The sequence below is a fragment of the Streptococcus sp. 3109 genome, assembly GCF_013276905.1.
GTDB lineage: Bacteria > Bacillota > Bacilli > Lactobacillales > Streptococcaceae > Streptococcus.
In genome coordinates this window covers 6300-61633 of record NZ_VMLY01000015.1, presented here as the reverse complement: position 1 = coordinate 61633, position 55334 = coordinate 6300, and the positions used below count along the sequence as shown (strand labels likewise).

The window sequence follows — 55334 nt, the reverse complement described above, 5'->3', positions numbered from 1 at the left end:
AATGGTACATGGTACTATCTTGAAGCATCAGGGGCTATGAAAGTAAGTCAATGGTTTAAAGTTTCAGACAAATGGTACTATGTTGACGGTTCAGGTGCCCTTGCAGTAAATACTACTGTAAATGGTTACACTGTAAACGGAAACGGTGAATGGGTTTAATTTTAGATAGTTGAATCATGACAGGAGAGAAATCTCCTGTTTTTTTGTGGTATATAATCGCGTGAGGGCTTTGTTGGACAGTAGAAAATAAAAAGTGAACAAGACAATATTTCATTCTTGTTCGCTTTTATGTTATTAGTGATTGTATAATCTTATAACAGTGCCTCAAACTCAGCGACGGTCATGCCCAATTGCTGGCTGGCAACCTCGGAAGTCAGGAGACCTTGGCGGACTAGATTTACTAAACCTACTTTTAATCCCTGTTCAAGCCCCTCCGCACGACCACGTTCAAGACCTCGCTCTAGGCCTTGTTCAATTCCTTCTGCTCGTCCTCGTTCAAGGCCACGCTCTAAACCTTGTTCAATACCTTCCGCCCTAGCTGTTTCCAAGGCATAGTCCTGCGCTAACAATGCCTGTTCTTCACGCATACGTAGTTGACTAAACATCTTCCTGTCCTCCTCAGACCAGCTCTTGTAGTCCAGCAGTTGGTCTGCTTGGCTGATAGCTCGCTCAGGTTCTTGGGTAAAGGGTTTATTCCCGAAAAACTCCAACCACGGCTTGCGAACCTCGTCTTTGCTGGTTTCTCTATATTTTTTTAATTCCAAGAATGCCATCTTGACTAGATGGTTTTCTTGTCCATTGTTTGTAATTGTTAAAGCCTCACCTGTCGTGTCCTCGCGCATACTAAAGCTATGGAAAGCCAAGTCATCTTGGAAGTAATTACTATCTACGATAGCAATAGCATATACTGGTGCGATGTGTTTATAGCTCTGGTGAGTATTGCCTTCTTGTTGGCGAATTTTTTCGAGATTTTGATTGACCTGACTACACAGGTAAGTCCACAGGCGATTGATGAAAAAATTCTGATGATGAACTTGAATTTCAATGATTACTTGGGTTCCATTATCTAGTTCAGCTAAAACATCTATACTAGTGTAAAAATCCTGGGCCGAGTACGGCATGGAAGGCAAGACGTGAATATTGCTTCCCTCCAAAATGGTTACATTTTTGGCTGGCAGATCCAGCATATCGCGAATAAATTGACAAGTGATTTCTGGATTGCTAAAGATTTTCTTAGCTACCAAGTCATTGGTTGGACTGATGCCCGGATGACGTACAGTCATATTTCTTCTCCTTTCATTATAGCACATTTTTAAATCTAGGTTTACTAGATTCTCTGGCTCTATCTATTTATTCGGAAAAGTGTGAAAAATACTTGTTCTAGCTCTTCCCAATGGTATTTTTTGGTGCTTTCCTTTATAATGGGTGTATGGATAAGAAAAAATTATTATTGATTGATGGGTCTTCTGTTGCTTTTCGGGCGTTTTTTGCGCTCTATCAGCAGTTGGACCGTTTTAAGAATGCGGCTGGTTTGCATACCAATGCCATTTATGGCTTTCAGTTGATGTTGAGTCATTTGTTGGAGCGAGTTGAACCTAGTCATATTTTAGTAGCCTTTGATGCGGGAAAGACGACCTTCCGGACAGAGATGTATGCGGACTATAAGGGTGGTCGGGCTAAGACTCCTGATGAGTTTCGTGAGCAATTTCCTTTTATTCGTGAGTTGCTGGATCATATGGGGATTCGTCACTATGAGTTGGCTCAGTATGAGGCGGATGACATCATTGGGACGCTGGATAAACTAGCTGAGCAGGATGGTTTTGATATTACCATTGTCAGTGGGGACAAGGACTTGATTCAGCTGACGGATGAGCATACGGTGGTTGAGATTTCCAAGAAAGGTGTGGCTGAGTTTGAGGCCTTTACGCCAGAATATCTTATGGAAAAGATGGGCATTACACCGACTCAGTTTATCGATCTCAAGGCGCTCATGGGAGATAAGTCGGATAATATCCCTGGGGTGACCAAAATCGGTGAAAAGACGGGTATCAAGCTCTTGCTGGAGCATGGTTCGCTTGAAGGTATTTATGAAAATATCGATGGGATGAAGGCTTCTAAGATGAAGGAAAATCTCATCAATGATAAGGAACAGGCCTTTTTGTCGAAAACACTAGCGACCATTGATACCAAGGCACCGATTGAGATTGGTTTGGAGGATTTGGTCTATAGTGGTCCAGATGTGGAAAATCTTGGGAAATTCTACGATGAAATGGGTTTCAAACAGCTCAAGCAGGCTTTAAATGTGTCGTCAGCTAATGTGGCTGAGAGTTTGGACTTTACTATCGGTGACCAAGTCAGTCAAGATATGCTGACTGAAGAGTCTATCTTCCATTTTGAGCTTTTTGGTGAGAATTACCATACGGATGATTTGGTTGGTTTTGCTTGGTCTTGTGGAGATAAGCTCTATGCCACAGACAAGCTTGAGCTTTTGCAAGAGCCTATTTTTAAGGATTTTCTAGAAAAAACACCTCTGAGAGTTTATGACTTTAAGAAGGCTAAAGTTCTCTTGAATCGTTTGGGTATTGATTTGCAGGCGCCTGCTTTTGACAGCCGTTTGGCTAAATATCTCCTTTCGACTGTGGAGGACAATGAAATTGCGACCATCGCTAGTCTTTATGGTCAGACTTATTTGGTTGATGATGAGACTTTCTATGGTAAGGGAGTCAAGAAGGCCATTCCTGGACGCGAGAAATTCTTGGAACATTTGGCTCGTAAGCTTGCTGTGTTGGTCGAAACAGAGCCTGTTTTGCTTGAAAAACTTAGCGAAAATGGGCAGTTAGAGCTTCTTTATGATATAGAGCAACCTCTGGCCTTTGTCCTTGCCAAGATGGAAATCGCTGGGATTAAGGTTAAAAAAGAAACCTTGCTTGAGATGCAGGCTGAAAATGAGCTTGTCATTGAAAAACTAACTCAGGAGATTTACGAACTGGCTGGTGAGGAGTTTAATATCAACTCGCCTAAGCAGTTGGGCGTACTTCTCTTTGAAAAATTGGGACTTCCTCTAGAATACACTAAGAAAACCAAAACAGGTTATTCGACTGCGGTGGATGTCTTAGAGCGCCTGGCTCCTATTGCTCCGATTGTTAAGAAAATCCTAGACTACCGTCAGATTGCCAAGATTCAGTCTACTTATGTAATTGGCTTGCAGGACTGGATTTTGGCTGATGGCAAGATTCATACTCGTTATGTGCAGGATTTGACCCAGACTGGGCGTCTGTCTAGTGTGGATCCAAACTTGCAAAATATCCCTGTGCGTTTGGAGCAGGGCCGTCTCATTCGCAAGGCTTTTGTGCCAGAGTGGGATGATAGTGTTCTTCTGAGTTCTGATTATTCACAGATTGAATTGCGTGTTTTGGCGCATATTTCTAAGGATGAGCACTTGATTAAGGCCTTCCAAGAAGGAGCGGACATCCATACTTCGACAGCCATGAGGGTCTTTGGCATTGAACGTCCTGAGGATGTGACTGCAAACGATCGTCGCAATGCCAAGGCTGTCAACTTTGGAGTGGTTTATGGAATTTCAGACTTTGGTTTGTCTAATAATCTGGGCATCAGCCGTAAGGAAGCCAAAGCCTACATTGATACCTACTTTGAACGCTTCCCAGGCATCAAAAACTACATGGATGAAGTGGTGCGTGAGGCGCGTGATAAGGGCTATGTGGAGACCCTCTTCAAGCGTCGTCGTGAGTTGCCAGATATCAATTCGCGTAACTTTAACATTCGTGGTTTCGCAGAGAGGACGGCTATCAACTCACCTATCCAGGGTTCGGCAGCAGATATTCTCAAGATTGCTATGATTCAGCTGGATAAAGCCTTGGTTGCCGGTGCTTATCAGACTAAGATGCTGTTACAAGTGCACGATGAAATCGTCCTTGAAGTTCCTAAATCTGAATTGGCAGAGATGAAAAGATTGGTCAAACAAACCATGGAAGAAGCCATTCAACTCAGTGTTCCCCTCATCGCAGATGAGAATGAAGGGGCAACCTGGTACGAGGCTAAATAAAAAGGGGGCTAGTCCTCCTTTTTTGTAGTAGAATTATGCAAGCCTTTTCAAAATGTGCTATACTGATGAAAAAGGAGGATTTCTATGAGTCAAGAATTTATCAATCCAAGTGATGGCGTGATTCGTCAGTATCTAACAATGAGTAAAACCCTTGCTGTAGTGGGTTTATCAGACCGCGAGGAAACAACTAGCAACCGAGTGACCAAGGAAATGCAGGCTCGGGGTTATAAAATTATTCCAGTCAATCCCAAGGCGGCAGGTGGCGAAATATTGGGTGAAAAGGCTTATGCTAGTCTAGCAGAGATTCCTTTTCCTGTAGATATTGTCAATGTTTACCGTCGCAGTGAGTTTTTGCCAGATATGGCGCGTGATTTTCTCAAAGCTGATGCCAAGATTTTTTGGGCACAGCTAGGACTTGAAAATCTAGAAGCGGAAGAGATCTTGCGTGCTGGTGGATGCGATGACATCGTGATGAATCGCTGCATCAAAAGAGAACATACTCGCTTGATTAAGGAAGCATAAGAAAAAGGTAGCTGATGGGCTACCTTTTGTGTTATACTCAATGAAAATCAAAGAGCAAACTAGCCGCAGGCTGCTCAAAACACAGTTTTGGGGTTGTGGATAGAACTGACGAAGTCAGTAACCATACCTACAGCAAGGCGACGTTGACGTGGTTTGAAGAGATTTTCGAAGAGTGTTAGAAAATGCCGATAAGGGTCTGCACACCAAGACTAGTGAGGATGATGGCAATCCAGCAGATGGCTCCGAGAACAATGGATTTTCCGCTGGATTTGACCATAGCTACCAGATTGGTTTTGAGCCCGATAGCACTCATGGCCATGACAATAAGGAATTTAGAGAGTTCTTTGAGAGGGGTAAAGAAACTACTAGACACACCTAGAGAGGTGAGTAGTGTAGTGAGGAGAGAGGCAAGGATAAAGTAAAGGATAAAAAGTGGGAAGACTTTTTTCAGTTGTAGGCTTTGCTTGTTTTCTTGTTGGCGACTTTGCCAGTAGGATAGAAAGAGCGTGATAGGGATAATGGCCAAAGTACGTGTGAGTTTAACAATGGTTGCAGACTCGAGGGTATTGCTTTGGTAAAGGCTGTCCCAAGCGCTGGCGGCAGCCGTTACAGAGGAAGTGTCGTTGACCGCAGTCCCTGCAAAGAGGGCGAAGCCTTCATTGGATAGATGAAGCCAGGTGCCGAGGGTTGGAAAGATGAGCGCAGCCAAGACATTGAAGAAAAAGATAACGGAAATGGATTGGGCTACTTCCTTTTCCTTAGCATCAATAACGGGCGCTGTCGCTGCAATGGCAGAGCCACCACAGATTGAAGAACCTACTCCAACCAAGGTAGCCAGTTTTGTATCCAGTGCAAAGAAGCGCTGGAAGAAGTAGGCAATAATCAGAGCTATTGAGATAGTGGACAGGATGACAGGGAGTGAAGATTGGCCAACTGCGAAGACCTGCGAGATATTGAGACCAAAACCAAGCAAGACAACGGCATACTGGAGCAATTTCTTGGAACTAAAGGTCAATCCCGCATCCAGTTGTGTATAAGACGAGAGAAAGGGATGTAGGAGCATTCCCATGAAAATGGCAAAAACGGGCGCGCCAATGACAGGGAAGAATCCTCCTAAGTACCAAGATACGATAGAAATGAGAAGGCAGGCCAAGATACCTGCTCCATTTTTTGATAGAAATGACATAAAAACCTCCAAATAAAATCTTTTACCATTGTAGACATAAAAACAGGAAAAGTCAAATAGAAAGTGGAGCTAACAATTATTTGACAAGTAGTGCTAATTATGTAATAATAATCCTACAAGAACTGTAACGAAGTCTTGGCAAAAACAAAAATACCAGAGCTCCACCTCTGGTATTTCTTTTTGTCCAGTTACATTAAAACTAAACTCAGGTTATATTTTTTTGTCGCGCTTATCTAACCACTTTCTGACTATCCACTCAGAAATGACATTACCGGTAATAGTAATCAGTAATGGTGCTAGAATAACTGTAACGAAGATTAGCAAAAACTCACCTCCAAACTAAGTTCGTTAGTGGAGTTGCGACAAATCCATTTTAACATACTTCAATTTGTCATGCTAGCGTTATTCTCTAATGTATTTTTGCGGTCGGGGGGCTTTTGTAGTATAATAGAGATACGTTTTGAGAGTAGGAGGTATCTATGGACTTAACTAAGCGCTTTAATAAACAATTAGATAAGATTCAAGTTTCGTTGATTCGCCAGTTTGACCAGGCTATTTCGGAGATTCCTGGGGTCCTGCGTTTGACCTTGGGGGAACCTGATTTTACAACGCCAGATCATGTTAAGGAAGCGGCTAAGCGGGCCATCGACCAGAACCAATCCTACTATACAGGGATGAGTGGTCTGTTAACATTACGTCAGGCAGCCAGTGATTTTGTAAAAGAAAAATACCAGCTAGATTATAATCCTGAAAATGAGATCTTGGTTACAATTGGGGCGACAGAGGCTTTATCGGCTACTTTGACAGCTATTTTGGAAGAGGGAGATAAGGTGCTCTTGCCAGCTCCTGCCTATCCAGGTTATGAGCCGATTGTCAATCTAGTTGGGGCAGAGGTTGTCGAGATTGATACGACTGAAAATGGTTTTGTCTTGACTCCTGAGATGTTGGAAAAGGCCATTTTGGAGCAAGGCGACAAGCTCAAGGCGGTCATTCTCAACTATCCAGCCAATCCGACAGGAATTACCTATAGTCGGGAGCAGTTGGAAGCCTTGGCGGACGTTTTACGCAAGTATGAGATTTTCGTTGTCTGTGATGAGGTTTACTCAGAATTAACCTATACAGGCGAAGCCCATGTATCTTTGGGAACTATGCTGAGAGATCAGGCTATTATTATCAATGGTTTATCTAAGTCTCATGCTATGACAGGTTGGCGTTTAGGCTTTATCTTTGCTCCTGTGGCCTTTACAGCTCAGTTAATCAAGAGTCACCAGTACTTGGTAACTGCCGCAAACACTATGGCTCAACATGCTGCGGTGGAGGCTTTGACGGCGGGTAAAAACGACGCGGAGCCTATGAAGAAGGAGTACATCCAGCGTCGTGATTATATTATCGAGAAAATGACTGCTCTTGGTTTTGAGATTATTAAACCAGACGGTGCCTTCTATATCTTTGCTAAGATTCCTGCTGGCTACAATCAAGATTCCTTTGCTTTTCTGAAGGATTTTGCTCAGAAGAAGGCAGTTGCCTTTATCCCTGGTGCCGCCTTTGGACGCTACGGAGAAGGCTATGTTCGCCTATCTTATGCAGCTAGCATGGAGACTATCAAAGAAGCCATGAAACGACTTGAGGAGTACATGAGAGAAGCATGATTCAGTCTATCACGAGTCAAGGCTTGGTGCTCTACAATCGTAATTTTCGTGAGGATGACAAGTTAGTCAAGATTTTTACCGAGCAGGCTGGCAAGCGCATGTTTTTCGTCAAACACGCTGGTCAGTCCAAACTAGCTCCGGTTATTCAACCCTTGGTGTTGGCGCGATTTCTCTTACGAATCAATGATGATGGGCTCAGCTATATCGAGGACTACCATGAGGTGATGACCTTTCCCAAGATTAATAGTGATCTCTTTGTCATGGCCTATGCGACCTATGTGGCTGCTCTTGCAGATGCTAGTTTGCAGGATAACCAGCAGGATGCTCCCTTGTTTACTTTTTTGCAAAAGACTTTGGAGTTGATGGAAGAGGGTTTGGATTATCAGGTTTTGACCAATATTTTTGAAATTCAAATCTTGACCCGATTTGGGATTAGCATTAATTTTAATGAGTGTGTCTTTTGCCATCGGATCGGTCAGGCTTTTGACTTTTCTTTCAAATATGGAGCCTGCCTCTGCCCAGAGCATTATCATGAAGATGAGAGACGTTGCCATCTCAATCCCAATATCCCTTATCTACTCAATCAATTTCAAGCCATTGATTTTGAGACCTTGGAGACCATTTCGCTCAAGCCCGAAATCAAGCAAGACTTGCGCAAGTTTATAGACCAAATCTACGAAGAGTATGTTGGAATTCACCTAAAATCAAAGAAATTTATTGATTCCCTAGCAGACTGGGGACAATTACTAAAAGAGGAAGACAAATGAAAAAAATCGCAGTAGATGCTATGGGGGGCGATTATGCACCTCAAGCTATCGTTGAGGGTGTCAATCAAGCCCTGGCTAACTTTTCAGATATTGAGGTTCAACTCTATGGAGACGAAAGCAAAATCAAGCAATATCTAACAGCGACAGAACGTGTCAGCATTATCCATACGGATGAGAAGATTGATTTTGATGATGAACCTACAAAAGCTATTCGTAAGAAGAAAAATGCCAGTATGGTATTAGCGGCTAAGGCAGTCAAAGAAGGAGAGGCAGACGCTGTCCTCTCGGCTGGGAATACAGGTGCCTTGTTGGCTGCAGGATTCTTCATTGTAGGTCGTATCAAGAATATCGACCGTCCTGGACTCATGTCGACCTTACCGACCATTGATGGCAAAGGCTTTGACATGCTAGACCTTGGAGCCAATGCGGAAAATACAGCCCATCATCTGCACCAATACGCTGTTTTGGGTTCCTTTTATGCGAAAAATGTTCGTGGGATTTCGAAACCACGTGTTGGTTTGCTCAACAATGGAACAGAAAGCAGCAAGGGTGATCCCCTTCGTAAGGAAACCTACGCCTTGCTAGCAGCTGATGAAAGCTTGAATTTTGTCGGAAACGTGGAAGCGCGTGATTTGATGAATGGCGTTGCGGATGTTGTTGTGGCAGATGGTTTCACGGGAAACGCTGTGCTCAAATCTATTGAAGGGACAGCCATGGGTATCATGGGCTTGCTTAAGACAGCTATCACAGGTGGTGGTCTTCGAGCGAAACTAGGTGCTCTTCTTCTCAAGGATAGCCTTAGAGGTTTGAAAAAGCAACTCAACTATTCAGATGTTGGTGGAGCAGTCTTGTTTGGTGTTAAGGCACCGGTTGTCAAGACTCATGGCTCAAGTGATGCCAAGGCTGTGTATAGTACGATTCGCCAGATTCGTACTATGCTAGAAACAGACGTAGTTGCCCAGACTGCGCGTGAATTTTCAGGAGAATAAAAGAGATGACAGAAAAAGAAATTTTTGACCGTATTGTGACCATTATCCAAGAGCGACAGGGAGAGGGCTTTGTCGTGACAGAATCCTTGAGTCTGAAAGACGACTTGGATGCTGACTCAGTTGACTTGATGGAGTTTATCTTGACGCTGGAAGATGAATTTAATATCGAAATCAGCGATGAGGAAATTGACCAACTCCAAAGTGTAGGAGATGTGGTTAAAATCATTCAAGGAAAATAGCAATCGGAGTTCCAAGGCATTTGCTTTGGAATTTTTTATTTGGCTTAATACTATTCGAAAATCTCTTCAAACCACGTCAGCTCTATCTGCCACCTCAAAACAGTGTTTTGAGCAACCTGCGGCTAGCTTCCTAGTTTGCTCTTTGATTTTCATTGAGTATAAGTGACCGTTTAGGAACAGATTTAGTCTTTCTAGGGACAGTAGAAATCTGAGGAGAAATAAGGGATATAATAAAGTCAGAAAAAATCAATCTCCAAAAAGGAGAAAAAGAAAGGATTTTTATGATGAAAAAATATCTTTATTCTAGTTTGTTAGTTCTTGCAGGAGGCGTTCTCCTAGCAAATACTACGGTAGCCTATGCTGATTCCCCATCAGCAAGTGAGAAAGAAGCGATTGCTCAATTAGTTAATCAAGGCAAGATAAAAGCTGAAGAAGCTGATCAAGTAAAATTGATTGGTTTTGAAGATAAAGAAACCCAAGCAGAGGGAAATCAAGAGAAGAAAGCTTTCAATCAATATCGTGATCCGAAAGGAACATGGATGCAAACCAATGGTAAATGGTGGTTTAAATACGGTTCAGGTGGGTATGCTAAAAATTGGGAACAATTAGATGGCAAGTGGTACTATTTTGATGACCAAGGATGGATGAAAGAAAATACTTGGATTCAACCTGATGGTAATTATTACTACTTATCTGCTAGTGGTGCTATGGTAACTGGTTATCAACGTGTGAATGGTACACCATACTTCTTTAGAGACAGTGGTGTATGGGTAGAAAATCGTGGGCAAGCTCTTGGTGAATACGCAGAGACATTTGTAGGAAGAATTCCATATGTTTGGGGTGGGGCAGATTTGAATAGTGGCGTAGATTGTTCAGGATTTACGATGGCTATTCATGCTAAGTTTGATATTAGTATTCCTAGAGTAACCTATGGTCAAGCAACAGGAGGAAGTTATGTAAGTAATGGTTCTCAACAAGCTGGAGATTTGATTTTGTATAATAGTGAAGAGACAAATGACCACGTAGGTATTTATGTTGGTGGTGGAAAGGTAGTTCATGCTCCATATCCAGGTCAATATGTTTCTTATATGAATCAATACGGTATTACTCAAAATACAATTCGTAGATATTGGTAATATTGTCTAATTTTTCACAATATTATTGACTTTGACAATGAAAAGTATTAGAATATAGCTAAATAAAGAGGGGAAGCCCTCTTATAGCTATTCAATAAAGGAGGAAATGGCTATGAAAAAATCTAAACTACTTACACTTGGTTTGCTTGTAGGTGCTGGTTTGCTTTTATCTATCAACCAAGCACAGGCTGCAGATACTTGGGTTAAAAATGGTGCTGACTGGAATCTTTCTCAAGATGGCAGTCTAGCTAAGGATAAATGGGTACAAAATGCTGGCTCATGGTATCACTTCGACAGCACTGGTAAAATGCAGACAGGATGGCTCAAAGACGGTGATACATGGTATTCACTAGCAGATAGTGGAGCTATGCGTACTGGCTGGTACAAGGAAGGTAACACATGGTATTCGCTCGCAAGTAGTGGCGCCATGCGTACAGGTTGGTACAAAGAAGGGTCTACATGGTACTATCTTCATTTTAGTGGTTCTATGATGACAGGTTGGGAGTTCATAGATGGTAAATGGTCTTACTTTGAAAAATCAGGTGCTATGGTCGCAGATAGAGCTGTTCCAGCCAGTGATGGGGAAAGTTATGTCATTGGTAAGGATGGCTATCTAGCAAATAGAAAAGATGCTGGATACAATATTCATGATATTGTCAAACTTGGAGATGGGCAAGAATATTTGCTAAATGCTAAAGGTGACGATGTTATTATTGAAAAAAATGCTTGGTATATCAGACCAGAGTTCAAGAAGTTTTCTAATAAATATGGAGATGAGGTTGCAAATACTACCTTAGCTTTAGTGGATAATAAAGAAGAAGGACAAGAAATTGATCCTAAGGCAGTTGTACAGAACTTCCAAAACTTACCAAATCGCTACTACTTTGATGAAAATGGACATCGTGTGGTTAATATCCCAGCAATGACAACCTATTCAGAGATTAAAAAAGTTGGCAATGATGTCTATTTAGAAAATCCAGGTGCACGACTTCGTCTTGGAGCTACCCACTTTACAATCAATAACAATAAACTATACTATTTAGAAAATGAGCAAGGTAAGCTCAAAACAGGTTACTTTGTATTGATTGATGATGGTATGGCTACAACCCACTATCACATCCTAGCCTATGCGGATCAATCTGGTGAAATTCTTAAGATGAAACGCTTGCCATCAGGAGTTTCAGATTATCTGGATAAAGAAATCGATGGTTTATATGGTGAAAAAATTAAGATTGAATCTCCACACTCAAACGAATATTATAAAGTGGTTGTGGTTAAATAAAAATAACATCTTCACAACTAATCGTTAACGCTCTAACCAATATACCATTTTCAGGAGGCTTTAGATTTCTTGTATTTTAAAAGGAAACTAAAGCCTTTTGTAGATGGAGCAGGGGATAGAGTTATCTATAAAATAATGAAAAGGAGTCTGTCATGGAAATGAAAAACACATTTGTAGAATTGGAACAATTTGAAGAGTTAACCCCAGAGGTTTTGGAGGAAGTGAATGGTGGAGGGATTTTTGAAGATACTGTAAAATGGTGCAATAAATTATTTGGTACGGGTAGACACGTTGCTTAAATTCACAGTATTAGTTAGAGATTAGATTTATTTATGCTTATTTTAGAATTCTTATTTTCTGTGATATATCTACTGTTGGTAGTCGTTTCAACCATAGTTCCTACTATTTATTTGGGCGCTCAAATTTCCCCAGAATTTTATAAAAAACGTTATTGGATACTTATATTTTTAATTAGTTTATCTGCTCGTCAAACATTTGGAGAATTATTTCATATAGGAGTTCTTATCTACTTTTACTGTATTTTTTTATTAGTATTGCACAAGGGAAAAGGGGAATCTCTTTTTCTTTCTCTGTATCTTTTTCTCTTCTTTCAAAGTATTCGTTATTTATTTTTGACAATTTGGATTCGTGTATTATCTGGTGAGCATTGTTGTTTCGTAGATTCGTTTTCTACTTTATATATATCTATATTTGATTTATTATCAATCTTTCTATGTTGTAAAATTATGAAGCGTTGGTCTTTGGATTTGGATTTATTCTTTTCAGATACTTTTAAAACCCACTATCGTAAGAGCTTTTTCATTATCCTACCTCTGACTGGATTTAGGATATTCTCTTCGTTCATGACCAATAGAAATAGTTCTTTTTACGTTCGCTTTGACACGACCATTTCTCTCCTGATTTTCATTCTCTTTTTCTCCTGGCTCTTTTATATCAGACACTTAGAGCAGGTTTATCGTGATGAGCAGACCATTCAGAGACAGGAAGAAGAAAATCGTTCCTTGCAAGGGATGGTGGATAAGTTGGGTCATCTCTATGATGAGGTTCGAGGTTTCCGTCATGATTTTGCAGGGATTGTCGCTAGCATGGAGCCTGCCATAGCGAATCAAGATATGGCTGAGGTGTCTACCATTTATCAAGATGTCTTTTTAAAGACAAATGAAAAGCTGAGGAAGGCAGATTACACGGCCTTTAATCTTCATAATATCCATGATATAGCCATTCGCAATACCTTGGCAAAAGCTATGATTGTGGCAGATAATCAGGGAATTCATTTTAGTTTGGAGACGGTGGGGGTTGTCGAAGAGCTGGATTTGCCGATGTTGGAGGCTATCCGTATCCTCTCTATCCTCACGACAAATGCCTTAGAGGCAGCCAGTGAGGCGGAAAATCCGCAGATTCGGGTTGCTTTATTGGCAGGTGATAGGAGTGTCCGTTTTATCATTGAAAACACTCGTAAGAAAGAAGAACTGAATCCCATCATTCTCAGTCAAAAGGGTTACTCTACCAAGGGAAACCACAGTGGACTGGGTTTAGCGACCTTGGAGGATATGGTTTTTCATTATGATTTAAACTTAGATACCCAGCTAGGAGAGACGACTTTTAGACAAGATTTAGAATTACCATTTAAGGATGAGAAACGAGGGGGAGAGGAATGAGAATTTTAGTTTTGGAAGACGATAGAGTTCAGCAGGGACGGATAGAGCAGACTTTGCTAGATATCGGTCGCTCTCGCAATTTGAGATTGGAAATTGATATTGCCAAAAACTATGGGGAAGTTGAAAAGTATTCTCAGTATTTTGACCATTACCAGCTCTATTTATTAGATTTAGAGATTGATGGAGAGCGTGAACGGGGCTTTCAGGTTGCTCAACAGGTTCGGGAGCGAGATCCCTTTACAAGCATTGTCTTTGTGTCCACGCACTCGGAGGCCTTGCCTCTAGCTTTTCGCTATCACTTGTCTGCCTTGGATTTTATTTCCAAGGATCAGCCTGAGGAGGATTACCGTCATCAGCTGGAGCGCTGTCTGGACTATGTACTGGCAGTAGATAAGAGGGAAAATATGCGTCTCTTCACCTATAGTTTTGAGGGAAGACGGGGCTTTACTCTGCCCTACCATGAGATTTTAGCCTTTGAAACCTCAGTGGAATCTCATCGTATCAAGGTCTATTATGCCAATCATTCTATCAAGACCATTTATGGCAGTCTCAAGGATATTGCTGCCAAGGCTGAAAAAGATTACTTTGTCTATGCCAATCGCAATACGTTAGTCAGTTTACAGGCCATTGAAGAGATGACTGCCACAGAAGTGACCTTGTTAGAAGGCTTGCACTTCCCCGTATCGCGAACAGCCAGAAGAACACTTAAAAAACATCTTAATGTCTAGTATCTGTTAGATTTGAATGAGTTTATCAATAAGAATATCGGAAAATTTTCTGATATTCTTATTTTTTGACTTCTTTTTCGAATAGATAAGTAAGAGGAAAAGGAAGGAGTTTGCTTTATGTATCTACCAATCTTGTATCCGTGGTTCATTAAATTATTTTTTAAATAAAATTTAATTTAGTTGTACATTTTCGACTTCTTTTTCGAATAGATAAGTAAGAGGAAAAAGAAAGGAGTTTGCTTCATGTATCTACCAATTTTCTATTCATGGTTTACTAAATTATTTTTCAAATAAAATTTGATTTAGTTGTACATTTTCGAAATTTTTTTTCGAATAGATAAGTAAGAGGAAAAAGAAAGGAGTTTGCTTCATGTATCTACCAATTTTCTATTCATGGTACATTAAATTATTTTTCAAATAAATTTAATTTAGTTGTACATTTTCGAAATTTTTTTCGAATAGATAAGTGAGAGGGAAAAGAAAGGAGCCTGGTTTATGTTTATATCAATGTTCTACCCATGGTTCACTGAGCTATTTTTTAAATAAAATTTAATTTAGTTGTACATTTTTGAAATTTTTTTCGAATAGATAAGTGAGAAGAAAAAGAAAGGAATAAAATAATGAAAGAACATTATTACGGATTTGTTGAGCTAACTTCGGAAGAATTGACCGATATTCAAGGTGGAGAAAATTGGGTGAAGACCCTTGCAGATTGGTACATTGGATTTCGTAGAGGTTTTGGTTTTTAGGAGGATAAGAGATGAATGAAATGAATGATAAGTATACTATTGAAGTATTAAAGGAAAGCGACTTAGCCTTGCTGGTGGGTGGTAGTGAGGCAAGTTACCAACATGGTTTAATGGTGGGGTTCATTTTACGTCGTGCATTATTTGGATTCTAAGATAATATTTAGAGAGTGAAGCTTACCTACAACAATGAACAGAATATATGAAAAAGGAAATACAAATAACTACCTTTTTCAATTGTTAAGAATCAAAAAAGGAGAATAAGATGGAACAAATTAAAAATATGGAAAATAATTTTCATGTAATGAGTCATGAGGAATTGGCCGATGTAGAAGGAGGCTTGCTATTTGGTCTGGTAGTAGTTGGAGGAGTCGCAATTGCAGGAACATTTTTATTGGGTGCGGTAGATGGTGCTTCAGGAGCACATGCTAAGCGTCGTGGACGTTAACAGGGAAGGATGAGCGCTAATGGAACGCATAATAGAAAGTTGGATTACTAGGGTAGAGAATTTTTACAGTTTGCAGTCAATTCCTGTAAAAGTATTCATTTTCATAGTTGGAGTAGTTGGGATTTATGCTTTAGGGACATTACTTTTAGGACCGGTTTATTGGGCGGGGCAGAAGTTTGGCGAAACAATTTACAATTATTTGTTTTAATAAAAAATTATAGATAAAGAGGAACAGACATAATGAATATGATAAAAATTGAAGAAAAATTTACAAGTCTTACAGAAAAAGATTTGGCAACAGTAGAGGGTGGTCGAGTGTCATGGAGAGGTAATATTAACATCGATGTCCACAAAGTGATTGATAGTACGGGAAGATTTTTCGGTGGTATCTATAATGCTGGTAGATCATTTGGGCGAAATGTTTACAATGCATTTTATTAATATAGTTTATTAAAATGAATATCATATATTATATTTTTGAATTCGTTTTCGAATAGATAAATAAGAGGAATACAGGGAATGATTATTTCAGTAATTCAAGATTTGGATGAAACAATTTAATAAACACTGCTATACCAAACTTATCAAGTTTGTAACAAGACAAATATTAAAAATAAAAAAGAGGTATTCGTTATAAATACAAAAACGATGTCACAATTTGAACTTATGGATACTGAGATGCTTGCTTGCCTTGAAGGTGGCGGATGCAATTGGGGAGATTTTGCCAAAGCAGGTGTTGGAGGAGGAGCAGCACGAGGTCTTCAGCTAGGAATTAAAACAGGAACATGGCAAGGTGCAGCAACTGGTGCTGCGGGAGGAGCTATACTTGGAGGTGTGGCATATGCAGCGACATGTTGGTGGTAATTATGGATTTTAAAAGTTTTATTATTGGTTTAGTAGTTGGTATATTTGGTCCTTATATGGATGATTTAATTAGAAAAAAATTTTTAAAGTCTTCGGAGAAGAAAACAGAAAAATTTGTCAAAAAATAATCAGAACGATAAATGATGAATCTGATTCAAAATTATCTTGCACATGTAAAGAGGACCATCTCTCCTCTTATCAGGTAAATAGGAGTCTTGTAGTAACGAATCAAAAAAAGGAGTAACTATGAATCGTAATTTAGAACGGTGTTATCTATTCTGACTATGAATAGATCATACCAGAGGTGGCTTAGAAATAGCAGGGACATTGGAAATTGTAGTAATAAATAGGATGTCACAAATGTTACTATCAATGATTTATTTGTTCCAAGCTTGCCTAGGGTGTCAGTAAAAAATCATTTTCCTTTCAATAGCATATTTTTAGTAGGTAGGACGCTTGTTCTGCCTATTTTTTTGCTGAAAAGTACAGTTGAAGTGTCTATTTGCATCATTTGGAGTTTTACATGTATTTTTGATAAAAAATAGGCATAGAAATTAGGAAAGTTGAAGAAAAGGAATGAAGAAGGTCTTAGTTTGTGATTTTTTACATACTTTTAAGGCTTGATGAACCAGTTTGAACTAATATATAATTGCTAGAAGTTGAATACACTACTCCTTGAGGGCATTTTGCCCTTTTTTATATTTTACAATAAGTGTAAAAAGGAGAGTTTTTATGCGTTACGGTTATGTTCGAGTATCTACAAAAGAACAAAATATTGATAGGCAATTTTCAGCCTTAGTAGAAAACAAATTATCAAAAGAAAATATTTTTATTGATTACGTTTCAGGAAAAGATTTTGACAGAATGGAATATCAAAAATTATTAGCTACCTTGAAAGAGAATGATGAATTGGTTATTAAATCAATTGATAGGTTGGGAAGAAACTATGATGAAATTTTAGAACAATGGCAAGCAATTACTAAGAAAAAGAAAGTAAATATAACTGTTTTAGATTTCCCCTTATTAAATACAAAGAATAGCAATGATAATATCACAGGAAAACTAATCTCCGATATCGTTTTACAAGTCCTATCTTATGTGGCACAGTTTGAAAGAGAACAAATCAAACAAAGACAAATGGAAGGAATACGGGAAGCACAGAAAAAAGGGAAGAAATTCGGTAGACCAAAATTGGTTGTCCCGAATAATTTCCCTGATGTGATAGCTCAATATAAGAAAAAAGAAATAACCTTACGAGAAGGTGCAGACATCTTAGGAGTATCAAAAAGCACCTTTCATAATTGGATAAAAAATTCATAGTTCTTGTCAAAAAACCTAGGATTTTTTGGACAGAAAATACAGTCTATTTTAGAAGCGTTTTCGTTAGAAAAAAGGTTCTAAAATCCAGCATTTTGACCAATTATTATTACACTTTCATTTTATCAAGTTTGTCCAAAAAAGTCTAGATTTTAGGACAAACTGATTATTTTACAATAAATAAAAATAGGGGGACACGAAATGGACACCAAAGCTAAAAAGTTCACACTTGCAACGATTTCAGCTCTATCACTTCTTGGGGTAGGAATTGTTACATCACAATCAGTAGCTGCTAATGATAGGCTGGTTTCCACTCAAGCAATCAATGGTCAATCCTACAATATCTTAAACTCTGAGGTCACTAGTACTTCTTCTGGTACTACTCTAGTTGGGATTGAAGGGACTTTCTTAACGCCAGATAAACAGGCTATCTTAGATCGTATCAATGCTATTCGAAAAGAGGCAGCAGATGAAGGTCTAGTTACTAGCTATGTTCCGATCAAATGGTCAACTGAACTAGAAAAAACAGCCTTCGTTCGGGCAGCAGAAGCTTCTGTAACCAGGCATCATAAACGTTTATCTAATAAAGATATTTGGAGTGCCTGGTCTTCAGGAAATTTCTCCCTAGCAGAAAACTTGGCTTGGAACTATGACGGATTTATGACAGCTATTAATCAATGGTATGAGGAAAAAGCCGATTATGTTAAATCTCGTAGTGGGGCAAGTGTCTCTGGTCAAACTGGACACTACGAATCCTTAATCAATCCAGAATTAACTTATATGGGACTTGCAGCCTTTGAGAATCCTAAAAATAGTTGGATTACCATTGCACAAAGTTTCGGAACAGCATCTGGTGGCTCTGAAGAATTAGCTGGCGGTTATGGAAAAGCCATTCAATACACAGAAGTCGATTCTTCTCAAATTCAAACATTTGCGACCAAGGCGAATCTTTTTGACAAAGATTTGAAGGCTATCGGAACTCATACCAGTAAGAAAACAAAACAAGGTAAGTCTAACGGGACTAATAAACCAGGTTTCTTTTTTCAAATGCAAGATATTGGTAGGGGTATGGGTTTTTGGCGACAATCGGGCTCTCGTTGGTGGTTTATGCAACTTGATGGGTCTTACCCTTACAATCAGTGGGCAAAATTAGATAATATCTGGTATCACTTCGATAGTTCAGGTTGGATGCAAACTGGCTGGATAAAAGACAACGGCACGTGGTACTATCTCGACGGTTCAGGTGCTATGAAGACTGGTTGGTTCAAAGATAATGGTAGCTGGTATTATCTTGATAGCTCAGGGGCTATGAAAACAGGCTGGATGAAGGTATCTGGTAAATGGTACTATGCCTATAGCTCTGGTGCACTCGCAATCAATACAACTACACCTGACGGTTATCGTGTCAATTACAACGGTGAGTGGGTATAAAAACAATTTCAAATTGTAAGATTAAACATATGAAAAAATTATTTCTATTCAGTATCAGTATTTTAGCTATCTCCATTTTAACAGCTTGCCAACCTCAGAGTAAAAACACTTCCTCAGAAAGTTCTGAAACAACTACTTCTAGTAGCAGTTCGCCTACTTCCACATCAGAAGAGAAGAAAAATGATTACACCCTATATAATCCTGTCCTTAAAGAATATGCCAAAGTATTAGATGATTCATCAGCTTCACCTAAAGAGCTCAATTCAAAAGCAAACTTAAAAAATACTTATCCTAAAGAATACTCTGGACTACAATACAGCTTGTATGATTTAGACCAAAATGGTACGGACGAACTTTTGGTTGCCCTTAAAACGGATTCTAACTATTACGATTTATTAGATATTCGAACTCTTAAAAATGACGAAGTTATTCGACTGACCAATGCAGAAAACAATCTGGACTTTATTGGAGAGCGAGTACATTTTAATCCTTTAGAAAATGGCTATTTCCAATTATCTACCCGAGTATCTATTAATCAAATCCAACTTAAACTATACAAGTTCAATCAGGATGGAACACGATTAGACTTAGTTATCGAATCAGATACAGAAGAGGGACTGGGCACAAAACCACCTTCCCTTGACATAAGATCTTTCTCTTGGAAATCTGTCACAAGTCTCATAAGTGAAGAATCTTCCTTTCCGTCAGAAAGTAAAGGGATGGATATTTCTGCAATTCAAAATGGAGATTTTTCTAGTGTCTCAGGAACTTGGAGGAATCGTTCAGGTATTGAATTTACTTTCGACAAAAATGGTTTAGTAAGTGATAAGTCCAAAATTTCAATTGAACATGCTAAAGAAATTGACCACTATCTTAAGGCAAATTCTGTTTCTAAAGATGGAGGTGCTGGTGCAGCTATTGCCTTTTTACCAGCAGGAATCCCTATAACCATGTCTGTCACCTCTTCTTCAGATAATGGCTATACTGACTCGTCTGATATTACACAAGACCGCTTATGGTTTGGACACCAACTTATCAATGGTAGTACCGAGGGATTTTTTTACAAGGTAGAATAGTTTTAATAGACTTACAAATTTATCAATAAGAATGTCGGAAAATTTTCTGATATTCTTATTTTTTTGACTTCCTTTTCGAATAGATAAGTAAGAGGAAAAGGAAAGGAGCCTAGTTCATGTTTATATCAATGTTCTACCCATGGTTGACTGAGTTATTTTTTAAATAAATTTAATTTAGTTGTACATTTTCGAAAATTTTTTCGAATAGATAAGTAAGAGGAAAAAGAAAGGAGTCTGGTTTATGTATCTACCAATTTTCTATTCATGGTACATTAAATTATTTTTCAAATAAATTTTGATTTAGTTGTTTATTTTCGAATTCTTTTTCGAATAAATAAGTGAGAGGAAAAGGAAAGGAGTTTGCTTCATGTATCTACCAATTTTCTATCCATGGTTTACTAAATTATTTTTCAAATAAATTTAATTAGTTGTACATTTTCGAATTGTTTTTCGAATAGATAAGTAAGAGGAAAAAAGAAAGGAATAAAATAATGAAAGAACATTACTATGGATTTGTTGAGCTAACTTCGGAAGAATTGACCGATATTCAAGGTGGAGAAAATTGGGTGAAGACCCTTGCAGATTGGTACATTGGATTTCGTAGAGGTTTTGGTTTTTAGGAGGATAAGAGATGAATGAAATGAATGATAAGTATACTATTGAAGTATTAAAGGAGAGCGACTTAGCTTTGCTGGTGGGTGGTAGCAAGGAAAGTTATCAACGGGGTCTAATTACAGGTCTATTGTTACGCGGTATATTTATTGGAACCCCATTTTTTAGAAGATAAGATTTAGAAAAAATAGAACAAGAGGAGAAAAAAGATGACAAATTTTGACAAAATGGAACAGAACTTTGTAGCTCTTACAGAAGAAGAGTTGATGGATGTGGATGGGGGAGCATTGCCTCTTGTAATCGCCGGAGTGTCTATCTGGAAGATAGGTGCAGCAGTAGCAGGTGGAGCAGCAGCGCTTTTTGCTGGAGGAGCAGCTTTGGGGTATTATGCGAATAGACCATAATCTGATTATAGTCAGAGAGGCATTTCTATGTTTTTAAAAAAAGAAGTGATATTACTAGGGGTATTGTTATCGCTACGTATTATTTTTACTATCGTTCAAATTTTAATTGACTATAAAATATTATCTGGACAGTATAGTATAAATTTTATGGATATTTCAGAAGTATTTACTTATCCAATACTCATTTTAATCATTTACATAGCAATAAAATATAATACAAAGGAGTAATGACGAACATGAACTTAGAACAATTTTATCAATTATCTGACGATGAATTAGTGGGAACAAAAGGTGGTTTTGGTCTTGTGGAAGCAGTTGGGATTGCAGGAGTACTGAATGCTGCTGTACAAATTTTTAATGCTGGTTACAAATTTGGTTCAGATTTTGCTCGTCGTGGGCGTTAGATAATGAACAGTCGCAACCTTAATCTCAATACATTGTTACCTAAACTAGCCACTATATTTCCTTTGTTGGGAATAATTCTTAATGTCGCGCTTCATGTGATTCGTACAGGTTCGTTAGTATCCTTTAATTGGCAAGGGACTTTAGTTGGGTTGCTTTTCTCAGCATATTTTGGTATTTTTCGCAAAGATTTGTCAAAAAATAATCAAAACTATAAATGAAGAACATGAATCAAAAGGATTTTGTGCATATGAATGGTAGCGTTTTTCCGCCATTCTTGTCAGGTAATTAGGAGTTTCTTATGAAAACATTTTTATTAGGCTTTGCTGAGGGTTATTTTACCGTATCGCTCATAATCTACATCGTAACGTATTTGATGTTGAAAAATCCAATCAATACCCTATTTTATCCAGAAATTTACCCCGTTTTATTTGGGCTCTTTTATCTAGGATATAAGGCCAATAAAAAGCAAGTAGAGTGAGCAGCTAAGAATGATTTGTTAGTCTGAGCTGAAAATGGCTAGGGTAGAATCTAAGAATGCATCACATTGGAGTTTAATATGAAATTTGTTAAATCAATACTGAAAGTTTGGCCTGAAATTATGGTATTACTTAGTTCAATGTCTTATATCATCATCAGATTAGTAGCTGACATGAATAAAGTATCTTTACCTACTTGCTTTGATAATTTCAATATACCAACGATTGCATTATTTATGATGGTCTTCATTCTTTTATATAGAAGTAAAGAAAAAAAGAATAGATAAATTTGAAGCAGTAGACGCTCTATAGGGAATAGGTGTCTTATAGTAACGAATCAACAAAAGGAGTAACTATGAATCGTAATTTAGAACGGTGTTATCTATTCTGACTATGAATAGATCATACCAGAGGCGGCTTAAAAATAGCAGGGACATTAAAAATTGAAGTAACTTTAAATAGGATGTCGTAAAGGTTACTATCAATGATTTATTTGTTCCAAGCTTGCCTAGGGTGTCAGTAAAAAATCATTTCCCTTTCAATAGCATATTTTTAGTAGGTAGGACGTTTGTTCTGCCTATTTTTTGCCAAAAAAAGTGTAGTTGAGGTGTTTATTTGGAGTTTTATACTCTTCGAAAATCAAATTCAAACCACGTCAGCGTCGCCTTACCGTACTCAAGTACAGCTTGCGGCTAGCTTCCTAGTTTGCTTTTTGATTTTCCTTGAGTATTACATGTATTTTTGATAAAATAGTTATAGAAATTAGGAGAGTTGAAGAAAAAAATGAATAAGATTTTAAAATATTTTTTAGTATTTGTTTTTCTATTTTTGATGAATATTTTCATCTTTAAGATACTAGCAACTCTGGGATTTCAGCTGACAATGAGTGAAAAGAGTTATATTGTTCCACCGCTGTTTTCGATTATCGTTTTATATATGATTGACAAAAGAATTAGGAAGAAAAAGAAATAAATATATATTTTAGGCGTGACGTTTGTTCTGCCTATTTTTTTATCCTAAAAGTGCATTTGGGAGGGAGATAGGCGCATTTGGGAAGGAAGTCCAGTTTTTGTTTGAGGATTGGGGTAAGATAGTTGTTATCAGATGAGTTTATACTCTTCGAAAATCAAATTCAAACCACGTCAACGTCGCCTTGCCGTATATATGTGACTGACTTCGTCAGTCCTATCTACAACCTCAAAACAGTGTTTTGAGCAGCCTGCGGCTAGTTTCCTAGTTTGCTCTTTGATTTTCATTGAGTATTAGGAAAAGGAGATGAATATGAAATTTGGGAAACGTCACTATCGTCCGCAGGTGGATCAGATGGACTGCGGTGTAGCTTCATTAGCCATGGTTTTTGGCTACTACGGTAGCTATTATTCTTTGGCTCACTTGCGAGAATTGGCCAAGACGACCATGGATGGGACTACGGCTTTGGGCTTGGTCAAGGTGGCAGAGGAGATTGGTTTTGAGACGCGAGCAATTAAGGCGGATATGACGCTTTTTGACTTGCCAGATTTGACTTTTCCTTTTGTTGCCCATGTGCTTAAGGAAGGGAAATTGCTCCACTACTATGTGGTGACTGGGCAGGATAAGGATAGCATTCATATTGCCGATCCAGATCCTGGGGTGAAATTGACCAAACTGCCACGTGAGCGTTTTGCGGAAGAATGGACAGGAGTGACTCTTTTTATGGCACCTAGTCCAGACTATAAGCCTCATAAGGATCAAAAGAATGGCCTGCTCTCTTTTATCCCTATATTAGTGAAGCAGCGTGGCTTGATTGCCAATATCGTTTTGGCAACACTCTTGGTAACCTTGATTAACATTGTGGGTTCTTATTATCTGCAGTCTATCATTGATACCTATGTGCCAGATCAGATGCGTTCGACGCTGGGGATTATTTCTATTGGGCTGGTCATCGTCTATATTCTTCAGCAGATTTTGTCTTACGCTCAGGAGTATCTCTTACTTGTTTTGGGGCAACGCTTGTCGATTGATGTGATTTTGTCCTATATCAAGCATGTTTTTCACCTGCCTATGTCCTTCTTTGCGACACGCAGGACAGGGGAAATCGTGTCTCGTTTCACAGATGCTAACAGTATCATCGATGCGCTGGCTTCGACCATTCTTTCGATTTTCCTAGATGTGTCAACGGTTGTCATTATTTCTCTTGTTTTATTTTCACAAAATACCAATCTCTTTTTCATGACCTTATTGGCACTTCCTATCTACACAGTGATTATCTTTGCCTTTATGAAGCCGTTTGAAAAGATGAATCGGGATACCATGGAAGCCAATGCGGTTCTGTCTTCTTCTATCATTGAGGACATCAACGGTATTGAGACTATTAAGTCCTTGACCAGTGAAAGTCAGCGTTACCAAAAGATTGACAAGGAATTTGTGGATTATCTGAAAAAATCTTTTACCTATAGTCGGGCAGAGAGTCAGCAAAAGGCTCTGAAAAAGGTTGCCCATCTCTTGCTCAATGTCGGCATTCTCTGGATGGGGGCTGTTCTGGTTATGGATGGCAAGATGAGTTTGGGGCAGTTGATTACCTATAATACCTTGCTGGTTTACTTTACCAATCCTTTGGAAAATATCATCAATCTGCAAACCAAACTTCAGACTGCGCAGGTTGCCAATAACCGTCTGAATGAGGTTTATCTGGTAGCTTCTGAGTTTGAGGAGAAGAAAACAGTTGAGGATCTGAGCTTGATGAAGGGAGATATGACCTTCAAGCAGGTTTACTACAAGTATGGCTATGGTCGAGATGTCTTGTCAGACATCAATTTGACCATTCCCCAAGGTTCTAAGGTGGCTTTTGTGGGAATTTCAGGGTCAGGTAAGACGACCTTGGCCAAGATGATGGTTAATTTTTACGACCCAAGTCAGGGAGAGATTAGTCTGGGTGGTGTCAATCTCAATCAGATTGATAAAAAGGCTCTGCGTCAGTATATCAACTATCTGCCTCAACAGCCTTATGTCTTTAACGGAACGATTTTGGAGAATCTTCTCCTTGGGGCCAAGGAAGGGACGACTCAAGAGGATATCTTACGGGCGGTCGAGTTGGCAGAGATTCGGGAGGACATTGAGCGCATGCCACTGAATTACCAGACAGAATTGACTTCGGATGGGGCAGGAATATCAGGTGGTCAACGTCAGAGAATTGCTCTGGCGCGTGCTCTCTTGACAGATGCGCCGGTCTTGATTTTGGATGAGGCGACCAGCAGTTTGGATATTTTGACAGAGAAGCGAATTGTCGATAATCTCATGGCTTTAGACAAGACCTTGATTTTCATTGCTCACCGTTTGACTATTGCTGAGCGGACAGAGAAGGTTGTTGTCTTGGATCAGGGCAAGATTGTCGAAGAAGGAAAGCATGCTGATTTGCTTGCACAGGGTGGATTTTACGCCCATTTGGTGAATAGCTAGAAAGAGGAGAGGATGAAACCAGAATTTTTAGAAAGTGCGGAGTTTTATAATCGTCGTTACCATAATTTTTCCAGTCGGGTGATTGTCCCCATGTCCCTTCTGCTTGTGTTTTTGCTTGGATTTGCAACATTTGCAGAGAAGGAGATGAGTTTGTCTACTAGAGCTACTGTTGAGCCTAGTCGTATCCTGGCAAATATCCAGTCAACTAGCAACAATCGTATTCTTGTCAATCATCTGGAAGAAAATAAGCTGGTTAAAAAGGGAGAACTGTTGCTTCAATATCAGGATGGGGCAGAGGGTGTCCAAGCGGAGGCCTATGCCAGTCAGTTGGACATGCTCAAGGATCAAAAAAAGCAATTGAAGTATTTGCAGAAGAGCTTGCAAGAAGGGGAGAACCACTTTCCAGAGGAGGATAAGTTTGGCTACCAAGCCACCTTTCGCGACTACATCAGTCAAGCAGGCAGTCTTAGGGCTAGTACATCGCAACAAAATGAGACCATCGCATCCCAGAATGCAGCAGCTAGTCAGACTCAAGCCGAAATCGGCAACCTCATCAGCCAAACAGAGGCTAAAATTCGCGATTACCAGACAGCTAAGTCAGCTATTGAAACAGGCGCTTCCTTGGCCAGTCAGAATCTAGCCTACTCTCTCTACCAGTCCTATAAGTCTCAGGGTGAGGAAAATCCGCAAGCTAAGGCACAAGCAGTTGCGCAAGTTGAAGCACAGCTTTCTCAGTTAGAATCCAGTCTTGCTACTTACCGTGTTCAGTATGCAGGTTCAGGTACCCAGCAAGCCTATGCATCAGGTTTAAGCAGTCAATTGGAATCCCTTAAATCCCAACACTTGGCAAAGGTTGGTCAGGAATTGACCCTTCTAGACCAGAAAATCTTGGAGGCAGAGTCAGGTAAGAAAGTTCAGGGAAATCTTTTAGACAAGGGGAAAATTATGGCAAGTGAGGATGGGGTGCTTCATCTTAATCCTGAGACCAGTGATTCTACCATGGTAGCAGAAGGTGCCCTACTAGCCCAACTCTATCCGTCTTTGGAGAAAGAAGGGAAAGCTAAACTCACAGCCTATCTTAGTTCAAAGGATGTAGCAAGGATCAAGGTCGGTGATTCTGTTCGCTATACGACGACTCATGATGCTAAGAATCAACTTTTCCTAGATTCTACTATTACAAGTATTGATGCGACAGCTACTAAGACCGAGAAAGGGAATTTCTTTAAAATCGAGGCGGAGACTAATCTAACTTCGGAGCAGGCTGAAAAACTTCGGTACGGGGTGGAAGGTCGCTTGCAGATGATTACGGGCAAGAAAAGTTACCTACGTTATTATTTGGATCAATTTTTGAACAAAGAGTAATGTTCGTGTTTTTAGAGTTAAATGATTTTAAAACTGTGAGAAAGATTCTTCTTGCAGTTTTTTCTTTATGATTTTTGAGGTTACTACGTTATTTATTCGGTTAAATTCTTGTAATTTTAGGTTTTTTATGGTAGAATGTGCTCAAGTAATACGAAAGGCGAACTTTAAAATGTCAAAACAATTGATCTATTCGGGAAAAGCTAAAGATATCTATACAACTGAGGATGAAAATCTTATTATTTCAACTTACAAGGATCAGGCGACTGCTTTCAATGGTGTTAAGAAGGAGCAGATTGCGGGCAAGGGAGTATTGAATAATCAGATTTCATCTTTTATTTTTGAGAAATTAAATGCGGCTGGTGTGGCAACTCACTTTGTGGAGAAACTTTCAGATACGGAACAACTCAATAAAAAGGTTGAGATTATTCCTTTGGAAGTCGTGCTTCGCAACTATACTGCTGGTTCCTTTTCAAAACGTTTTGGTGTGGATGAGGGAATCGCCTTGGAGACTCCGATTGTCGAGTTTTATTACAAAAATGATGACTTGGATGATCCATTCATCAATGACGAGCATGTGAAATTCCTACAGATTGCGGATGACCAGCAAATCGCTTACTTGAAGGAAGAAACTCGTCGAATCAATGAACTCTTGAAGGTCTGGTTTGCTGAGATTGGGCTTAAGTTGATTGACTTTAAGCTAGAGTTCGGTTTTGACAAGGATGGCAAGATTATCTTAGCAGATGAATTTTCACCAGATAACTGTCGCTTGTGGGATGCGGATGGCAACCACATGGATAAGGATGTTTTCCGTAGAGGATTGGGAGAACTAACAGATGTTTACGAGATTGTCTGGGAAAAGTTGCAGAAATTGAAATAACAACCTCAAGGCTGTTTGGGAACATTGCAAGAGCTGAAATAAAGGAATAAGGATTGATGGATAAACGTATTTTTGTTGAAAAAAAGGCTGATTTTCAGGTTAAGTCAGAGAGTTTGGTGAGAGAACTCCAGCATAACTTGGGACTGTCAACTTTGAAAAGTATTCGCATTGTGCAAGTTTATGATGTATTTGATTTGGCAGAGGACTTGTTTGCACCTGCAGAGAAACACATCTTCTCTGAGCAGGTGACAGACCACGTCTGGGACGAAGTTGCTGTACAGGCGGATCTGGCTAACTATGCTTTCTTTGCTATTGAAAGCCTACCTGGGCAATTTGACCAACGTGCAGCTTCTTCACAGGAAGCCTTGCTTTTGCTGGGAAGTTCGAGTGATGTGACAGTTAATACAGCCCAACTTTATTTGGTCAATAAAGATATTGATGCGACTGAGTTAGAAGCGGTCAAAAACTACTTGCTTAATCCAGTTGATTCTCGTTTCAAGGATATCACGACAGGGATTGCCAAGCAGGAATTTTCTGCGTCAGACAAGACTATTCCCAAATTGACTTTCTTTGAAAGCTATACAGCAGAAGACTTTGCTCGCTACAAGGCTAAACAAGGGATGGCCATGGAAGTGGATGATTTGCTCTTTATTCAAGACTACTTTAAGTCAATCGGGCGCGTGCCGACGGAAACAGAACTCAAGGTTTTGGACACTTACTGGTCTGACCACTGCCGTCATACGACTTTTGAGACAGAGTTGAAACACATCGACTTTTCAGCTTCTAAATTCCAAAAACAATTGCAGTCAACCTATGACAAGTATATTGCCATGCGTGAGGAGTTGGGGCGTTCTGAAAAACCTCAAACCTTGATGGATATGGCGACTATTTTTGGTCGTTATGAGCGTGCTAATGGACGTTTAGACGACATGGAAGTGTCAGACGAAATCAATGCTTGCTCAGTAGAAATCGAAGTGGATGTTGATGGTGTGAAAGAGCCATGGCTCCTAATGTTCAAGAATGAAACTCACAACCACCCAACGGAAATTGAGCCATTTGGTGGGGCTGCTACCTGTATTGGTGGAGCCATTCGTGACCCATTGTCAGGACGTTCATATGTTTACCAAGCCATGCGGATCTCAGGTGCTGGTGATATTACAGCACCGATTTCAGAAACTCGCGCTGGGAAACTGCCACAACAAGTCATTTCTAAAACAGCGGCTCATGGTTATTCTTCATACGGTAACCAGATTGGGCTTGCAACAACCTACGTTCGTGAATATTTCCACCCAGGTTTCGTTGCTAAGCGTATGGAACTTGGTGCCGTTGTTGGTGCGGCTCCCAAGGGCAATGTTGTCCGTGAAAAACCGGAAGCGGGCGATGTCATTATCCTCCTCGGTGGTAAGACTGGGCGTGACGGTGTCGGTGGTGCGACGGGTTCTTCTAAAATTCAAACGGTTGAGTCTGTAGAGACTGCTGGTGCTGAGATTCAAAAAGGGAATGCTATCGAAGAACGCAAGATTCAACGCCTTTTTCGTAATGGCAATGTCACTCGTGTTATCAAGAAATCTAATGACTTTGGTGCTGGTGGTGTCTGTGTGGCTATCGGTGAATTAGCAGACGGTCTTGAAATTGATCTTAACAAGGTGCCTCTTAAATACCAGGGCTTGAATGGTACCGAAATTGCCATCTCTGAATCACAAGAACGGATGGCGGTTGTGGTGCGTCTTGAAGACGTAGATGCCTTTGTTGAAGAATGTAACAAAGAGAATATTGACGCTGTTGTGGTTGCGACAGTCACTGAAAAACCAAATCTGGTTATGCACTGGAATGGTGAGACAATTGTGGACTTGGAGCGTCGTTTCCTTGATACCAATGGTGTACGTGTCGTTGTCGATGCAAAGGTTGTGGACAAGGATGTCAAACTCCCAGAAGAGCGTACAACAAGCGCTGACACACTGGAAGCAGATACCCTTGCGGTTCTATCTGACCTCAACCATGCGAGTCAAAAAGGCTTGCAGACCATCTTTGACTGTTCGGTCGGTCGTTCAACGGTTAATCACCCACTTGGTGGTCGCTACCAACTCACACCAACTGAGGCATCTGTACAGAAATTGCCAGTCCAACACGGTGTGACTCATACTGCGTCTGTCATGGCTCAAGGGTTTAATCCTTATATTGCAGAATGGTCTCCATACCACGGTGCTGCTTATGCGGTTATTGAAGCAACTGCTCGTTTGGTTGCTGCTGGTGCCAACTGGTCTAAGGCTCGCTTCTCTTACCAAGAGTACTTCGAGCGCATGGACAAACAAGCTGAGCGTTTTGGTCAGCCAGTAGCAGCTCTCCTAGGCTCTATCGAGGCACAAATTCAGCTTGGTTTGCCATCTATCGGTGGTAAGGACTCCATGTCTGGTACTTTTGAAGAATTGACAGTACCGCCAACCTTGGTCGCTTTTGGGGTGACGACGGCAGATAGCCGGAAGGTACTTTCTCCTGAGTTCAAGACTGCTGGGGAAAACATCTACTACATCCCAGGTCAAGCTCTTGCTGCAGAGATTGATTTTGACTTGATTAAGTCAAATTTTGCTCAGTTTGAAGCCCTTCAAAAGGCTCATAAAGTGACATCTGCATCAGCTGTCAAATACGGTGGTGTGGTTGAAAGTTTGGCTCTTGCTACTTTTGGAAATCATATTGGTGCAGAGGTAACCTTGCCTGAACTTGAAAGTTCTTTGACAGCACAATTGGGCGGATTTGTCTTTACCTCTCCTGAAGAAATCACTGGAGTAGAGAAAATCGGTCAAACAAGTGCAGACTTTACACTCCTTGTCAACGGTGTGAAGCTAGATGGACACAAGCTTGACAGTGCCTTCCAAGGAAAACTGGAAAAAGTTTACCCAACAGAGTTTGCCCAAGCCAAAGAACTAGCTGAAGTACCAGCTGTGGTATCAGATGTTGTGATTAAAGCAAAAGAAAAGGTTGAAAAACCTGTGGTCTATATCCCAGTCTTCCCAGGAACAAACTCAGAGTATGATTCAGCTAAGGCATTTGAAAAAGAAGGCGCAGAGGTCAACTTGATGCCATTTGTGACCTTGAATGAAGAGGCTATTGTCAAGTCAGTTGAAACTATGGTTGACAACATCGGCAAGGCTAACATTCTCTTCTTTGCCGGTGGATTCTCAGCTGCGGATGAACCAGATGGTTCAGCCAAGTTCATTGTCAATATTCTGCTCAATGAAAAAGTCCGTGTGGCTATTGATAGCTTTATCGCGCGTGGTGGCTTGATTATCGGTATCTGTAATGGATTCCAGGCTTTGGTCAAATCAGGTCTTCTTCCATACGGGAATTTCGAGGATGCTAACAGTACTAGCCCAACCCTCTTCTACAATGATGCCAACCAACACGTGGCCAAGATGGTGGAAACCCGTATTGCCAATACCAACTCACCATGGTTAGCTGGTGTGCAAGTAGGCGATATCCACGCTATTCCTGTTTCACACGGTGAAGGGAAGTTTGTCGTGACGGCTGAAGAATTTGCGGAGCTCCGTGACAATGGTCAAATCTTTAGCCAATACGTTGACTTTGACGGCAAACCAAGTATGGACTCTAAGTACAATCCAAATGGTTCTGTCCATGCTATCGAAGGAATTACCAGCAAGAACGGCCAAATCATCGGTAAGATGGGGCACTCAGAACGTTATGAAGACGGTCTCTTCCAAAACATCCCAGGAAATAAAGACCAGCACCTGTTCGCGTCAGCGGTTAAATACTTTACTGGAAAATAAGACTTACAGATTTTCTAATAGATAGTGGCAGTAATGTAAAAATCATGTAGATTTAGCTCTTGGTGCTACACAAATAAAAATTAGGTATAAAAAATGACATACGAAGTAAAATCTCTTAATGAAGAATGCGGTGTTTTCGGTATCTGGGGACATCCAGATGCTGCTAAATTGACCTATTTTGGTCTCCACAGTCTTCAACACCGTGGTCAGGAGGGGGCAGGAATCCTCTCCAATGATCAAGGGAAACTAAAGCGACATCGCGATATGGGTCTTCTATCAGAAGTCTTCAGAAATCCTGCTAACTTAGATAAATTGACAGGAACTGGTGCGATTGGGCATGTGCGTTATGCGACTGCTGGCGAAGCTTCTGTAGATAACATCCAGCCCTTCCTCTTCCGTTTTCACGATATGCAGTTTGGGTTGGCTCATAATGGAAATCTGACCAATGCGGCCTCTCTCAAGAAAGAATTGGAAGATAGAGGAGCGATTTTCAGCGCGACTTCGGACTCGGAAATCTTGGCTCACCTCATTCGTCGCAGTCATAATCCTAATCTAATGGGCAAAATCAAGGAGGCGCTCAGTCTAGTTAAAGGTGGTTTTGCCTATATCTTGCTGTTTGAAGACAAGTTGATTGCGGCTCTTGATCCCAATGGTTTCCGTCCGCTTTCTATCGGGAAAATGGCCAACGGAGCGGTGGTTGTTTCCTCTGAAACTTGTGCTTTTGAGGTCATTGGTGCTGAATGGATTCGTGATTTGAAGCCAGGTGAGATTGTGATTATTGATGACAAGGGTATCCAGTATGACAACTATACAGATGATACTCAGTTGGCGATTTGTTCTATGGAGTATATCTATTTTGCCCGCCCTGATTCTAACATTCATGGTGTCAATGTCCATACGGCTCGTAAACGTATGGGTGCCCAATTGGCGCGTGAATTCAAGCATGAGGCGGATATCGTGGTCGGTGTGCCCAATTCTTCCCTCAGCGCGGCTATGGGATTTGCGGAAGAGTCCGGGCTACCAAATGAAATGGGGCTCATCAAGAACCAATACACCCAACGTACCTTTATCCAACCGACTCAAGAATTGCGGGAGCAAGGGGTGCGGATGAAACTCTCTGCTGTTTCAGGCGTTGTAAAAGGCAAGCGTGTGGTTATGATTGATGACTCTATTGTACGTGGAACAACCTCTCGTCGGATCGTTCAACTCTTGAAAGAAGCGGGTGCGACTGAGGTTCACGTTGCCATTGGTAGTCCAGCGCTAGCTTATCCATGTTTCTACGGGATTGATATCCAGACACGTCAGGAGCTGATTGCGGCTAATCATACGGTCGAAGAAACTCGCCAAATCATTGGTGCGGACAGTCTGACTTATCTTTCTGTTGAGGGGTTGATTGATTCAATTGGTATTGAAACAGATGCGCCAAATGGTGGTCTCTGTGTCGCTTACTTTGACGGTGACTACCCAACACCTCTCTACGACTATGAGGAAGACTATCGTAGAAGTTTGGAAGAAAAGACCAGTTTTTACAAATAGACAATAGATTCTCCATTAAAGGAAAGGAAGAGGAGATAGAATGACAAATAAGAATGCTTATGCTTCACGTCTCACTACTGACTAAAAGCTAAAGTATTTGTCAGTAGACGCTTTGTCCTATAGGATCAAAGCTAGAGCCCTGACTAGTATTTTTAGATAAAATAATTGTTTATCTAGAAATACGTCGCAATCTTTCCCCCAAAAAAAGAAAAGGAAAAATAAAATGGCAAATAAAAATGCGTACGCTCAATCTGGTGTGGATGTTGAAGCGGGTTATGAAGTTGTTGAACGGATTAAAAAGCACGTGGCTCGTACGGAGCGTGCAGGTGTCATGGGAGCTCTGGGTGGCTTTGGTGGTATGTTTGACCTTTCAAAAACAGGTGTCAAAGAACCCGTCTTGATTTCAGGAACTGATGGTGTCGGAACCAAGCTCATGCTGGCTATCAAGTACGACAAGCACGATACCATCGGTCAGGACTGTGTAGCCATGTGTGTCAATGATATCATCGCTGCGGGTGCGGAGCCCCTCTATTTCCTTGACTACGTAGCGACAGGGAAGAATGAACCAGCTAAGCTAGAACAAGTTGTCGCTGGTGTGGCAGAAGGTTGTGTGCAGGCAGGTGCTGCCCTCATTGGTGGGGAAACGGCTGAAATGCCTGGCATGTACGGCGAAGATGACTATGACTTGGCTGGTTTTGCGGTTGGTGTGGCTGAAAAATCTCAAATCATTGACGGTTCAAAGGTGGCAGAAGGAGATGTTCTTCTCGGACTTGCTTCAAGTGGGATTCATTCCAATGGTTACTCTCTCGTCCGTCGTGTCTTTGCGGATTACACAGGTGAGGAAATCTTGCCAGAATTGGAAGGCAAGCAACTCAAGGAAGTTCTTCTTGAGCCGACTCGTATCTATGTCAAGGCTGTCTTACCACTCATCAAGGAAGGGTTGGTCAACGGCATTGCCCACATCACAGGTGGTGGCTTTATTGAGAATGTCCCTCGTATGTTTGCAGCTGACTTGGCTGCTGAGATTGATGAAAGCAAAGTTCCAGTGCTTCCAATTTTCAAAGCCCTTGAAAAATACGGTCAGATTAAACACGAAGAAATGTTTGAAATCTTCAATATGGGTGTGGGACTTATGCTAGCAGTTAGCCCTGAAAATGTAATTCGTGTCAAGGAGTTGTTGGATGAACCAGTCTATGAAATTGGTCGTATCGTCAAGAAAGAAAACGAAAGTGTCATCATCAAATGAAAAAAATAGCGGTTTTTGCCTCTGGTAATGGCTCAAATTTTCAGGTGATTGCCGAAGAATTTCCAGTAGAGTTTGTCTTTTCAGACCATCGTGACGCCTATGTGCTTGAGCGTGCAGAGCAGCTCGGCGTTCTGTCCTATGCTTTTGAACTCAAGGAGTTTGAAAGCAAGGCAGACTACGAAGCAGCTATTGTCGAACTCTTGGAAGAACACCAGATTGACTTGATTTGCCTAGCAGGCTACATGAAAATCGTTGGGCCAACCTTATTGGCGGCTTATGAAGGTCGGATTATCAACATTCATCCAGCCTACTTGCCAGAATTTCCAGGAGCTCATGGGATTGAGGATGCTTGGAATGCTGACGTTGCTGAGAGCGGCGTGACCATTCACTGGGTGGATTCAGGTGTGGATACAGGCAAGGTTATCAAACAAGTCCGTGTGCCACGGTTAGCTGATGATACCATTGACAGTTTTGAAGAACGGATTCATGAAGCAGAGTATAAGTTGTATCCAGAGGTGCTGGATAGTTTGGGAGTGGAAAGGATAAATAAGAGAATTTTATGAATAAAGTAGTTGATGATTTGTTGAAAAATATAAAAGAATTTGAAGCATCCTTTAATGAATATGAAAAACAATTTTATCCTGAAATACGGAAAGAGAGACAAAGGTTGATGATATACTTTATCTTATGGATACTGTTTATCATAGGAGCTGCAATTGTATTCCAATTTTTCCCTAAATTTGTTTGTTTGAGGAATATTCTTATTTTTCTTACCATAATTTTTACAGTATTAGTTTTATTTTATACTATAAAATTTGATGAAGTTTCAGTTGGGGTGCCTAGTAAATTTACCAAATTATGTGATAAAGTCAAGTATAGATTGAAATATCTTTACGGAGATAATGCTAAAGAAGTCGCTGATATGTTGGTTAATGATTTAAGCGAGAAAAGAAATAGTCAGCTACAAAAATATGAAAATATAGTTAAAGCTATAGGTACTATTGGGAAAGTTTTGGTAACAGCAACTATTACTCTGGCTTTAAATAGATTATTCGTTGAAGATAAAACAAACATTTCTGGCGAAACGTTTGGAAATATAATTATTATTGTAGCTATAATGGTAATTTTAATCAAACTTATAGATAGTGGGATTAAAAAAATTATTAAATATCCTGTATTTGGAAAGGCTTCAAAAGAAGTGTATTTAACAGATATTTTATACGAAGTGAAGTATATGATATTAGAAAAGGAAGATAACTAACATGACTAAACGCGCCTTAATCAGCGTCTCAGATAAAGCGGGCATTGTTGAATTTACCCAAGAACTCAAAAAACTTGGTTGGGATATTATCTCGACAGGTGGGACAAAGGTTGCCCTTGACAATGCTGGGGTGGAGACTATTGCGATCGATGATGTGACGGGCTTCCCAGAGATGATGGATGGCCGTGTTAAGACCCTTCATCCAAATATCCACGGTGGGCTCCTCGCCCGTCGTGATTTGGATAGCCACTTGGAAGCGGCCAAGGAGAACCAAATTGAGCTTATCGACCTTGTAGTGGTCAACCTTTATCCTTTCAAGGAAACGATCCTCAAACCAGACGTGAGGTACGCTGATGCGGTTGAGAACATCGATATCGGTGGGCCATCTATGCTTCGCTCGGCAGCGAAGAATCATGCCAGCGTGACGGTTGTGGTAGACCCTGCTGACTATACAGTGGTTTTGGACGAGTTGTCAGCCAATGGTGAAACGACTTACGAAACGCGTCAACGTTTGGCAGCCAAAGTTTTCCGTCACACAGCGGCTTATGACGCCTTGATTGCAGAGTATTTCACAGCTCAAGTCGGAGAAAGCAAACCTGAAAAGCTCACTTTGACCTATGACCTCAAACAAGCTATGCGTTACGGTGAGAATCCTCAACAAGATGCGGATTTCTACCAAAAAGCTTTGCCAACAGACTATTCGATTGCTTCAGCGAAACAGCTCAACGGGAAAGAATTGTCATTTAACAATATCCGCGATGCTGACGCTGCCATTCGTATTATTCGCGATTTCAAAGAACGCCCAACGGTTGTAGCTCTCAAACACATGAACCCATGTGGGATTGGTCAAGCTGATGACATCGAGACTGCTTGGGACTACGCTTATGAGTCTGACCCAGTGTCTATCTTTGGTGGGATTGTCGTTCTCAACCGTGAGGTGGATGCTGCGACAGCTGAGAAGATGCACGGCGTTTTCCTTGAAATCATCATTGCACCAAGCTATACGGATGAAGCGCTAGCCATTTTGACCAACAAAAAGAAAAACTTGCGTATCCTTGCCTTGCCATTTGATGCTCAAGAGGCCAGTGAAGTGGAAGCAGAATACACAGGTGTAGTTGGTGGACTTCTGGTGCAAAATCAAGACGTAGTGAAAGAAAGCCCAGCTGATTGGCAAGTGGTGACCAAACGTCAGCCAACTGAGACAGAAGCGACAGCTCTTGAGTTTGCTTGGAAGGCTATCAAGTATGTCAAATCAAACGGAATCATTGTAACCAATGACCACATGACACTGGGTGTTGGTCCAGGTCAAACTAATCGTGTGGCCTCTGTTCGTATTGCCGTTGACCAAGCCAAAGACCGCCTTGACGGCGCTGTGCTTGCTTCGGATGCCTTCTTCCCATTTGCGGATAATGTGGAAGAAATCGCCAAAGCAGGGATCAAGGCCATCATCCAGCCCGGTGGCTCAGTCCGTGACCAAGAGTCTATCGAAGCTGCGGATAAATATGGCTTGACCATGGTCTTCACAGGAGTGAGACATTTTAGACATTAAGAAAACGAAAGGGAAGAAAACAGTTTCTTTCCTTTTTTGCGTAAAAATGCGGAGTGAAATAAGATTAAAACGAACGTTTATGGTATAATGTTATTAAATAATTCGCAAAAGAGGTTGTGAGATGAAGCTGTTAGTTGTAGGTTCAGGTGGTCGTGAACATGCGATTGCTAAGAAGTTACTTGAGTCAAAAGACGTTGAAAAAGTATTTGTAGCTCCTGGGAATGATGGGATGACTCTGGATGGTTTGGAGTTGGTAAATATCTCCATTTCCGAACATTCTAAATTGATTGAGTTTGCAAAAACCAACTATATTGCTTGGACCTTTATCGGGCCAGATGACGCCCTTGCGGCTGGTATCGTGGATGATTTCCATGCAGCGGGTCTCAAAGCCTTTGGTCCGACAAGATTGGCAGCGGAGCTGGAGTGGTCCAAGGATTTTGCCAAGGAAATCATGGTCAAATATGGCGTTCCGACAGCAGCCTATGGCACATTCTCGGATTTTGAGGAAGCCAAGGTCTATATCGAAAAACAGGGTGCGCCTATCGTGGTCAAGGCGGATGGCTTGGCGCTTGGGAAAGGTGTCGTCGTTGCGGAGACAGTCGAGCAAGCGGTCGAAGCAGCTCACGAGATGCTTTTGGACAATAAATTTGGTGACTCAGGTGCGCGTGTAGTTATTGAGGAATTCCTTGAAGGAGAGGAATTTTCACTCTTTGTCTTTGTCAATGGCGACAAGTTCTATATCATGCCGACAGCGCAAGACCACAAACGTGCCTATGATGGTGACAAAGGGCCTAACACGGGTGGTATGGGTGCCTATGCGCCAGTTCCACACTTGCCACAGAGTGTAGTTGACACAGCGGTTGAGACTATTGTCAAGCCAGTTCTTGAAGGGATGATCAAAGAAGGCCGTCCGTATCTTGGCATCCTCTACGCAGGGCTTATCCTGACAGCAGAAGGTCCTAAAGTCATCGAGTTCAATGCTCGCTTTGGAGATCCTGAAACACAGATTATCTTGCCTCGTTTGACATCTGACTTTGCACAAAATATTACAGATATTCTGGATAGCAAGGAGCCAAACATCACCTGGACGGATAAGGGTGTGACTCTGGGTGTGGTTGTCGCATCCAAGGGTTACCCGCTAGAATATGAAAAGGGTGTTGCATTGCCAGCAAAAACCAATGGCGGCATTATCACCTACTATGCAGGTGCTAAGTTTGCGGCAAATAGCAGAGCACTGCTATCAAACGGTGGACGTGTCTATATGCTCGTTAACACAGCAGATACCGTCAAAGAGGCTCAAGATACCATCTACCAAGAACTCACCCAACAAAAAACAGAAGGCCTCTTCTACCGAACAGATATCGGAAGCAAGGCGATAAAAGATTAACAGATACTAACTTTGTTATGGCGAGCGAAAGCGAGCCAAAATAGAATAATCGTCGCAGTAGTGGAACTCCTAGTAGCTTTGCTACTAGGAGCGGAAAACTGGAGACCTAGGCTCCAGTTTTAGTAATGGAACGCCCTAGGCGGTCGCTTACGTCCGCACTACATTAGACGATTATCAAAAAGAAAAATAAAAATTCACAAAATACGTTAATGACCGTATGGTTTGCGAGCGTTAGCGAGCTAATATAGAACAATCGCCGCCGTTCAGGGAAATTAGAAGACCTTGGGCTTCCAATTTAGGCATGAGACACCTTTGATGGCTGCTGCCGTCCCTCACAACCTAAGGTGATTGTTGAAAAACAGGAAAAAGGAGAAGAAATGAAACCCGTAATTTCCATTATCATGGGCTCAAAATCCGATTGGGCAACCATGCAAAAAACAGCAGAAGTCTTAGACCGCTTCGGTGTAGCCTACGAAAAGAAAGTTGTCTCTGCCCACCGTACACCAGACCTCATGTTCCAACATGCCGAAGAAGCTCGTAGTCGTGGCATCAAGGTTATCATCGCAGGTGCTGGAGGTGCAGCCCATTTGCCAGGTATGGTCGCTGCTAAAACAACCCTTCCAGTCATTGGTGTGCCAGTCAAATCTCGTGCTCTTAGTGGAGTGGATTCACTCTATTCTATCGTTCAGATGCCGGGTGGCGTACCTGTTGCGACAATGGCTATCGGTGAAGCTGGTGCGACAAATGCGGCTCTCTTCGCCCTCCGTCTTCTTTCAGTAGAGGATCAAGCTATCGCGACAGCTTTGGCAGATTTTGCAGAAGAACAAGGAAAAATCGCAGAGGAGTCTACCAATGAGCTCATCTAAAACAATCGGAATTATCGGTGGCGGTCAGCTGGGTCAGATGATGGCGATCTCAACTATCTATATGGGGCACAAGGTCATTGCGCTGGATCCTGCTGCGGATTGCCCAGCCTCTCGTGTGGCGGAAATCATTGTGGCGCCTTATAACGATGTGGATGCCCTTCGTCAGCTAGCTGAGCGTTGCGATGTCCTGACTTATGAATTTGAGAATGTAGATGCTGACGGTCTTGATGCTGTTATCAAGGATGGGCAACTCCCTCAAGGGACCGACCTGCTTCGCATCTCCCAAAACCGGATCTTTGAGAAAGACTTCCTCTCAAACAAGGCTCAAGTCACTGTAGCACCTTACAAGGTTGTGACTTCTAGCCAAGACTTGGCAGATATCGACCTGTCGAAAAACTATGTCCTCAAGACGGCAACAGGTGGTTATGATGGCCATGGACAAAAGGTCATTCGCTCGGCAGAAGACTTGGAAGAAGCCAATGCACTAGCCGATTCAGCAGACTGTGTTTTGGAAGAATTTGTCAATTTTGACCTTGAAATTTCTGTCATTGTATCAGGAAATGGCAAGGACGTGACGGTTTTCCCAGTTCAGGAAAATATCCACCGAAACAATATCCTTTCAAAAACTATTGTGCCTGCTCGCATTTCTGAAAGTTTAGCCGAGAAAGCCAAAGCTATGGCAGTGAGAATCGCTGAGCAACTCAACTTGTCTGGAACCCTTTGCGTGGAAATGTTTGCGACAGCTGATGATATCATTGTCAACGAGATTGCCCCACGACCACACAACTCTGGGCACTACTCTATTGAAGCTTGCGACTTCTCCCAGTTTGATGCCCATATTCTGGGTGTTCTGGGGGCACCATTGCCAGCTATCAAACTGCATGCTCCAGCCGTCATGCTCAATGTCCTCGGCCAGCATGTCGAAGCTGCTGAAAAATATGTCACAGAAAATCCAAGCGCCCACCTCCACATGTATGGTAAAATAGAAGCGAAGCACAACCGCAAGATGGGACATGTGACTTTATTTAGTGATGAACCAGATAGTGTGGGAGAGTTTTAGGGGAGAGGGGTCTAAAGAAAAAATGTTTGAAAAAATTAAAGGAATTAATATAAAATCAGGTATTTTTGAAGATGAAACAAAATTAGAACTCTTTGAAGGAAATTTTGAGGGAACAAATCCAGTACAAAACGATAGGGCAAGTTTATTGTTTGGAAGGAATGGTTCAGGGAAAAGTACCATTGCTCGAGGAATAAATCAATTAAAAAATGGTGAGTTTGGAACAGATAGAGTATCATTTATTGATAAAAATAATAATAATATTGTACTTAGTGATACTGAACGAAAATCGATATTTGTTTTCAATGAACACTATGTTGATCAGAAAGTCAAAATTGCTCAAGAAGGGTTAGATACAATTGTAATTTTAGGTGAACAGGTTGATATCGATGAGGAACTGGATAGATTAAGAACGCAGTTATCAGAATCACAAATTGAATCTCAAGATTATTATGCTGAATATGAAGAATATTTAGATGAAAAAAATGAAAAATCTCCAGACTTTTGGAAAAAGGAAATGACAGATTCTTTGAAAGGAGTAGGCAACTGGGCCGAAAGAGATAGGGAGATAAAAGGAAATCGAGCTGCATCTCCCGTTCATAATAATACCTTTCAAAATTTTGTTGATTTACAACCAATCTTAGATAAAAATGAGTTAGAGGTTGAATTCAACAATAAAAAAGCTAGATATTTTTCAATAAGAGATTCCGCAGTTACTATAAATAATGAACTATCTTTACCTGATATTAATTTTGATAGCAATGAATTATCAACTTTATTGTCTGAAAAAATCGAAGAACCTGAGTTGAATTCTAGGGATAAGTATTTACTGACATTATTATCTGATTCCACAAAAGGTGAACGTCATTTGAGAGAAGTTAAAGATTTCTTTGAAGATGAACATCAAAAAAAATGTCCTTTTTGTACTCAATCAGTATCAGAAGATGTTAAAGTTGAACTCACGAATGGCATAACTAAACTACTATCAAGAGCAGTCGAAGAACACCAATCCGCATTGAGAGGTAAAAAAATTGATGAGATTAATCAAGATTTTTCTGGTTATGAACAGATAGATCCAATATTAATTCAGTCTTATCAAAATAGTATTAATGCTTTGAATGCTAAATTTAACGAAATTAACTCAATAATCGATAAGAAGATTGATAATCCATATAATATAGTTGAGTTACCTAATATAAGCTTTTCTCAAGAATTAAGTCAAGCAGAGCATGATATTGAAAAAATTAACCAAGCAATTATCAAACATAATTCAGAAATCTCGGATATTCAAAAGTTAAAAGTAGATCTCCTTCAAATAAATAATGAATTAGCTTTTTATGAAATTCAAGATGCATACAAAAAGTTTCAAGAGAAAACAAATAAAAAAGCAATTTGTGAAAATAATTATAATAGCAGTAGTAAACGAGTAAAGGATTATGAGAAGCAGATTTCTGATTTAGAAGACAAGAAACTTAATATAGATATTGCAGTTGATGAAATTAATAAAAGTTTAAATTACATATTTTTTTCAAAAAATCGGTTAGCTATACAGAATCAAAACGGAAAATACTATCTGTTATCAAGAGGTAAGTCTGTGGTCCCCAGTAGGGTTTCCGTAGGGGAACGAAATGCGCTGGCATTATGTTATTTCTTTACTGAGATAATTCAACAGAGAGAGTTAGCAGATGCTTATAGTCATGAATATTTTATTGTTATTGACGATCCAATTTCTAGTTTTGATATGGAAAATAAAGTTGGAATAACCTCGTATTTAAAATACTGTTTAACTAGATTTTTTAAGGGGAATAGTAATACTAGAGTTTTACTAATGACCCATGATAAACAAACAATATATGACTTTGATATCTTTTTGAAAGAGATAATGGAATCCTGTAAAGAAGAGGAAGGTGGACAAAAATCTAAATACAAGAAGTTAGAATTGGTTTCTGGTAAATTACAAGAATTCAAAACTAGTACTCACGATTATACAGAACTACTTGAAATAGTCTTCGGTTATGCATTGGGAAATAGTACACCTACTTCGGAAAGTTTTGTTGGGAATGCAATGAGAAAAATTTTAGAAGCCTATGGTAGTTTTAATTATAAGAAGGGAATTGCCGAGCTAACAACAGATCCTTTAATTGTTGAAAAAATTGATAAAGAATACAGAACTTATTTTGAGAATCTTATGTATAGACTGGTTTTAAACGGTGAAAGTCATTTTAAGGATCCGGTTAAAACTTTGAGTATTGATTTCTTTGATACCATTTCTGATGAAGAACGAAAAAAAACAGCTAGAGATTTACTAGTTTTACTTTATCTTTTAGATGATTTACATGTTTTAAAACATTTAGAGGGTGTATCAAATGCGGAAAATAGACTTGAACAATGGAAGTGTGAGATTTTAGAATAAGAGAATCATACCATTTGACTTATTGCAATGGTTGAAGTTTGCATGATAGCTGATTAGAGTAATCAAAGGATTATTACTTCCTAATTTTATTTTCTACAAACCCTAATTTAGCATCTAATAATGCAAAGTTTCCTGAGCCTCATAGATAAAAAAGATTTTTAAGGAGAAACAACATGATCAACCGTTACTCTCGCCCGGAGATGGCGAACATTTGGAGTGAAGAAAATAAATACCGTGCTTGGCTTGAGGTAGAAATCCTCGCTGATGAGGCATGGGCTGAGTTGGGGGAAATCCCTAAGGAAGATGTAGCTTTGATTCGTGAAAAGGCGGACTTTGACATCGACCGTATTTTGGAGATTGAGCAAGAGACTCGCCACGATGTGGTTGCCTTCACACGTGCGGTTTCTGAGACTCTTGGTGAAGAGCGCAAGTGGGTTCACTATGGTTTGACTTCTACCGACGTGGTGGATACGGCCTACGGTTACCTCTACAAGCAGGCCAACGATATCATCCGTCGTGACCTTGAAAACTTTACCAACATCATCGCTGACAAGGCTAAGGAACACAAGTTCACCATCATGATGGGTCGTACCCACGGTGTGCACGCTGAGCCTACAACCTTTGGTCTTAAATTGGCGACTTGGTATAGCGAAATGAAGCGCAATATCGAGCGTTTCGAGCATGCGGCTGCTGGTGTGGAAGCTGGTAAGATTTCTGGTGCGGTTGGGAACTTTGCTAATATCCCACCATTTGTAGAGCAATATGTCTGCGACAAATTGGGTATTCGTGCCCAAGAAATCTCTACACAGGTGCTTCCTCGTGACCTTCACGCTGAGTACTTTGCGGTTCTTGCCAGCATCGCAACTTCTATCGAACGTATGGCGACTGAGATTCGTGGTTTGCAAAAATCTGAACAACGCGAAGTAGAAGAATTCTTTGCCAAAGGTCAAAAAGGTTCATCTGCTATGCCTCACAAACGCAACCCTATCGGTTCTGAAAATATGACAGGTCTTGCGCGTGTTATCCGTGGTCATATGATTACAGCCTATGAAAACGTTGCTCTCTGGCACGAACGAGACATTTCCCACTCATCAGCTGAACGCATCATCACACCAGATACAACTATCTTGATTGACTACATGCTCAACCGCTTTGGAAATATTGTCAAGAACTTGACGGTCTTCCCAGAAAATATGATCCGCAATATGAACTCGACATTTGGTTTGATTTTCAGCCAACGTGCTATGTTGACCTTGATTGAAAAAGGGATGACCCGTGAGCAAGCCTATGACTTGGTACAACCAAAAACAGCCTACTCTTGGGACAACCAAGTAGACTTCAAACCACTGTTGGAAGCAGATCCAGAAATAACATCACGCCTCACACAAGAGGAAATCGACGAGATTTTCAACCCTCTTTACTACACCAAACGAGTGGATGATATCTTTGAACGTCTTGGATTAGGATAATTAGAATAAAAATCGAAGTTCTATTACTCTATTTACTGGAGTAGCAGAACTTCGATTTTTCTTTTTTATTAAAGTGCTTTTGAAAAAAATAACCAATATTTTATAATATGTTGAATATAGAATAGTATACTGTGACTTCTAAAATATTACTAGAAATTGATTTAAATTTCCTAATCGATTTGTCTATATTCTATTTCAATCTACTATGTCATATAATAATCATAGAAAAAGCCCAAGCGATTAGGCTCAGGCTTTCTTCTTAGTGATCACGGTCACATGAGATGAATTTAATCTTGTAATAATCAGATCGTTTGTAAGTTTCACTGTATCCTAAAACTTGACCAGTTGATTCGAGTTTGGTGATTTTAGTTTGGTGATTTTAGTTTGTAGGACAGTAGGGAATTGTTCATCGACTCCGAGGACTGAAGCCGCATGTTCTGGAGTTGGAAAGACTATTTCGTTGATTTCTTCAAAGTGTTCATCATTCATGTGAATGTGGTAGTCTAACTTGAAACGGTTATAGATAGAACTATAGTATTCAAGGTTTGGATAATTTGCGTTGATATATTGTTCTGGGATGTAGGATGTATGGTAGATATAAACGACACCGTTTGATTCGCGGACACGTTCAATCTTGTAGTAGAATTGATCGCCGCGTAGACCCAATTTTTCCAAGTAAACGAGCTTGTTTCCGCGTTCAATTGAAAGAACAGTTACCTTATCATCTTTAGCATTAAAGAGTTCAATATCCGAAAACTCTACAAGTTTGTGTTTGCGTGCACGTGAAACGAAGGTTCCTTTTCCTTGTTGGCGGACAATATAGCCATCTTTAGCAAGGTCGTTTAAGGCGCGGACAACTGTGATAGAACTGACATCGTACATTGAAATGAGTTCTGCTTCAGTGTAAAATTTATCTCCACTGCTAAACTGCCCAGAGATGATTTTATTTTTTAATTCGTCTTTTATGTATTGATATTTGGGAATTGCCATATTTTTACCTCTATTTTCCTTCTCCATAGAAAATTTTACCATAAAAGCGAAAAAAATAGTAGTCTTTTGAATAAAAAATTAGAATAATAGTTTGAAAAATTAAGCTATATAGGGATTGCTCGTATTTTATAAATGTATTTTATACAAAATTATTTTAGGTTCTATATTCTGAATGTAAAGAGCGTTTGAAATGGGTCTGAAAATGTTTGAAACTAATTGAACGTGTGTATAATAGTAAAATTCTAGCAAATATTCCGACAATTTCTATTGACAATTCAAACAGATTGGTTTATAATTACCATAACAACAAATGAAAGCGTAAACTTTCGCGGTCAGAAGGTAGTTTTATGACACGATTTGAGATACGAGATGATTTCTATCTTGATGGAAAATCATTTAAGATTTTATCTGGCGCCATTCATTATTTTAGGGTTCCTCCAGAGGATTGGTATCATTCGCTCTATAACTTGAAGGCTCTTGGGTTTAATACGGTAGAGACTTATGTTGCTTGGAATTTACACGAGCCTCGTGAGGGTGAGTTTCACTTTGAAGGAGCTCTGGATTTGGAGCGGTTTCTTCAGACAGCGCAAGACTTGGGTCTCTACGCTATCGTTCGTCCGTCGCCCTTCATCTGTGCGGAATGGGAATTCGGTGGTTTGCCGGCTTGGCTCTTAACCAAAGACATGAGGATTCGTTCTTCAGATCCTGCCTATATTGAGGCTGTCGGTCGCTATTATGACCAGCTCTTACCACGATTGGTTCCACATCTGTTGGACAATGGTGGCAATATCCTCATGATGCAGGTTGAAAATGAGTATGGTTCTTACGGAGAAGATAAGACTTACCTGAGAGCGATTCGACAGTTGATGGAAGAGCGTGGCGTAACCTGTCCTCTATTTACATCAGATGGTCCATGGAGAGCTACTCTGAAAGCTGGAACTTTGATCGAAGATGATCTCTTTGTGACAGGCAACTTTGGTTCTAAGGCACCTTACAACTTTTCACAGATGCAGGAATTCTTTGATGAGTATGGCAAGAAATGGCCACTCATGTGTATGGAGTTCTGGGATGGCTGGTTCAATCGTTGGAAAGAACCGATTATCACACGGGATCCAAAAGAGTTGGCAGAAGCTGTTCGAGAGGTTTTGGAACAAGGCTCCATCAATCTTTACATGTTCCATGGTGGGACAAACTTTGGTTTCATGAATGGTTGCTCGGCTCGAGGAACTTTGGACCTGCCACAAGTTACATCTTATGATTATGATGCCCTTCTGGATGAAGAAGGGAATCCAACTGCTAAATATCTGGCAGTCAAGAAGATGATGGCAACACATTTCCCAGAGTATCCGCAGTTGGAACCACTCTACAAAGAGAGTATGGAGTTGGATGCTATTCCACTGGTTGAAAAAGTTTCCTTGTTTGAAACCTTAGATAGCTTGTCAAGTCCTGTAGAAAGTCTCTATCCTAAAAAGATGGAGGAGTTGGGACAAAGCTATGGCTACCTACTCTATCGAACAGAAACAAACTGGGATGCAGAAGAAGAAAGACTTCGTATCATTGATGGTCGAGATAGGGCCCAGCTGTATGTCGATGGTCAATGGGTCAAAACCCAATATCAGACAGAGATTGGGGAAGATATTTTCTATCAAGGCGAAAAGAAAGCGTTATCTAGGATTGACATATTGATAGAAAATATGGGGCGTGTCAACTATGGACACAAGTTCTTAGCGGATACGCAACGTAAGGGAATTCGGACAGGGGTTTGTAAGGATTTGCATTTCTTACTGAACTGGAAACACTATCCACTCCCACTAGACAATCCTGAGAAAATTGATTTTTCAAAAGGATGGACTCAAGGACAACCAGCCTTTTATGCTTATGACTTTATGGTCGAAGAGCCAAAAGATACTTACCTAGACTTGTCTGAGTTTGGTAAGGGAGTTGCCTTTGTCAATGGGCAGAATCTAGGACGTTTTTGGAACGTCGGCCCAACCCTCTCACTTTATATCCCTCATAGCTATCTCAAGGAAGGTGCCAACCGCATCATTATCTTTGAAACAGAAGGTCAATATAAAGAAGAGATTCATTTAACTCGTAAACCTACACTAAAACACATAAAGGGGGAAAACTTATGACAATTGTAGGATGCCGTATCGATGGACGTTTGATCCACGGACAAGTAGCCAATCTTTGGGCTGGAAAACTAAATGTTTCACGCATTATGGTTGTAGACGACGAAGTTGTCAACAACGATATTGAAAAGAGTGGTTTGAAACTTGCGACACCACCAGGTGTGAAACTCAGTATATTGCCAGTTGAGAAAGCGGCAGCCAATATTCTTGCTGGTAAGTACGATAGCCAACGTCTCTTTATCGTGGCTCGTAAACCAGACCGCTTCCTTGGCTTGGTCGAAGCAGGTGTACCACTTGAAACCCTCAATGTTGGGAATATGTCTCAAACACCAGAAACTCGTTCTATTACACGTTCTATCAACGTAGTAGACAAGGATGTGGAAGATTTCCACAAACTGGCAGAAAAAGGTGTTAAACTTACTGCTCAAATGGTTCCAAATGATCCAATTTCAGACTTTTTGAGCTTATTAAAATAGGAAAAAATTTTTTAGGAGGTCATTGTTATGATACAATGGTGGCAAATTTTACTTCTCACTTTGTACTCAGCTTATCAAATCTGTGATGAGTTGACGATCGTTTCATCTGCAGGTTCCCCTGTATTTGCTGGTTTCATTACTGGTTTAATCATGGGAGATGTGACTACTGGTTTGCTTATCGGTGGTAACTTGCAACTGTTCGTTCTTGGGGTTGGTACCTTCGGTGGTGCTTCTCGTATCGACGCAACTTCTGGTGCGGTTCTTGCGACAGCCTTCTCTGTTTCACAAGGAATTGATGCACCGCTTGCAATTACTACAATCGCTGTACCAGTAGCAGCTCTCTTGACTTACTTCGACGTTCTTGGACGTATGACTACTACCTTCTTCGCTCACCGTGTGGATGCTGCCATCGAACGCTTTGACTATAAAGGTATTGAACGCAACTACTTGCTTGGTGCGATTCCTTGGGCTCTATCTCGTGCCCTTCCAGTCTTCTTTGCCCTTGCTTTTGGTGGTGCCTTTGTGCAACATGTAGTAGACTTAGTGACAGAATACCAATGGATTGCAGATGGTTTGACACTTGCAGGACGTATGCTTCCAGGTCTTGGATTTGCAATCTTGCTTCGTTACCTTCCAGTTAAACGTAACCTTCACTACCTTGCTATGGGATTCGGTTTGACAGCTATGTTGACTGTTCTTTACTCATATGTAACAGGTCTTGGTGGCGCTGTTGCTGGTATCGTAGGTACTCTTCCTGCTGAAGTTGCTGAAAAAATTGGTTTCGTGAACAACTTCAAAGGTTTGTCTATGATTGGTATTTCTATCGTAGGTATCTTCCTTGCAGTGCTTCACTTCAAAAATAGCCAAAAAGTAGCTGTAGCAGCACCTTCTACACCATCAGAAAGTGGGGAAATCGAAGATGACGAATTCTAATTACAAACTAACAAAAGAAGATTTTAATCAAATCAACAAACGTAGCTTGTTTACTTTCCAATTAGGTTGGAACTACGAACGTATGCAAGCTTCTGGTTACCTTTATATGATCTTGCCTCAATTGCGTAAAATGTATGGGGATGGAACTCCTGAATTGAAAGAAATGATGAAAGTTCATACTCAATTCTTCAATACTTCACCATTCTTCCATACCATTATCGCTGGTTTTGACCTTGCCATGGAAGAAAAAGATGGTGTGGGTTCAAAAGACGCCGTTAACGGTATCAAGACAGGTTTGATGGGGCCATTCGCTCCTCTTGGAGATACAATCTTTGGTTCACTTGTACCTGCTATCATGGGGTCAGTCGCAGCAACTATGGCTATCGCTGGCCAACCTTGGGGTATCTTCCTTTGGATTGCAGTTGCAGTAGCGTATGACATCTTCCGTTGGAAACAGTTGGAATTTGCCTACAAAGAAGGGGTTAACCTTATCAACAACATGCAAAGTACCTTGACAGCTTTGATTGACGCTGCATCTGTACTTGGTGTCTTCATGATGGGTGCTCTTGTAGCAACAATGATCAACTTTGAAATTTCTTACAAGTTGCCAATCGGTGAAAAGATGATTGATTTCCAAGACATCTTGAACCAAATCTTCCCACGTTTGCTTCCAGCAATCTTTACTGCCTTTATCTTCTGGTTGCTTGGTAAGAAAGGTATGAACTCTACTAAAGCTATCGGTATTATTATCGTACTTGCTTTGGTTCTTTCTGCCCTTGGTCACTTTGCACTTGGAATGTAATTTTTATGGCGAAATCATTGATTTTGGTGAGCCATGGTCGCTTCTGTGAAGAGCTTAAAGGTAGTACGGAAATGATTATGGGCCCACAAGACAACATTCATACAGTAGCTCTTCTTCCAGAAGATGGGCCAGAAGACTTTACTGCAAAATTCGAAGCTGCTATTGAAGGATTGGATGATTTCCTAGTCTTTGCGGATCTTCTCGGTGGGACACCTTGTAACGTGGTAAGCCGTTTGATTATGGAAGGTCGTGACATCGAACTTTACGCAGGGATGAATCTTCCAATGGTGATTGAATTTATCAATGCGAGCCTTACAGGCGCAGATGCGGACTATAAGAACCGTGCTGCAGAAAGCATTGTGAAAGTTAATGACCTGTTAGCGGGCTTCGATGATGACGAAGATGAATAAGATGTGACAACGTGAACATCGTCAGAACAACTTATATAGAATATACATGGGAATGGGGCTTACTCCCATTCCCATATTTGATAGAAAAAGAGGAACTCAATGCTACATTATACAAAAGAAGACTTGATCGAATTGGGTGCAGAAATCACTACACGTGAAATCTACCAACAGCCTGACGTATGGAAAGAAGCTTTTGAATCTTATCAAGCAAAAGGTGAAGAAATTGCAGCCTTCCTACAAGGGATTGCTGATAAACATGACTATATCAAGGTTATTTTGACAGGTGCTGGGACTTCTGCTTATGTGGGAGATACCTTGGTGCCTTACTTTAAGGAAGTCTATGACGAACGCAAATGGAATTTCAATGCTATTGCGACCACAGATATTGTTGCCAATCCAGAAACTTATTTGAAAAAAGATGTGGCAACTGTCCTAGTATCTTTTGCTCGCAGCGGAAATTCACCTGAAAGTGTGGCGACTGTTGATTTGGCCAAGGCCTTGGTGGATGAGCTTTACCAAGTGACGATTACGTGTGCAACGGACGGTAAATTGGCTCTTCAAGCCCACGGTGATGACCGTAATCTCTTGCTCTTGCAACCAGCTGCTTCTAATGACGCTGGATTTGCTATGACCTCTAGCTTTACGTCTATGATGTTGACAGCTCTCTTGGTCTTTGATCCTACAGAATTTGCTGTGAAAGCTGAACGTTTTGAAGTTGTATCTAGTCTTGCCCGTAAAATCCTAGACAATCCAGAAGATGTCAAAGAACTTGTTGACCTAGACTTTAACCGTGTCATCTACCTTGGTGCAGGTCCTTTCTTTGGACTTGCTCATGAAGCTCAGCTCAAGATTTTGGAATTGACAGCTGGCCAAGTGGCGACCATGTATGAAAGTCCAGTTGGCTTCCGTCACGGTCCAAAATCTCTGATCAACGAAGATACAGTTGTCTTGGTCTTTGGGACAACGACAGACTACACTCGTAAGTACGACTTGGACTTGGTTCGTGAGGTTGCTGGTGACCAGATTGCTCGTCGTGTTGTGCTTTTGAGTGATCAAGCCTTTGGTCTTGAAAATGTCAAAGAAGTGGCCCTTGGTTGTGGCGGTGTCTTGAATGATATTTACCGTGTCTTCCCTTACATCGTTTATGCTCAACTCTTTGCCCTATTGACTTCACTTAAGGTCGAAAATAAACCAGATACACCGTCTCCTACTGGTACAGTAAACCGTGTGGTACAAGGTGTTATCATCCACGAATATCAAAAGTAAGACAGTGTTTATGAATTCTTGATAAAGGAGTTTGTAAATCATACAAGTAAACCATAGATTGTCAATTCGCTTTCTATGGTTTGTTTGATTGAGAGAAATAGTAAAAGGAGAACAGAATGAAAGCATACACAGAGCGTGTATTTGGAAATCATGAGGGCAAGGATGTATTGGCCTATCGATTTGAAACTGACAGTGGCTACCAACTTGAGGTTATGACTTATGGTGCGACCATCTTGCGTTATGTCACACCTGACAAGGCTGGAAATTTTGCCAATGTTATCTTGGGATTTGATGACTTTGATAGCTATGTAGGTAATAGTCCCAAGCATGGAGCTAGCGTAGGTCCTGTGGCGGGCCGTATTGCAGGTGCGACATTTGAGCTCAATGGCAAGACTTATGACCTTGAAGTCAACAATGCTAGCAACTGTAACCACAGTGGTTCAACTGGTTGGGATTCGAGCTTGTTTGAACTAGTCGAAGTGAGCGACCATGGCTTGACCCTCTACACAGAGCGTACAGATGGGACAGGAGGATTTCCTGGAAATCTCAAGATTTGGATCAGTTACCACTTGGAAGAAACTGGTGCCTACGAAATCAGCTACAAGGTAACGACCGATCAGGATACGCTGGTCAATCCGACCAACCACAGCTACTTCAACTTGTCTGGTGATTTCACGCAGACCATTGACCGCCATGTCTTCCAACTAAACACAGAGGGCATTTACCCAATTGCTCCCGACGGTGTTCCTGCAAAAACTCCAGATGCTACTCGTGATGTGGTCAAACACATCTACAATGGTGCCTTGTTGAAAGACATCTTTGCAGAAGAAGATGAGCAAATCCAACTGGTATCTGGTTTGGATCATCCATTTGCCCTTCCTGCAGGCCATGACAATGCTGGTTTTCTTTATGACCAAAACTCAGGTCGCTTCCTGCTCTTCAAGACAGAGGCTCCTTGCTTTGTAGTCTACACAGCAAATTTTGTGGATGAGAGTGTCATCATAGGAGGTCAGCCAATGGTACAGCACAATGGGATTGCCCTTGAAGCGCAAGCTTTACCAGATGCCATTCACAGTAACCTCAAAGACCAAGTCATCCTTAAAGCTGGTCAAACCTTCACAAGTAAGACACGTTATGAACTTGTTGTGAAATAAAAGAATCATTGCGCCTACTTTTGGGATTTAGGAATAGGTAAGCAAAGACAAATAGTAGGAAAATATGATATAATTAAACGTTGAAAGGTATCTGTTAAGATAATATTCAAACTACAATAAGGAGTAAGAAAGAAATGAAGAAAATTGTATTTGCTAGCGCCTTGGCCTTGACCTTGGCAGGAGCAGTTTTGACAAATGATGTTTTTGCCAACGACAGACTGGTTGCAACACAATCTGCTGATGGTAATGTATTGACCTCAGAGGTGCTAAAACCTTCTAGTGGCAATGTTTTGGTTGGAATCAAGGGAGAATTTTTGCCTCCTCATCAACAATCTATTTTAGATGCTATCAATAAAATTCGTAAAGAAGCAGCCGACGAAGGTTTGGTAGATAAGTATGTTCCTGTCAAATGGTCAGTTGACCATGAGAAAACGGCTTTTGTACGCGCTGCTGAGGTATCTGTTGCGCTGAAGGCTGAACGTCTTTCCAGTAAAAACAACTGGACTGCCTTTCCATCTGGTAATAGCCTAAGTGGAGAAGCTTTAGATTTGAATCCTGATGGATTTCTAAAAGCAATTGAAAACTGGCATGCTGAAAAGGCGCAATATGTGGCGAAAAAGAAAGATAAAACATCAAAAGAATTTTCATCTTATTATGAGAACTTGATTAACCCTAAATTTACCCATGTGGGTCTTGCTGCTTTTAAAAATGCAGCTAGTCCTCAGAAAGCAGCAACGGTTGCTTTGGCTCTAGGAACTACGACTTCTTCAGAGGAATTGGCTGGTGGATATGGTTCTGCTGTTCAGTACACAGAAGTGACTGCCTCAAACCTTTCAACAATTAAAAGTAAAGCTATAGTTGTAGAAACACCGCTGAAAGATTTCAGAAAATCTACGTCTGATCAGTCTGGCTGGGTGCAGTCTAATGGCAAGTGGTATTTTTATGAGTCTGGTGATGTGAAGACAGGCTGGTTGAAAACAGGTGGTCAATGGTACTACTTGAATGACCTAGGTGTCATGCAGACTGGATTTGTAGAAGTTGATGGATCGGTGTATTATCTAAGTAACTCAGGCGCTATGTTTACAGGCTGGGGAACAGATGGTAGCAGATGGTTCTACTTTGATGGCTCAGGAGCTATGAAAACAGGTTGGTACAAGGAAAATGGTACCTGGTATTACCTTGATGAAGAAGGGATCATGAAGACGGGTTGGTTTAAAGTAGGTCAACACTGGTACTATGCAAATGGTTCAGGCGCTTTGGCAGTGAGCACAACAACACCAGATGGTTACCGTGTAAATGGTAATGGTGAATGGGTAAACTAGGCTGAAAATGTCAGGCCATAGGTAAAGTATTCATCTTACTTAGCAAAAAGAATGAATGATAAGAAAGAGGTTGATGGCGAACATTGGCCTCTTTTTTTGGAGTGTTTAGAGTCAGTTGCTATTCACTGAAAATAAGGACGAGTCATCGCTGGAGTATTCCTAATTCAAAAATCAAGTTTGAACATTTGCTTTTGGTATCTGTTTATTTCTGGAATGTGAGCTTTATACTCTTCGAAAATCTCTTCAAACCACGTCAGCTTCGCCTTGGTGTAGGTATATGTTACTGACTTCGCCAGTTCTATCTGCAACCTCAAAACAGTGTTTTGAGCAACCTACGATTCGCTTCCTAGTTTGCTTTTTGATTTTCATTGAGTCTCATCTGCAATAGAAAAGCAGTGTGAGAAGCAAATACACACCAGAATAAAAGAGAAACTCTAGGAAAGAAAATGTAAAGAAATATCAAAGTTTTCAAAACGATTTTCACAAAAACTTTGATAAAACAAATAAAATTCCGAACAAAAATGTAACAAAAATTTAATATAAAACACTTGACAAAGATTTGTGGGGGGGGGTATACTTAATATAGTGTAGTCTGAAAATGATTATCAGAAAAGAGGTAAATTTAGATGAATAAGAAAAAAATGATTTTAACAAGTCTAGCCAGCGTCGCTATCTTAGGGGCTGGTTTTGTTGCGTCTCAGCCTACTTTTGTAAGAGCAGAAGACGCTCCACAAGCTGTCGAAAATTCTTTATCAGAGAAGCAAAAAGAATTCTTATCTAATTTTGATAAAGCTAAAGAAGCTACAGTTAAAGAATTACAAGAATATTTAGACAATGCAAAAGGAAAAGGAGATCCAGAATTAGAAAACCAAATTCAAGGGTTTATTGATGAATTTAAAAAACGAACTGAAGCTCAGAAGGCTGACTATGAAAAACGCTTCAAAGAAGGTCTAACTGCAGAAGATGCTGAAGAAGAAATAGAATCAAAAGCTAAAGAAGAGGAAGTTGCAGAAGAAAAAGAAGCTAAGGAAGAAGAAGCTGCTCAACAAGAATTTTTAGCTAATTTTGACAAGGCATTAAAGGATACGGTTTCAAAATTAGAAGAAGATGCAAAAAATAATCCTGAAATAGAAGAACAAATTCAAGATACGATTGCAAAATTAAAAGCAGAAGCAGATAAAACAAAAGCTAAAATCGTAGAAGGTTTCAAACAAGGCTTAACTGCAGAAGACGCTGAAAAAGCAATCGATGATGCAAATAAAAAGTCAGCAGAAGAAGAGAAAGCAGCTCAGGAAGAATTTTTAGCAAACTATGATGCAGCATTGAAAGCAGCAATCGCAGAATTAGAAAAAGCTGAAACTAATAGTCCAGAAGAAGCAAAAGCAAAAGCTGATACAATTGCAGCATTAAAAGCAGCATCAGATGAAACAAGAAAACAAATTGTAGAAGGCTTCAAAAAAGGCTTAACTGCAAAACAAGCTGAAAAATTTATCGATGAATTAAATAAGAAAGCTGCAGAAGAAGATAAAGCTAAAGAAAAACCAGCGGAAAAACCGGCAGAGAAACCAGCAGAAAAACCAGCGGAAAAAC

Annotated in this window: 52 protein-coding genes and 4 pseudogenes; 53 read left to right on the top strand and 3 right to left on the bottom strand. The window is 40.4% G+C overall.

Features of this window, described 5'->3' with window-relative positions:
* A pseudogene (locus HT698_RS07905) lies at nucleotides 1-159 on the top strand (choline-binding protein A); the annotation flags it as partial.
* A gap of 152 nt (nucleotides 160-311) precedes the next feature.
* Here the strand turns inward: HT698_RS07905 and HT698_RS07900 are convergent.
* Nucleotides 312-1283: an Rpn family recombination-promoting nuclease/putative transposase gene (locus HT698_RS07900; protein WP_173219473.1), complete on the bottom strand. Its 972-nt coding sequence runs from the start codon at nucleotides 1281-1283 to the stop codon at nucleotides 312-314.
* A 146-nt stretch (nucleotides 1284-1429) separates the two neighbouring features.
* On the opposite strand from HT698_RS07900, the gene polA reads away from it, so the two are divergent.
* Both polA and HT698_RS07890 read left to right on the top strand, forming a co-directional pair.
* Nucleotides 1430-4063 carry a DNA polymerase I gene (gene polA, locus HT698_RS07895; protein ID WP_173219475.1) on the top strand — a complete coding sequence of 878 codons (2634 nt, stop codon included), beginning with the start codon at nucleotides 1430-1432 and terminating at the stop codon, nucleotides 4061-4063.
* A gap of 84 nt (nucleotides 4064-4147) precedes the next feature.
* Complete coding sequence (locus tag HT698_RS07890; RefSeq protein ID WP_173219478.1) at nucleotides 4148-4585, top strand: CoA-binding protein; 438 nt, start codon at nucleotides 4148-4150, stop codon at nucleotides 4583-4585.
* 175 nt (nucleotides 4586-4760) lie between these two features.
* Here HT698_RS07890 and HT698_RS07885 read toward each other — a convergent pair whose 3' ends face one another.
* On the bottom strand, nucleotides 4761-5771 hold the full coding sequence (locus HT698_RS07885; protein WP_173219481.1) for a YeiH family protein: 1011 nt from the start codon (nucleotides 5769-5771) through the stop codon (nucleotides 4761-4763).
* 479 nt (nucleotides 5772-6250) lie between these two features.
* Here HT698_RS07885 and HT698_RS07880 point away from each other — a divergent pair, with 479 nt between their 5' ends.
* The 41 genes and pseudogenes from HT698_RS07880 to purB all read left to right on the top strand — a co-directional run bounded on the left by HT698_RS07880 (nucleotide 6251) and on the right by purB (nucleotide 44259).
* Nucleotides 6251-7420, top strand: a complete 1170-nt coding sequence (locus HT698_RS07880; RefSeq protein WP_045616604.1) for a pyridoxal phosphate-dependent aminotransferase — start codon at nucleotides 6251-6253, stop codon at nucleotides 7418-7420.
* Complete coding sequence (gene recO / locus HT698_RS07875) at nucleotides 7417-8187, top strand: DNA repair protein RecO (RefSeq protein ID WP_084851729.1); 771 nt, start codon at nucleotides 7417-7419, stop codon at nucleotides 8185-8187. The genes HT698_RS07880 and recO overlap by 4 nt, the downstream gene beginning before the upstream one ends.
* Nucleotides 8184-9176, top strand: a complete 993-nt coding sequence (gene plsX / locus HT698_RS07870; protein WP_084851730.1) for a phosphate acyltransferase PlsX — start codon at nucleotides 8184-8186, stop codon at nucleotides 9174-9176. The genes recO and plsX overlap by 4 nt, the downstream gene beginning before the upstream one ends.
* 5 nt (nucleotides 9177-9181) lie before the next feature.
* The gene (locus HT698_RS07865) at nucleotides 9182-9415 is read left to right on the top strand and encodes an acyl carrier protein (RefSeq protein ID WP_173219484.1); all 234 of its coding nucleotides are present in this window, start codon (nucleotides 9182-9184) and stop codon (nucleotides 9413-9415) included.
* A gap of 284 nt (nucleotides 9416-9699) precedes the next feature.
* Nucleotides 9700-10551 carry a C40 family peptidase gene (locus HT698_RS07860; protein ID WP_240147171.1) on the top strand — a complete coding sequence of 284 codons (852 nt, stop codon included), beginning with the start codon at nucleotides 9700-9702 and terminating at the stop codon, nucleotides 10549-10551.
* Nucleotides 10552-10663: 112 nt separating this feature from the next.
* Nucleotides 10664-11833 carry an N-acetylmuramoyl-L-alanine amidase family protein gene (locus tag HT698_RS07855; protein ID WP_173219491.1) on the top strand — a complete coding sequence of 390 codons (1170 nt, stop codon included), beginning with the start codon at nucleotides 10664-10666 and terminating at the stop codon, nucleotides 11831-11833.
* Nucleotides 11834-11985: 152 nt separating this feature from the next.
* Complete coding sequence (locus HT698_RS07850; protein ID WP_000425304.1) at nucleotides 11986-12132, top strand: smi_0057.1 family bacteriocin-like peptide; 147 nt, start codon at nucleotides 11986-11988, stop codon at nucleotides 12130-12132.
* 564 nt (nucleotides 12133-12696) lie between these two features.
* Complete coding sequence (locus HT698_RS10375) at nucleotides 12697-13512, top strand: GHKL domain-containing protein (protein WP_226946482.1); 816 nt, start codon at nucleotides 12697-12699, stop codon at nucleotides 13510-13512.
* The gene (locus HT698_RS07840; protein ID WP_020900480.1) at nucleotides 13509-14240 is read left to right on the top strand and encodes a response regulator transcription factor; all 732 of its coding nucleotides are present in this window, start codon (nucleotides 13509-13511) and stop codon (nucleotides 14238-14240) included. Before HT698_RS10375 ends, HT698_RS07840 begins: the two co-directional genes overlap by 4 nt.
* A 620-nt stretch (nucleotides 14241-14860) precedes the next feature.
* Nucleotides 14861-14989: a smi_0059.1 family bacteriocin-like peptide gene (locus tag HT698_RS07835; RefSeq protein WP_000658223.1), complete on the top strand. Its 129-nt coding sequence runs from the start codon at nucleotides 14861-14863 to the stop codon at nucleotides 14987-14989.
* Between the two features lie 11 nt (nucleotides 14990-15000).
* Entirely contained in the window at nucleotides 15001-15141 is a 141-nt protein-coding gene (locus HT698_RS07830; protein ID WP_001004581.1) for a hypothetical protein, read from the top strand.
* A gap of 110 nt (nucleotides 15142-15251) precedes the next feature.
* Nucleotides 15252-15434, top strand: coding sequence for a class IIb bacteriocin, lactobin A/cerein 7B family (locus HT698_RS07825; protein WP_000435077.1), 183 nt, complete (start codon nucleotides 15252-15254; stop codon nucleotides 15432-15434).
* A gap of 240 nt (nucleotides 15435-15674) precedes the next feature.
* Complete coding sequence (locus HT698_RS07820; RefSeq protein WP_001055966.1) at nucleotides 15675-15875, top strand: SPPN_00645 family bacteriocin-like peptide; 201 nt, start codon at nucleotides 15675-15677, stop codon at nucleotides 15873-15875.
* A gap of 192 nt (nucleotides 15876-16067) precedes the next feature.
* Nucleotides 16068-16298 carry a bacteriocin-like peptide BlpU gene (gene blpU / locus HT698_RS07815; protein WP_173219511.1) on the top strand — a complete coding sequence of 77 codons (231 nt, stop codon included), beginning with the start codon at nucleotides 16068-16070 and terminating at the stop codon, nucleotides 16296-16298.
* A gap of 2 nt (nucleotides 16299-16300) precedes the next feature.
* Complete coding sequence (locus tag HT698_RS10495) at nucleotides 16301-16426, top strand: PncF family bacteriocin immunity protein (RefSeq protein WP_007284823.1); 126 nt, start codon at nucleotides 16301-16303, stop codon at nucleotides 16424-16426.
* 604 nt (nucleotides 16427-17030) lie between these two features.
* Entirely contained in the window at nucleotides 17031-17618 is a 588-nt protein-coding gene (locus HT698_RS07810; RefSeq protein WP_173219497.1) for a recombinase family protein, read from the top strand.
* A 198-nt stretch (nucleotides 17619-17816) separates the two neighbouring features.
* The gene (locus HT698_RS07805) at nucleotides 17817-19046 is read left to right on the top strand and encodes a CAP domain-containing protein (RefSeq protein ID WP_173219500.1); all 1230 of its coding nucleotides are present in this window, start codon (nucleotides 17817-17819) and stop codon (nucleotides 19044-19046) included.
* A gap of 29 nt (nucleotides 19047-19075) precedes the next feature.
* Nucleotides 19076-20122 carry a DUF6287 domain-containing protein gene (locus tag HT698_RS07800; protein WP_050261356.1) on the top strand — a complete coding sequence of 349 codons (1047 nt, stop codon included), beginning with the start codon at nucleotides 19076-19078 and terminating at the stop codon, nucleotides 20120-20122.
* A gap of 491 nt (nucleotides 20123-20613) precedes the next feature.
* Nucleotides 20614-20742, top strand: coding sequence for a smi_0059.1 family bacteriocin-like peptide (locus HT698_RS07795; protein ID WP_000658223.1), 129 nt, complete (start codon nucleotides 20614-20616; stop codon nucleotides 20740-20742).
* 11 nt (nucleotides 20743-20753) lie between these two features.
* Nucleotides 20754-20909, top strand: a complete 156-nt coding sequence (locus HT698_RS07790; protein WP_001004584.1) for a hypothetical protein — start codon at nucleotides 20754-20756, stop codon at nucleotides 20907-20909.
* 34 nt (nucleotides 20910-20943) lie between these two features.
* On the top strand, nucleotides 20944-21138 hold the full coding sequence (locus HT698_RS07785; protein ID WP_000180815.1) for a class IIb bacteriocin, lactobin A/cerein 7B family: 195 nt from the start codon (nucleotides 20944-20946) through the stop codon (nucleotides 21136-21138).
* A gap of 236 nt (nucleotides 21139-21374) precedes the next feature.
* The gene (locus tag HT698_RS07780; RefSeq protein WP_173219503.1) at nucleotides 21375-21542 is read left to right on the top strand and encodes a class IIb bacteriocin, lactobin A/cerein 7B family; all 168 of its coding nucleotides are present in this window, start codon (nucleotides 21375-21377) and stop codon (nucleotides 21540-21542) included.
* 3 nt (nucleotides 21543-21545) lie between these two features.
* Nucleotides 21546-21761, top strand: coding sequence for a bacteriocin immunity protein (locus HT698_RS10370; protein WP_240147170.1), 216 nt, complete (start codon nucleotides 21546-21548; stop codon nucleotides 21759-21761).
* 80 nt (nucleotides 21762-21841) lie between these two features.
* Nucleotides 21842-22021, top strand: coding sequence for a hypothetical protein (locus tag HT698_RS07775; RefSeq protein ID WP_173219505.1), 180 nt, complete (start codon nucleotides 21842-21844; stop codon nucleotides 22019-22021).
* Nucleotides 22022-22099: 78 nt separating this feature from the next.
* Entirely contained in the window at nucleotides 22100-22306 is a 207-nt protein-coding gene (locus tag HT698_RS07770) for a bacteriocin immunity protein (protein ID WP_173219508.1), read from the top strand.
* A 496-nt stretch (nucleotides 22307-22802) separates the two neighbouring features.
* A complete protein-coding gene (locus HT698_RS10365; RefSeq protein ID WP_033680983.1) occupies nucleotides 22803-22991 on the top strand; it encodes a hypothetical protein in 189 nt (62 codons plus the stop codon).
* Between the two features lie 309 nt (nucleotides 22992-23300).
* Nucleotides 23301-25454 (top strand): peptide cleavage/export ABC transporter ComA, encoded by a 2154-nt coding sequence (gene comA, locus HT698_RS07765; RefSeq protein ID WP_173219025.1) that lies wholly within the window; start codon nucleotides 23301-23303, stop codon nucleotides 25452-25454.
* A gap of 12 nt (nucleotides 25455-25466) precedes the next feature.
* Nucleotides 25467-26816 (top strand): competence pheromone export protein ComB, encoded by a 1350-nt coding sequence (gene comB / locus HT698_RS07760; RefSeq protein ID WP_173219022.1) that lies wholly within the window; start codon nucleotides 25467-25469, stop codon nucleotides 26814-26816.
* A gap of 169 nt (nucleotides 26817-26985) precedes the next feature.
* Nucleotides 26986-27693, top strand: coding sequence for a phosphoribosylaminoimidazolesuccinocarboxamide synthase (gene purC, locus HT698_RS07755; RefSeq protein ID WP_173219019.1), 708 nt, complete (start codon nucleotides 26986-26988; stop codon nucleotides 27691-27693).
* Nucleotides 27694-27749: 56 nt separating this feature from the next.
* Nucleotides 27750-31475 carry a phosphoribosylformylglycinamidine synthase gene (locus HT698_RS07750; protein WP_173219016.1) on the top strand — a complete coding sequence of 1242 codons (3726 nt, stop codon included), beginning with the start codon at nucleotides 27750-27752 and terminating at the stop codon, nucleotides 31473-31475.
* A 93-nt stretch (nucleotides 31476-31568) separates the two neighbouring features.
* The gene (gene purF / locus HT698_RS07745) at nucleotides 31569-33011 is read left to right on the top strand and encodes an amidophosphoribosyltransferase (RefSeq protein ID WP_173219013.1); all 1443 of its coding nucleotides are present in this window, start codon (nucleotides 31569-31571) and stop codon (nucleotides 33009-33011) included.
* 223 nt (nucleotides 33012-33234) lie between these two features.
* On the top strand, nucleotides 33235-34257 hold the full coding sequence (gene purM / locus HT698_RS07740) for a phosphoribosylformylglycinamidine cyclo-ligase (RefSeq protein ID WP_173219009.1): 1023 nt from the start codon (nucleotides 33235-33237) through the stop codon (nucleotides 34255-34257).
* Complete coding sequence (gene purN / locus HT698_RS07735) at nucleotides 34254-34820, top strand: phosphoribosylglycinamide formyltransferase (RefSeq protein ID WP_173219006.1); 567 nt, start codon at nucleotides 34254-34256, stop codon at nucleotides 34818-34820. The genes purM and purN overlap by 4 nt, the downstream gene beginning before the upstream one ends.
* Nucleotides 34817-35518 (top strand): hypothetical protein, encoded by a 702-nt coding sequence (locus tag HT698_RS07730; RefSeq protein ID WP_001045459.1) that lies wholly within the window; start codon nucleotides 34817-34819, stop codon nucleotides 35516-35518. Before purN ends, HT698_RS07730 begins: the two co-directional genes overlap by 4 nt.
* A 1-nt stretch (nucleotide 35519) precedes the next feature.
* Nucleotides 35520-37067, top strand: a complete 1548-nt coding sequence (gene purH, locus HT698_RS07725) for a bifunctional phosphoribosylaminoimidazolecarboxamide formyltransferase/IMP cyclohydrolase (protein WP_173219004.1) — start codon at nucleotides 35520-35522, stop codon at nucleotides 37065-37067.
* Between the two features lie 121 nt (nucleotides 37068-37188).
* On the top strand, nucleotides 37189-38454 hold the full coding sequence (gene purD, locus HT698_RS07720; RefSeq protein ID WP_173219000.1) for a phosphoribosylamine--glycine ligase: 1266 nt from the start codon (nucleotides 37189-37191) through the stop codon (nucleotides 38452-38454).
* 252 nt (nucleotides 38455-38706) lie between these two features.
* Nucleotides 38707-38802: pseudogene (locus tag HT698_RS10360) on the top strand (phosphoribosylaminoimidazole carboxylase).
* A 29-nt stretch (nucleotides 38803-38831) separates the two neighbouring features.
* Nucleotides 38832-39320 carry a 5-(carboxyamino)imidazole ribonucleotide mutase gene (gene purE, locus HT698_RS07715; protein WP_038806534.1) on the top strand — a complete coding sequence of 163 codons (489 nt, stop codon included), beginning with the start codon at nucleotides 38832-38834 and terminating at the stop codon, nucleotides 39318-39320.
* On the top strand, nucleotides 39307-40380 hold the full coding sequence (gene purK / locus HT698_RS07710) for a 5-(carboxyamino)imidazole ribonucleotide synthase (protein ID WP_173218997.1): 1074 nt from the start codon (nucleotides 39307-39309) through the stop codon (nucleotides 40378-40380). The genes purE and purK overlap by 14 nt, the downstream gene beginning before the upstream one ends.
* A 22-nt stretch (nucleotides 40381-40402) precedes the next feature.
* Nucleotides 40403-42790, top strand: a complete 2388-nt coding sequence (locus HT698_RS07705) for an AAA family ATPase (protein WP_173213937.1) — start codon at nucleotides 40403-40405, stop codon at nucleotides 42788-42790.
* Between the two features lie 173 nt (nucleotides 42791-42963).
* Nucleotides 42964-44259, top strand: a complete 1296-nt coding sequence (gene purB, locus HT698_RS07700; protein ID WP_173218995.1) for an adenylosuccinate lyase — start codon at nucleotides 42964-42966, stop codon at nucleotides 44257-44259.
* Between the two features lie 259 nt (nucleotides 44260-44518).
* On the opposite strand, the pseudogene HT698_RS07695 reads toward purB, so the two are convergent.
* Nucleotides 44519-45249, bottom strand: a pseudogene (locus tag HT698_RS07695) (GntR family transcriptional regulator).
* Nucleotides 45250-45596: 347 nt separating this feature from the next.
* Here HT698_RS07695 and HT698_RS07690 point away from each other — a divergent pair.
* The 9 genes and pseudogenes from HT698_RS07690 to HT698_RS10355 form a co-directional block, all read left to right on the top strand.
* On the top strand, nucleotides 45597-47384 hold the full coding sequence (locus HT698_RS07690; RefSeq protein ID WP_173218991.1) for a beta-galactosidase: 1788 nt from the start codon (nucleotides 45597-45599) through the stop codon (nucleotides 47382-47384).
* On the top strand, nucleotides 47381-47857 hold the full coding sequence (locus tag HT698_RS07685) for a PTS system mannose/fructose/N-acetylgalactosamine-transporter subunit IIB (protein WP_000156967.1): 477 nt from the start codon (nucleotides 47381-47383) through the stop codon (nucleotides 47855-47857). The genes HT698_RS07690 and HT698_RS07685 overlap by 4 nt, the downstream gene beginning before the upstream one ends.
* A gap of 27 nt (nucleotides 47858-47884) precedes the next feature.
* The gene (locus HT698_RS07680) at nucleotides 47885-48790 is read left to right on the top strand and encodes a PTS mannose/fructose/sorbose/N-acetylgalactosamine transporter subunit IIC (protein WP_050235418.1); all 906 of its coding nucleotides are present in this window, start codon (nucleotides 47885-47887) and stop codon (nucleotides 48788-48790) included.
* On the top strand, nucleotides 48777-49592 hold the full coding sequence (locus tag HT698_RS07675) for a PTS system mannose/fructose/sorbose family transporter subunit IID (RefSeq protein WP_173218989.1): 816 nt from the start codon (nucleotides 48777-48779) through the stop codon (nucleotides 49590-49592). Before HT698_RS07680 ends, HT698_RS07675 begins: the two co-directional genes overlap by 14 nt.
* Nucleotides 49593-49597: 5 nt before the next feature.
* On the top strand, nucleotides 49598-50002 hold the full coding sequence (locus tag HT698_RS07670; RefSeq protein ID WP_173218987.1) for a PTS sugar transporter subunit IIA: 405 nt from the start codon (nucleotides 49598-49600) through the stop codon (nucleotides 50000-50002).
* Nucleotides 50003-50101: 99 nt separating this feature from the next.
* Entirely contained in the window at nucleotides 50102-51268 is a 1167-nt protein-coding gene (locus HT698_RS07665) for an SIS domain-containing protein (RefSeq protein ID WP_173218985.1), read from the top strand.
* A 116-nt stretch (nucleotides 51269-51384) separates the two neighbouring features.
* Nucleotides 51385-52422, top strand: a complete 1038-nt coding sequence (locus tag HT698_RS07660; RefSeq protein ID WP_173218982.1) for an aldose epimerase family protein — start codon at nucleotides 51385-51387, stop codon at nucleotides 52420-52422.
* Between the two features lie 134 nt (nucleotides 52423-52556).
* Nucleotides 52557-53744 (top strand): CAP domain-containing protein, encoded by a 1188-nt coding sequence (locus tag HT698_RS07655; RefSeq protein ID WP_173218979.1) that lies wholly within the window; start codon nucleotides 52557-52559, stop codon nucleotides 53742-53744.
* A gap of 626 nt (nucleotides 53745-54370) precedes the next feature.
* A pseudogene (locus tag HT698_RS10355) lies at nucleotides 54371-55334 on the top strand (hypothetical protein); the annotation flags it as partial.

Coding starts and splice junctions, on each gene's coding strand:
- HT698_RS07830 (WP_001004581.1), top strand. CDS start 15,001: ATGAATGAAATGAATGATAAGTATACTATTGAAGTATTAAAGGAAAGC.
- purM (WP_173219009.1), top strand. CDS start 33,235: ATGGCAAATAAAAATGCGTACGCTCAATCTGGTGTGGATGTTGAAGCG.
- HT698_RS07690 (WP_173218991.1), top strand. CDS start 45,597: ATGACACGATTTGAGATACGAGATGATTTCTATCTTGATGGAAAATCA.
- purK (WP_173218997.1), top strand. CDS start 39,307: ATGAGCTCATCTAAAACAATCGGAATTATCGGTGGCGGTCAGCTGGGT.
- HT698_RS07780 (WP_173219503.1), top strand. CDS start 21,375: ATGAACTTAGAACAATTTTATCAATTATCTGACGATGAATTAGTGGGA.
- HT698_RS10370 (WP_240147170.1), top strand. CDS start 21,546: ATGAACAGTCGCAACCTTAATCTCAATACATTGTTACCTAAACTAGCC.
- purN (WP_173219006.1), top strand. CDS start 34,254: ATGAAAAAAATAGCGGTTTTTGCCTCTGGTAATGGCTCAAATTTTCAG.
- HT698_RS07775 (WP_173219505.1), top strand. CDS start 21,842: ATGAAAACATTTTTATTAGGCTTTGCTGAGGGTTATTTTACCGTATCG.
- HT698_RS07790 (WP_001004584.1), top strand. CDS start 20,754: ATGAATGAAATGAATGATAAGTATACTATTGAAGTATTAAAGGAGAGC.
- HT698_RS07860 (WP_240147171.1), top strand. CDS start 9,700: ATGAAAAAATATCTTTATTCTAGTTTGTTAGTTCTTGCAGGAGGCGTT.
- purC (WP_173219019.1), top strand. CDS start 26,986: ATGTCAAAACAATTGATCTATTCGGGAAAAGCTAAAGATATCTATACA.
- HT698_RS07880 (WP_045616604.1), top strand. CDS start 6,251: ATGGACTTAACTAAGCGCTTTAATAAACAATTAGATAAGATTCAAGTT.
- HT698_RS07795 (WP_000658223.1), top strand. CDS start 20,614: ATGAAAGAACATTACTATGGATTTGTTGAGCTAACTTCGGAAGAATTG.
- HT698_RS07810 (WP_173219497.1), top strand. CDS start 17,031: ATGCGTTACGGTTATGTTCGAGTATCTACAAAAGAACAAAATATTGAT.
- HT698_RS07670 (WP_173218987.1), top strand. CDS start 49,598: ATGGCGAAATCATTGATTTTGGTGAGCCATGGTCGCTTCTGTGAAGAG.
- purH (WP_173219004.1), top strand. CDS start 35,520: ATGACTAAACGCGCCTTAATCAGCGTCTCAGATAAAGCGGGCATTGTT.
- HT698_RS10365 (WP_033680983.1), top strand. CDS start 22,803: ATGAATAAGATTTTAAAATATTTTTTAGTATTTGTTTTTCTATTTTTG.
- comB (WP_173219022.1), top strand. CDS start 25,467: ATGAAACCAGAATTTTTAGAAAGTGCGGAGTTTTATAATCGTCGTTAC.
- recO (WP_084851729.1), top strand. CDS start 7,417: ATGATTCAGTCTATCACGAGTCAAGGCTTGGTGCTCTACAATCGTAAT.
- HT698_RS07785 (WP_000180815.1), top strand. CDS start 20,944: ATGACAAATTTTGACAAAATGGAACAGAACTTTGTAGCTCTTACAGAA.
- HT698_RS10495 (WP_007284823.1), top strand. CDS start 16,301: ATGGATTTTAAAAGTTTTATTATTGGTTTAGTAGTTGGTATATTTGGT.
- HT698_RS07660 (WP_173218982.1), top strand. CDS start 51,385: ATGAAAGCATACACAGAGCGTGTATTTGGAAATCATGAGGGCAAGGAT.
- HT698_RS07805 (WP_173219500.1), top strand. CDS start 17,817: ATGGACACCAAAGCTAAAAAGTTCACACTTGCAACGATTTCAGCTCTA.
- HT698_RS07865 (WP_173219484.1), top strand. CDS start 9,182: ATGACAGAAAAAGAAATTTTTGACCGTATTGTGACCATTATCCAAGAG.
- HT698_RS07750 (WP_173219016.1), top strand. CDS start 27,750: ATGGATAAACGTATTTTTGTTGAAAAAAAGGCTGATTTTCAGGTTAAG.
- plsX (WP_084851730.1), top strand. CDS start 8,184: ATGAAAAAAATCGCAGTAGATGCTATGGGGGGCGATTATGCACCTCAA.
- HT698_RS07840 (WP_020900480.1), top strand. CDS start 13,509: ATGAGAATTTTAGTTTTGGAAGACGATAGAGTTCAGCAGGGACGGATA.
- purF (WP_173219013.1), top strand. CDS start 31,569: ATGACATACGAAGTAAAATCTCTTAATGAAGAATGCGGTGTTTTCGGT.
- HT698_RS07680 (WP_050235418.1), top strand. CDS start 47,885: ATGATACAATGGTGGCAAATTTTACTTCTCACTTTGTACTCAGCTTAT.
- HT698_RS10375 (WP_226946482.1), top strand. CDS start 12,697: ATGACCAATAGAAATAGTTCTTTTTACGTTCGCTTTGACACGACCATT.
- HT698_RS07675 (WP_173218989.1), top strand. CDS start 48,777: ATGACGAATTCTAATTACAAACTAACAAAAGAAGATTTTAATCAAATC.
- HT698_RS07730 (WP_001045459.1), top strand. CDS start 34,817: ATGAATAAAGTAGTTGATGATTTGTTGAAAAATATAAAAGAATTTGAA.
- HT698_RS07835 (WP_000658223.1), top strand. CDS start 14,861: ATGAAAGAACATTATTACGGATTTGTTGAGCTAACTTCGGAAGAATTG.
- HT698_RS07800 (WP_050261356.1), top strand. CDS start 19,076: ATGAAAAAATTATTTCTATTCAGTATCAGTATTTTAGCTATCTCCATT.
- comA (WP_173219025.1), top strand. CDS start 23,301: ATGAAATTTGGGAAACGTCACTATCGTCCGCAGGTGGATCAGATGGAC.
- HT698_RS07685 (WP_000156967.1), top strand. CDS start 47,381: ATGACAATTGTAGGATGCCGTATCGATGGACGTTTGATCCACGGACAA.
- purD (WP_173219000.1), top strand. CDS start 37,189: ATGAAGCTGTTAGTTGTAGGTTCAGGTGGTCGTGAACATGCGATTGCT.
- HT698_RS07665 (WP_173218985.1), top strand. CDS start 50,102: ATGCTACATTATACAAAAGAAGACTTGATCGAATTGGGTGCAGAAATC.
- HT698_RS07890 (WP_173219478.1), top strand. CDS start 4,148: ATGAGTCAAGAATTTATCAATCCAAGTGATGGCGTGATTCGTCAGTAT.
- polA (WP_173219475.1), top strand. CDS start 1,430: ATGGATAAGAAAAAATTATTATTGATTGATGGGTCTTCTGTTGCTTTT.
- HT698_RS07885 (WP_173219481.1), bottom strand. CDS start 5,771: ATGTCATTTCTATCAAAAAATGGAGCAGGTATCTTGGCCTGCCTTCTC.
- HT698_RS07850 (WP_000425304.1), top strand. CDS start 11,986: ATGGAAATGAAAAACACATTTGTAGAATTGGAACAATTTGAAGAGTTA.
- HT698_RS07900 (WP_173219473.1), bottom strand. CDS start 1,283: ATGACTGTACGTCATCCGGGCATCAGTCCAACCAATGACTTGGTAGCT.
- HT698_RS07770 (WP_173219508.1), top strand. CDS start 22,100: ATGAAATTTGTTAAATCAATACTGAAAGTTTGGCCTGAAATTATGGTA.
- HT698_RS07825 (WP_000435077.1), top strand. CDS start 15,252: ATGGAACAAATTAAAAATATGGAAAATAATTTTCATGTAATGAGTCAT.
- purB (WP_173218995.1), top strand. CDS start 42,964: ATGATCAACCGTTACTCTCGCCCGGAGATGGCGAACATTTGGAGTGAA.
- HT698_RS07855 (WP_173219491.1), top strand. CDS start 10,664: ATGAAAAAATCTAAACTACTTACACTTGGTTTGCTTGTAGGTGCTGGT.
- purE (WP_038806534.1), top strand. CDS start 38,832: ATGAAACCCGTAATTTCCATTATCATGGGCTCAAAATCCGATTGGGCA.
- HT698_RS07705 (WP_173213937.1), top strand. CDS start 40,403: ATGTTTGAAAAAATTAAAGGAATTAATATAAAATCAGGTATTTTTGAA.
- HT698_RS07820 (WP_001055966.1), top strand. CDS start 15,675: ATGAATATGATAAAAATTGAAGAAAAATTTACAAGTCTTACAGAAAAA.
- HT698_RS07655 (WP_173218979.1), top strand. CDS start 52,557: ATGAAGAAAATTGTATTTGCTAGCGCCTTGGCCTTGACCTTGGCAGGA.